The following is a 50,351-nucleotide window of genomic DNA, read 5'->3' as shown; positions in this document are numbered from 1 at the left end:
GGGCGCGCGCCGCGTCGCGCGGGGGGGGGGTGGGGGGGCGCGGGCGCCCCCCCCCCCGCGCCGCCGGGGGGGGGGGGGCGGGCGGGCGCCCCCCCCCCCCCCCCCCTCCCGCGTGCCCGGCGCCGTACGGCAGGATGAGCGCATGACGAAGGTGCAGGAGGACCGGCCCGTACTGCCCACCCGGCAGGACGAGGTCGCCGCGGCGGGCAGCGAGTTCATCGGTGGCCCCATCGGCCGCCATGCCAGGCTGGGCGGTCACTGGCTGCACCCGGTCGGTGTCGTGGTCCTGGTCGCCCTCGGGATGTTCGCGCTCGGCATGGTGCAGAAGCTGCCCTGCTACGACTGGGCGTGGTTCCGGGGCGCCGGGTCCCAGTACACCCACGCCTGTTACTCCGACATCCCGCACCTGTTCGTCGCGCGCGGCTTCGCGGACGGCCTCACGCCGTACTTCGACCGGCTGCCGGGCGACATGGAGTACCTCGAGTACCCCGTGCTCACCGGCCTGTTCATGGAGGTCGCGTCCTGGCTGACCCCCGGCGGCGGCTCCATGCAGCACCGCGAGCAGATGTACTGGATGGTCAACGCCGGGATGCTGATGGCCTGCGCGGCCGTCATCGCCGTGTGCGTCGCCCGCACCCACCGCCGCCGGCCCTGGGACGCGCTGCTCTTCGCGCTCGCGCCCGCCTTCGCACTCACCGCGACGATCAACTGGGACCTGCTGGCCATCGCCCTGACCGCCGCGGCCATGCTCATGTGGTCCCGCGGCCGCACCCTGCTCTTCGGTGTCCTCGTCGGTCTGGCCACCGCGGCGAAGCTCTACCCCGTCCTGCTGCTCGGGGCACTGTTCGTGCTGTGCTGGCGGGCCGGCAAGTGGCGTGCGTTCGGTGCGGCGGTCCTCGGCGCGGCCGCCTCATGGCTCGTGGTGAACCTGCCCGTCATGCTGTTCGCCTGGGACGGCTGGAAGAAGTTCTACACGTTCAGCCAGGAGCGGCCCATCGACTTCGGCTCGGTGTGGCTGCTGATCTCCCAGCGCTCGGGCAATCCCCTGACCGACGCCAACACCTACGCGACGGGCCTGACGCTGCTCCTGTGCGCAGCCATCGGCCTGCTCGGGCTGACCGCGCCCCGCCGGCCGCGCTTCGCGCAGCTGGCCTTCCTGGTCGTGGCCGTCTTCATCCTGGCCAACAAGGTCTACTCGCCCCAGTACGTGCTGTGGCTCATCCCGCTCGCGGCGCTGGCCCGGCCGCGCTGGCGGGACTTCCTCGTCTGGCAGGCCACCGAAGTCGTGTACTTCCTCGGGATCTGGTTCTACCTGGCCTACACGACGAGCGGTGACAAGCACCAGGGCCTGCCCACGGAGGGCTACCAGCTGGCCATCGCCGCCCATCTGCTGGGCACGCTCTACCTGTGCGCGGTCGTCGTGCGCGACATCCTGATGCCCGAGCGGGACGTCGTACGCCGTGACGGGTCGGACGACCCCTCCGGCGGTGTCCTGGACGGGGCCGAGGACGTGTTCGTGCTCTCGGACGCGGCGAGGGCGCCGCGGAATGCGGCGCCCTCGGAGGGACAGCGGGTTCGCTGGGGCACGGCCCCCGGGGACTGACGGCCTCGGGTCGGACCGGCTCGGGGCCCCGGCCCGGGATCAGGCGTCGACGATCCGGTCGAACTGCGTCGTCGTGTGGCGCAGGTGCGCCACGAGCTCGTCGCCGACCTGGGGCTCGGGCGCGTCCGACGGCACGAACAGGATCGAGACCTGCATGTGCGGCGGCTCGGCGAACCAGCGCTGCTTGCCCGCCCACACGAAGGGGGAAAGGTTCCGGTTCACGGTGGCCAGGCCGGCCCGTGCCACGCCCTTGGCGCGCGGCATGACACCGTGCAGGGCCTTGGGTGCCTCCAGGCCCACCCCGTGGGAGGTGCCTCCCGCCACCACGACGAGCCAGCCGTCGGAGGCCGCCTTCTGCTGCCGGTAACCGAACCGGTCGCCCTTGGCCACCCGGGTGACGTCCAGGACGCTGCCGCGGTACTCGGTCGCCTCGTGGTCCCCGAGCCACAGCCGCGTGCCGATACGGGCGCGGAAGTGGGTCTGCGGGAACTGCTGCTGCAGTCGGGCCAGGTCGTCGGACTTCAGGTGGCTGACGAACATGGTGTGCAGCGGCAGACGGGCCGCGCGCAGCCGGTCCATCCAGCCGATGACCTCCTCGACCGGGTCCGAGCCGTCCGGCCGGTCCAGCGGCAGGTGCAGGGCGAAGCCCTCCAGCCGCACGTCCTCGATCGCCGCGTGCAGCTGGCCCAGGTCCTGCTCGGAGATGCCGTGGCGGCGCATCGAGCTCATGCACTCGATGACCACACGGGCGCCGACCAGGCCGCGGACCCCGTCCAGCGAGGCTACGGAGCGGATCACCCGGTCCGGTAGCGGGACCGGGTCCTCACCCCGCCGGAACGGGGTGAGGACGAGCAGGTCGCCGCTGAAGAGGTCCTTGATGGCAGCGGCCTCGTACGTCGTGCCGACGGCCAGGATGTCGGCGCCCAGGCGGGTCGCCTCCTCGGCCAGCCGCTCGTGGCCGAATCCGTAGCCGTTGCCCTTGCAGACCGGGATCAGTCCGGGGAACCGGTCCTGGATCTGCTTGTGGTGCGCACGCCAGCGCGCGGTGTCGACGTAGAGCGTGAGCGCCATGCCCGTCCGGAACCTCTCTGGAATGGCTGCGTGAAGCAGCGGTGCGTGGTGGGGGGTGCAGCCGGTCAGCGACGCGACATGTAGATGTCGAGTGCCTTGTGCAGCATCTTGTTCAGCGGGAAGTCCCACTCGCCGACGTACTCGACGGCCTCGCCGCCCGTACCGACCTTGAACTGGATCAGGCCGAACAGGTGGTCGTTCTCGTCCAGCGTGTCACTGATGCCGCGCAGGTCATAGACGCTCGCGCCCAGCGCGTACGCGTCGCGCAGCATGCGCCACTGCATCGCGTTCGAGGGCCGCACCTCGCGCTTGTGGTTGGCCGACGCGCCGTACGAGTACCACACGTGCTGGCCGACGGTGATCATCGTAGCCGCGGCCAGGGCCTCGCCCTCGTGCTTGGCGAGGTACAGCCGCATGCGGTTCGGGTCCTCGGAGTTGAGGGCCGTCCACTGGCGCTGGAAGTAGCTGAGCGGGCGCGGGCGGAACTTGTCGCGCACAGCCGTGATCTCGTACAGGTGCTGCCAGGTCTCCAGGTCCTCGTAGCCGCCCTGGACGACCTCGACGCCGGCCTTCTCGGCCTTCTTGATGTTGCGGCGCCACAGCTGGTTGAAGCCCTTGAGGACGTCGTCCAGCGAGCGGTTGGCCAGCGGCACCTGGAAGACGTAGCGGGGCTGGACGTCGCCGAAGCCGGCGCCGCCGTCCTCGCCCTGCTGCCAGCCCATGCGGCGCAGCTTGTCCGACACCTCGAAGGCGCGGGGCTCGATGTGCGAGGCCTCCACGTCGCGCAGGCGCTTGACGTTCGGATCCTGGATGCCGGCCTTGATGGCGGCGGAGTTCCAGCGGCGGATGACGACGGGCGGTCCCATCTTCACGGTGAAGGCGCCCTGGCGCTTGAGGTGCGCCAGCATCGGCTGGAGCCACTCCTCCAGATTCGGGGCGAACCAGTTGATGACGGGGCCCTCGGGCAGGTAGGCGAGGTACCGCTTCACCTTGGGCAGCTGGCGGTACAACACGAGTGCGGCACCGACGAGTTCGTCGTTCTCGTTGAACCATCCGAGGTTCTCGGCCCGCCACTCGTTCTTCACGTCGGCCCACGCCGGGACCTGGCAGTGGCTAGCCGAGGGCAGGCTCTGGAGATAACCCAGATGCTGCTCTCGGCTGATGGTCCTCAGGGACAGGCTCATGCGGGGCGTCTCCTCCGGCGGCTTCGCTGGCTATGGCGCGAAGCCTACTGCGACAAGGGCGCCGCCCTTCTGGGGGACGGGCCGTAACCGGGCCGGTCGGGGGGCCGGCGCCCTGTCGCGGAGGTGCCCGATCAGCCCAGCAAGCCCCCGAAGAGCCCGCCGTGGGCCATGCCGAGGTAGAAGCCGAGCCCCGATGCACCAAGGCCGATGATCAGCGCGAAGCGCTCGCGTGTCGTTTCCGAGATGAATTGTCCGTACGCGCCGGTCAGGATTCCGACCAGTCCGGACCAGGAGGTGAGTAGGTGCAGATTGTCGAAAAATGCTGTGATGCATGCCACGGCGCCACAGACGAGTGTGATCGCCATCAGGGTGTCTTGCAGCGGATGGGGCTTGCCGTCGGTCGCGAGGAGCGAGATGGAGGGCTGCGAGCGCATTGCCTGTGCCATCGAAAGGCACCTCCTGGCTGAAGCGGACAGGTGCTGCGGGCCTACCTCCGGGCCGGGGGCATAGCACCGAGCACACCCGATGCCTACAGATTGTGGACCTCCTGCGCCGGATTTCAACCGGAAGGAGGCGGCGGGGTAGTCTGTACGGTCTGCGCGGTGTCTGCTCTCAGACGCCGTGCGGCACGCATCACGACCCTCCTGCCACGGAACGACCGTGGCCGCTGAGTCCAAAGGAGGTGGGTTCCACATGCGTCACTACGAAGTGATGGTCATCCTCGACCCCGATCTCGAGGAGCGCTCTGTCGCCCCCCTGATCGAGAACTTCCTCTCCGTCGTCCGCGAGGGCAACGGAAAGGTCGAGAAGGTCGACACCTGGGGCCGTCGTCGTCTCGCTTACGAGATCAAGAAGAAGCCCGAGGGCATCTACTCGGTCATCGACCTGCAGGCCGAGCCTGCGGTCGTCAAGGAGCTCGACCGCCAGATGAACCTGAACGAGTCGGTTCTCCGGACCAAGGTCCTTCGCCCCGAGACCCACTGAACCTCGGTTCAGCGGTAATCGGGTTCGAGTAGCACAGCAGCCAGCAGCAAATCCCCGCCGAGAGGTTCATCCATGGCAGGCGAGACCGTCATCACGGTCGTCGGCAATCTCGTCGACGACCCCGAGCTGCGCTTCACCCCCTCGGGTGCGGCGGTCGCGAAGTTCCGCGTCGCGTCCACCCCCCGCACCTTCGACCGTCAGACGAACGAGTGGAAGGACGGCGAGAGCCTGTTCCTGACCTGCTCGGTGTGGCGGCAGGCGGCGGAGAACGTCGCCGAGTCCCTTCAGCGAGGCATGCGCGTCGTCGTGCAGGGTCGGCTGAGGCAGCGGTCGTACGAGGACCGTGAGGGTGTCAAGCGCACGGTCTTCGAGCTGGACGTCGAGGAAGTCGGTCCCAGCCTGAAGAACGCCACGGCCAAGGTCACCAAGACCACGGGCCGGGGTGGCCAGGGCGGGTACGGCGGCGGCCAGCAGGGCGGCGGCGGTGGCGGTGGCTGGGGCGGAGCCCCCAGCGGCGGCCCGCAGGGCGGCGGAGGCCCCTCCGACGACCCGTGGGCGTCCAGCGCGCCGGCCGGCGGCCAGCAGGGTGGCGGCGGTGGCTGGGGTGGAAACTCCGGCGGCGGCTACTCGGACGAGCCTCCCTTCTAGGGAAGCTCGCACCCCCACTTCTTGATCACACAGGAGAGACACCATGGCGAAGCCGCCTGTGCGCAAGCCGAAGAAGAAGGTCTGCGCATTCTGCAAGGACAAGACCGCGTACGTGGACTACAAGGACACGAACATGCTGCGGAAGTTCATTTCCGACCGCGGCAAGATCCGTGCCCGCCGCGTTACCGGCAACTGCACGCAGCACCAGCGTGACGTCGCCACGGCCGTGAAGAACAGCCGTGAGATGGCGCTGCTGCCCTACACGTCCACCGCGCGATAAGGAAAGGGTGACCGACTAATGAAGATCATCCTGACCCAGGAGGTCTCGGGCCTCGGTGCCGCCGGCGACGTCGTCGACGTCAAGGACGGTTACGCTCGCAACTACCTGGTCCCGCGTGGTTTCGCGATCCGCTGGACCAAGGGTGGCGAGAAGGACGTGGCGCAGATCCGCCGCGCCCGCAAGATCCACGAGATCGCGACCATCGAGCAGGCCAACGAGGTCAAGGCCCAGCTCGAGAGCACGAAGGTCCGCCTGGCCACCCGCTCGGGTGACGCCGGCCGCCTCTTCGGCTCCGTGACCCCGGCCGACATCGCCACGGCGATCGAGGCTTCCGGTGGTCCGAAGGTCGACAAGCGCCGCGTGGAGCTGGCTGCCCCGATCAAGACCCTCGGTTCGTACCAGGTCTCCGTGCGTCTGCACGCCGAGGTCGCCGCGAACGTGGGCGTCGAGGTCGTCGCCGCCTAAGTGCTGCGCATGAAGGGCCGCACCCCGCCGGGTGCGGCCCTTCGTCGTTCTGCCGCCTTCGGTGCGGGGTGGTGGCGGGGGCCGATGTTTCACGTGGAAAATCGGCAGCCCGCAGGGGGCGGCGGTTTCACGTGAAACATCGGCCCGGTACTCAGCGGGTCGCCCCGACGACGGCCCATCGGCCGGAGCGGGCGCGCAGCTGGAGGGTCACCAGCCGGACCAGCATCATCAGGGTCATGGCCCACCACAGTGCCGTCAGCCCGCCGCCGACGACCGGCACGAGCAGGGCGGCCGGGGCGAAAACGGCCAGCGTCGTCAGCATTGCCCAAGCCAGATAACGTCCGTCACCCGCGCCCATCAGGACGCCGTCGAGCACGAAGACCACCCCGGCGACGGGCTGGGACACGGCCACGACCAGCAGGGCGGGCAGCAGGGCCTCCTCCACCACCGGGTCGGTGGTGAACAACGGCACGATCAGGGGGCGGGCCACGGCCACCAGCGCCCCGAGGGCGGCACCGGAGACGATCCCCCACTGCACCATGCGGCGGCAGACCGCTTTGGCGCCCCCGACGTCGCCGGCTCCCAGGTAGCGGCCGATGATCGCCTGTCCGGCAATGGCGATCGCGTCCAGAGCGAAGGCGAGCAGGCTCCACAGGGCGAGGACGATCTGGTGGGCGGCGATGTCCGCGTCGCCGAGCCGGGCGGCCACGGCGGTCGCGATCATCAGGACGGCGCGCAGGGACAGGGTGCGGATCAGCAGCGGTACTCCGGCCTGGGCGCAGGCCCGGATGCCCGTCGCATCGGGGCGCAGCGAGGCTCCGTGCTTCCGGGCGCCGCGGATCACCACGTAGAGGTAGGCGGCGGCCATGGCGCACTGGGCGATGACGGTGCCCCAGGCGGAGCCCGCGATGCCGAGGCCGGCTCCGTAGACGAGAGCGGCGTTGAGGGCCGCGTTGAGGGCGAAGCCGGCCACGGCCACGTACAGCGGGGTCCGGGTGTCCTGGAGGCCGCGGAGCACGCCCGTGGCCGCCAGGACCACGAGCATGGCAGGGATGCCGAAGGCGGAGATCCGCAGATAGGTGATCGCGTAGGGGGCGATGGTGTCGGAGGCCCCGAAGGCCGAGACCAGCCAGGGTGCTGTGGGAAGCGCGAGGGCGACGACGGCCGCGCCCAGGAGGAGGGCGAGCCAGATGCCGTCCATGCCCTGTCGGAGCGCGGCTCCCAGGTCGCCCGAGCCGACGCGGCGGGAGACGGCCGCGGTGGTGGCGTAGGCGAGGAAGACGAACACGCTGACGGCGGTCGTCAGGAGGGCCGCGGCGACGCCGAGTCCGGCCAGCTGGGAGGTGCCCAGGTGCCCCACGATGGCGCTGTCGGCCAGCACGAAGAGGGGCTCCGCGACGAGCGCGCCGAAGGCCGGCACGGCGAGAGTCAGGATCTCTCGGTCGTGCCGTCTCGGTGGAGCCTTCGGTGTGTCCAGGGCCTGTGTCATGTGCTCAATCTAATCTTCCACAGGTAAGAGACACAACTGCGCTGTGGTCCTTACTGAATGATCGGTTCCGGTGTGCGCGACAACCTGTCGGAGGCGATCTCGGCACCGCGGCCAAGAAATTTCTCCCCCACAGCCGGTGGAGGAAGAATGTGCAGGTCAGGCTAGGTGGTTGGGTAGGTCAGGTGATTTTGTCCACAGCGCCGTCCCCTGGTCCGTGCACAGCTTCCGGCGAGTTACCCACAGCATTGCGTCCGTCATCCACATCTCATCCACACAGCCTGTGGATAACAAGATTGGCTGACGCCGCTCTCGGCCCTACCGTTGTGCGTTGCCCGACCGGCTGACTGCCGTCCCGGGTGTCCCAAATGTCAGGGCCGTGCCCCGGAGAGAGCGGCATGGTGAGGTCCGCGCTGCGGACGTGAGGAGGCGGGCCGGTGAGTATGCCCGAGCCCATGGACGACCCTTGGGCCGACAGCGGTCCCGGCGACCGTCTGCCCACCCGCTCGCGCCGCGGCGCCGACAGCCGCGGCCGTGGGGAAGAGCAACACGAGCGAGGACGCGAGGGCGGCTCCTGGGACGGCGGAGGCTTCGAGCGCGTTCCGCCGCAGGACCTCGACGCCGAGCAGTCGGTGCTCGGCGGCATGCTGCTGTCCAAGGACGCCATCGCGGACGTCGTCGAGATCATCAAGGGTCACGACTTCTACCGGCCGTCGCACGAGACCATCTACCAGGCCGTCCTCGACCTGTACGCCAAGGGCGAGCCCGCCGACCCGATCACGGTCGGCGCCGAGCTGACCCGACGCGGCGAGATCGGTAAGGTCGGCGGCGTCTCGTACCTGCACACGCTGGTCCAGTCGGTGCCCACGGCTGCCAACGCCTCGTACTACGCGGAGATCGTCCACGAGCGTGCGGTCCTGCGCCGCCTCGTCGCCGCCGGAACGAAGATCACACAGATGGGATACGCGGCCGACGGCGACGTCGACGAGATCGTCAACAGCGCCCAGGCCGAGATCTACGCCGTCACCGAGCAGCGGACCTCCGAGGACTACCTGCCGCTCGGCGACATCATGGAGGGCGCGCTCGACGAGATCGAGGCCATCGGCTCGCGCAGCGGCCAGATGTCCGGCGTCCCGACCGGGTTCACGGACCTCGACTCGCTCACCAACGGCCTGCACCCGGGCCAGATGATCGTCATCGCGGCCCGCCCCGCCATGGGCAAGTCGACGCTCGCGCTGGACTTCGCCCGTGCCTGCTCCATCAAGAGCAACCTGCCGAGCGTGATTTTCTCCCTCGAAATGGGGCGCAACGAGATCGCGATGCGCCTGCTGTCCGCAGAGGCCCGCGTCGCCCTGCACCACATGCGCTCCGGCACCATGACGGACGACGACTGGACCCGGCTGGCCCGCCGTATGCCGGACGTCTCCGCTGCCCCGCTGTACATCGACGACTCCCCCAACCTGTCGATGATGGAGATCCGGGCGAAGTGCCGGCGCCTGAAGCAGCGCAACAACCTGGCCCTGGTGGTCATCGACTACCTCCAGCTGATGCAGTCGGGCGGCTCCCGCCGGCCCGAGAGCCGCCAGCAGGAGGTCTCGGACATGTCCCGAAACCTCAAGCTGTTGGCCAAGGAGCTGGAGGTACCGGTGATCGCGCTGTCCCAGCTGAACCGTGGTCCCGAGCAGCGCACCGACAAGAAGCCGATGGTCTCCGACCTGCGTGAGTCGGGCTCGATCGAGCAGGACGCCGACATGGTGATCCTGCTGCACCGCGAGGACGCGTACGAGAAGGAGTCACCGCGCGCGGGCGAGGCCGACCTGATCGTGGCCAAGCACCGAAACGGCCCCACGGCGACGATCACGGTCGCCTTCCAGGGCCATTACTCGCGGTTCGTGGACATGGCCAACACGTAGCATCCGGGCATGGACGCCTTGCCTGAAGACCCGCACTTGCTTCCTTCCACCCGGCGTGCCCTCGGGCACCGGATCGCCGTCGCCCAGAGCGAGGGCCGGGCGCCCTCGGTGGTCGCCGCCGTGGCGCGCGGAGGCGCCCTGGTCTGGGAGGGGGCCCCGAGCCCGGCCGGCGGGCACGGCCCGGACGGGAACGTGCAGTACCGGATCGGATCGATCACCAAGACCTTCACCGCCGTCCTGGTGATGCGGCTGCGCGACGAGGGACTGCTGGCGCTCGGTGACCCCTTGGAAAAGCACCTGCCCGGGACCGGCGCCGGAGAGGTGACCGTCCGGCAGCTGCTGGCCCATTCGGGCGGGTTGGCCGCGGAGACACCCGGTGAATGGTGGGAACGGAGTTCCGCCTCGCTGCGCCCGGAGCTCTCCGACGTCCTGGGGGCGGAGCCGTTCCTCTTCGAGCCCGGCACGCGCCACCACTACTCCAACCCCGGCTACACACTGCTGGGTTCGCTCGTGGAGGCGGTGCGCGGCAAGCCCTGGGAAGAGGTACTGCGCACCGAGGTGCTGGAGCCGCTGGGGCTGGACCGGACGACCGTGCAGCCGCAGGCGCCGTACGCGGACGGCTGGGCCGTCCATCCGTGGGCCGATGTGCTGATGCCCGAGCCCCCGGAGGACCTGGGCCTGATGGCGCCGGCGGGTCAGTTGTGGTCCACCACACGGGACTTGGCGCGGTTCGGGCAGTTCCTGCTGCACGGGGACGAGCAGGTGCTCGCTGTCGGGGCGGTCCGGGAGATGGCCGCCGCCGCGGCGCCCGGCGAGCCGGGACTCGCCGAGTTCGGGTACGGGCTGGGGCTGCAGCTGACGGAGAGCGGCGGGCGCCGGCTCGTGGGGCACTGCGGCTCGCTGCCGGGCTTCGTCGCCGGCCTGTGGCTGAACCAGGCCGAGGACGTCGTGGCCGTGGTGCTGGCGAACTGCACGTCGGGGCTGCCGGCCGGGACCGTGGCCGCTGACCTGCTGACCCTCGTTGCGGACGCCGAACCGCGCTTCCCGGAGCCGTGGAAGCCCTTCGGCGAGGCGGACCCGGTGGCACTGGAGCTGTGCGGTCCCTGGTACTGGGGACCGGCGGCGCACGTGGTCCGGCTGAGGTCGAACGGGGAGCTGGAACTGGGCCCCGCGGGCGCGATGGGCCGCGCGGCCCGGTTCCGGGCGGAGTCGGACGGCAGCTGGCGGGGCCTGAACGGCTACTACGCGGGGGAGACGTTGAAGGCGGTCCGGCGGGCCGACGGCTCGGTGAGCCACCTCGACCTGGCGTCGTTCGTGTTCACGAGGCGGCCGTACGACGCCGAGGCCCCGGTTCCGGGCGGGGTGGACCCGCAGGGTTGGCGGGGGATCGGCTGACCCGCGGCCGGTCGCGGCGGATCCGGCCGTCGGCTGGCTTCCACTGGGCCGGGCCACGCCAGGGCCCGGCCTGCCGTGAGCGATCAGAGAGTGAGCTTGAAGCCGATGTGGGACGGCGTGAAGCCGAGCCGCTCGTAGAAGCGGTGGGCGTCGGCACGGGTCACATCGGAAGTGAGCTGGACCAGTTGGCAGTCCTCCCGACGGGACTGTTCGATCGCCCATTCGATGAACCGGGTACCCAGGCCGCTGCCGCGCTCGTCGGCGTGGACGCGGACGCCTTCGATGATGGAGCGGGTGGCCCCTTTGCGGGACAGGCCCGGGACGATGGTCAGCTGGAGCGTCCCCACGACCCGCCGGGCGCGGACCGCCACGACCACGTGCTGGTGGGGGTCTGCGGCCAGGCGCCGGTACGCGGCGAGGTACGGCGTGAGATCGTCCGGGGATTCGCGCGTGGCGCCGAGGGGATCGTCGGCCAGCATCGCGACGATGGCCGGCAGGTCTTCCTCGGTCGCCGGCCGGATGGCGAGCTCGGCGGTGTCGGACATGGAGGCGTCTCCTTTCTCAGCCGGCGGCCACGGTCAGCGGGGCCCAGCGTCGGGTCCAGTCACCGGGCAGTCCGGGGATGTCGCGGGTCATGACCGCGTTGTGGGCTACGGAGGCCAGGCCACGCTGCTTGAGCCAGCCGATGAGGTCTTCGTGGCGGACATCGACATCTGTGCGCAGGGGCCTGTGGGTGGTGGCGGCGAGGGCGGTGACGAGAGCCTGCGCGCATGCCGTGTCGCGGGCGATCAACGGTCCGATCACATGTGTCTCCATGTTGGGCCAGATCGCTGCGTACCCGGTGAGGTTGCCCGCGCCGTCCTCGGCGACCATGAGCCGGTCCGCGAAGGCCGGGAGCCGCGTGATCAGGTGGGTCCGGTCGGCGCCGAAGACCTCGGCGTCCAGACGGAGGATCCGTGCGATGTCCTCGGCGGCGGCGGGCCTGACGGTGGTGTTGCCCGGCCGCGGGGCTGCGGGATCGGGGCGGAAGGTTCCCCGGAGCATCTCGGCCCGGCCCGTGGTGGTGAAGCCGAGCTCCTCGTAGAGGGGGCGGCCGTAGGGCGTGGCGTGGAGAGCGAGCGGGACGCCCTTGAGGACGTCGTCGCACAGGTGCGTCATCAGGCGGCGCCCCAGTCCCTGGCGGGCGTACCGGTCGGCCACGAGGACCATTCCGATCGCGGCCAGCTCGGGCTTGTCGTAGGTGTGCCCGTAGGAGGTGACGACACAGGCTGCGGCTAGCCCCCGCCCGTCGGGGGCGTCGACCCCGTAGCCCTTGCCTGCGGCGAGGAGCAAGCCCCACTTGTGGTCCTCGCGGGGCCACCCGCGGTCTTCGGAGAGGTTGGCGCAGCGACGGAGATCATCCACCGTCAGCGCACGGATCGGCAGGTCGGTGAGGTGTGGTGGTGTCACGGGCCCAGATTGGATCACTGGTGAGTGTGCGTCCAGGGGAATTCGGGCGATGTTCGGCGCCGATCGGTCTGATGTTTCACGTGAAACCGCACGATGTTTCACGTGAAACCAGAACCGTGGTTTCACGTGAAACAGACCGTTTCACGTGAACCAGCGGCTAGCCTGCACTGCCATGACGCTGTTGCACCTCTTCGACCTCGACGGCACCCTGATGTACGGCTCGGCAGCACCGGTGGAGCTTTCCCGGCAGCTCGGCCTGGGCGCGGAGATCGCCGAGTTGGAGCGTTCGTTCGGAGCCCGTGAGATCGGCCCCCAGGAGTTCTCGGTGGCGGCCCACGCACTCTGGGCCGGGTTGACACCTGTGCATGTCCGAGCGGCGTTCGACGGCTCTCCCTGGCTGGCCGGGATCCGCGACGTGTGGCAGGAGATCCGCGAGCGGGGCGACTACTGCGCGGTGATTTCACTGTCGCCGTCGTTCTTCGTGGAGCTGCTGCTGGAGTGGGGTGCGCACGCCGCCCACGGCTCGGTGTTCCCCGAAGTCCCGTTCACCCGGCCCGTGGACGTGACCGGGATCCTGACGCCCAAGGACAAGGTCACCGTGGCCGACCGGCTGTGCTCCCGGTTCGGGGTCGGCCGGGCGGACTGCGTGGCGTACGGAGACTCGGCGACCGACGCGGTGCTCTTCGACGCGGTGCCGGTGTCGGTGGCGGTCAATGCCCGGCCCGCCTTGGCCGAGCGTGCCACGTACGTCTACGAAGGGCGGGACCTGCGCGACGCATACCAGCTCGTTGCCGCGGCACGCCCGGGAGTTGAGGCATCTTAAGAGGAAAGTGGGTTCGAAACGGGGGATTTCTTCATTCCCCCGCGAGTGTCTGGGTCGGCTGGCAGTCTGTGAGCCCCGGAACCACGGATTCAAAGGCCGTGGCGTGCTTTACCGACCGAGATGTTCGAAGCGAGGCACCGCATGGACGCTCCGCCCACCAGATCGGCCAGAGGGACGGTCCGGATACCGTCCGGGGGCAGTCAGGCCGAGCCCTCCCCGGACGCGGTACTCGTCCGCCGGACGCTGGAGGAGGTCGCACCCATTGCCGACCGGGTGACCTCGTACTTCTACGCCCTGGTGTTCGCCGGGCACCCGGAGGTACGGGGCATGTTCCCGGCCGCGATGGACGTCCAGCGCGACAGGCTGCTGAAGGCGCTGCTCACCGCGGCCGAACACATCGACAACCCGGCGGTCCTCACGCCCTACCTGCAGCGGCTGGGCACCGGACACCGCAAATACGGCACGCTTGCGGGCCACTATCCGGTGGTGGGCGAGGCCCTCATCGGGGCACTGTCCCGGTACGCCCAGAACACCTGGGGACCGGAGGTGGAGGCCGCATGGGTGCGGGCCTATACCGCCATCTCCCAGATCATGATCGATGCTGCCGCCGAGGACGAGCTGCGGTCCCCTGCGTGGTGGCACGCCGAGGTGGTCTCGCACGAGCTGCGCACGCCCGACATCGCGGTGCTGACCGTTCGCCCCGACCAGCCGTACGCCTTCCTGGCGGGCCAGTACACGAGCCTGGAGACCCCGTGGTGGCCGAGGGTCTGGCGGCACTACTCGTTCGCCTCGGCCCCGCGCGCCGACGGCCTGCTGTCCTTCCACGTCAAGGCCGTCCCGGCTGGCTGGGTCTCCAACGCCCTCGTACGTCACGCCCGCCCCGGCGACGTGCTGCGGCTCGGGCCGCCGGCCGGATCGATGGTGGTGGACCACAGCACCGACAACGGGATGCTGTGCCTGGCCGGCGGGACCGGTATCGCTCCGATCAAGGCGTTGATCGAGGATGTGGCGGTGCATGGCGAACGGCGCCCGGTGGAGGTGTTCTTCGGGGCGCGCACGGACGGGGACCTGTACGACAAGGACACGCTGCTGGGGCTCCAGCGCTCGCACCCGTGGCTGTCGGTGCGCCCGGTGGTCGGTGAGGGGCTGCAGGGGCAGCTGCCGCAGGCGATCGGCCGGCACGGCCCGTGGAGCTCGTACGACGCCTTCGTCTCGGGGCCGCCGGCGATGATCCGCAGTGGTGTGGGTGAGCTCGAGCGGATCGGCATTCCCCGGGAGCGGATCCGCTACGACGCGGTCGAGGAACTGGCGGACGTCGCCGGCTGACACCGGCACCGGCGGGCGCCCGCCTTCTGGAGGCCCGGATCAGCCCAGGTCGGGAGCATGCATGGCACGCACACCCTCGATGTTGCCGTCCAGGTAGTGGCGCAAGGACAGCGGCACGAGGTGAACGGCGGCGATGCCGACCCGGCTGAACGGCACCCGCACGATCTCGTACGTCCCCTCGGGCTGGTCCACCTCGGGGCCGTGCCGCTCGGCAGGGTCCATCGAGGCGAGCCGGCAGACGAAGAAGTGCTGCACCTTCACGCCGGTCACTCCCCCGTCGGCGATGTGCTCGACGGTGTCGACGAAGCAGGGCACCACATCGGTGATCTTTGCGCCGAGCTCCTCGTGGACCTCGCGGTGGAGGGCGTCCACGACGGTCTCGTCCGAGGGCTCGACTCCCCCGCCGGGGGTCAGCCAATAGGGGTCGACGCCGGGCTTGGTGCGCTTGATGAGGATCAGGTCGTCACCGTCGAGCAGGATCGCGCGGGCGGTGCGTTTGACCACGGGACGTTCGGTCATGGGAGAAGAGTGGCCCAGGACTGCGCCTCTGAAACGCGCTGCGGGCCGGAACCGGAACGCTCACCACTGCGCGGCGGCGCGCAGCAGCCGCTCGTGGGCGCGGGAGAGGTGGGCCAGGGAGAGGCTCCCGGTGCGTACGACGAGGAACCAGGTCCGCAGCGGAGGCACGGCGGGCTCCAGCAGAGCCACGACCTGTCCGCTGTCGAGGGCGCTCTGGCACAGGTAGCGGGGCAGGACGGCGAGTCCGGCACCGGCCCGGACGCATTCGAGCACGGCCCGCAGGTCGGGCACGACCACGGTGGCGGCATCGGGCTGCCGGGTGTCGGGCCGGGCCTCGAAGACGGCTGCCCAGTAGCGGGTGACGAGCGGAAGGCTCTCGTGGACCTCTACGAGCGGAATGCCGTCGAGGGTGGCGGGACCGCTGTCGCGCAGTCGGTCAGGGTCCACCAGGGCGGCCCAGTAGGGCGCGGCGACCAGTACGTGCTCCTCGTCGCACAGTGCGATGGCGGTGAAGAGTTCGCCCCGCGGTCGGGCGGTGGTGACGACGAGGTCGTGGTGGCCGGCGGCGAGCCCGTCGAGGGTCTCTTCGGCTCCGGTCCGCAGGGTGGTCCGCAGGGTGTGGCCCTGGCCGACGAGGGGCGCGAGGGCGGGCAGGACGCGCAGGCACAGGAACTCCGGGGGGCCGGCCAGGTGCAGGGTGCGCGCGGCTCCGGCAACCTCCCGTTCGGCTTCGGTGATCTGCAGGAGGGCGTCGAGGTGCGGGGCGGCCTTGTGGGCGAGTTCGTCCCCTACGGCTGTGGGGGTGACCCCGCGCGCCCGCCGGTGGAACAGTGGACGGCCCAGCTGGCGTTCGAGGGTGCGGATCTGGGACGTGACGGCGGGCTGGGACAGCCCGAGGAGTGCGGCGGCACGGGTGAACGAGCCGGCCCGGTGTACGGCGACGAAGGTGCGCAGCAGGGCCAGGTCCATGAGAGGCCCCCTCTCGGTGGGCCTTCCACTATAAATATGTCGATAGGAACCTGTCGTTACCGTGATTGGACTCTGACGCTGGGTCAACTAGCCTTGAGCGCGTGGTTCTTCGCGCGGGAACCCGGGGCGGTCCGAGCCAGGAGGGGGGAGGCTCGGACCGCCTTCAGCGCTGGCGGCAGGGTGGCTCAACCCCGGTCGACCCCTGCGGCGTCAAGGGCGCGCAGTACGTCCGAGACCAGGTCCTCCGTGTCCTCGGCGCCGGCGGAGAAGCGGATGAAGCCCTCCGGGACCGGGTCGCCGCCCCACCGTCCCCGCCGCTCGGCGGTGGAGCGCACGCCGCCGAAGCTGGTGGCGTCCTCGACGAGGTGCAGTGCGGCGAGGAAGCGTTCGGCGAAGGCGCGGTCGGGCAGGGCGAAGGAAACGACTGAGCCGAATCCGCGCATCTGCCGGGCGGCCGTGGCGTGGGACGGGTCCGAGGTCAGCCCCGGGTGGCGCAGCCCGGCCACCTCGGAGCGGCCGGCCAGGGCCTCCGCGACCGCCAGGGCGTTGGCCCACTGGCGCTGCGCGCGCAGCTGGATGGTGGCCAGGGAGCGGTGGGCGAGCCAGGCCTCCATGGGCCCCGGGATCGCTCCGATGATCTTGCGCCAGCGGCGGATCCCGGCAGCGAGCTCGGCATCGCGGCAGACGACGTAGCCGAGGAGGAGGTCGCCGTGACCGGTGAGCCCCTTGGTGCCGCTGGCCACAGAGAAGTCCGCTCCGAGCTCCAGTGGCCGCTGCCCGAGCGGGGTGGCGAGGGTGTTGTCGACGGCGACCAGGGTGCCGCCCGCGTGAGCCGCGTCGGCCAGGCGCCGTACGTCGCACACGTCGAGTCCGGGGTTGGACGGCGTCTCGATCCACAGCAACCGGGCCCCGTCGAGGACGGCGAGCTGGCCGTCGCCGGCGGTCGGGGCGGTCCGGACGTGGATCCCGTACGCCTCCAGCTGCTCCCGGACCAGCGGCAGTGCTTGGTAGCCGTCGTCGGGTAGGACGACGGTGTCGCCGGCACGGGCCTGCGAGAAGAGGACGGCGGAGACGGCGGCCATGCCGGAGGCGAAGACGACGGTGTCCACGCGCTCCCGGCCGGGGGCCTCCAGTTCCCCGATGGCCTGCTCCAGGAGGGTCCAGGTGGGGTTGGTGTCCCTGCCGTAGGCGTACGGGCCCGCGACGTCGCCGGGGAGATGGAAGTGAGCCGCGAAGACGGGGCCGGGTAGGGCCGGTTCGTTCTTCACCGGGGCGGGCAACCCGGCGCGCACGGCCCGGGTGCCGTCGCCCGGTCCGGGTGCCGTCTGCGGAGCCGTTTCCGGGACGTGGTCGTTCGCGCGGTCGGTCACGCGACGTGCTCCTTTGGGTTCAGGGCCCCCTGAGCGGCCTCCAGCAGGCCGGGGCAGGCCGCCTCGACGAGCCGCAGGCACTCCTCGAACCCGTCGAGGGAGCCGTAGTAGGGATCCGGTACGTCGGCGCCGGCCGGCGCGGCCGGGTCGTAGGACCGCAGCAGCCGGACCTTCGCTGCGTCCTCGGCGCTGGGAGCCAGCGCCCGCAGCGTGCGCAGGTGCCCCCCGTCCAGCGCGATGACGAGGTCCAGGGCGGCGAACCACGAGGGGTGGAACTGCCGGGCCCGGTGGCTCTGCTCGTACCCTGCGGCCTCCAGGACGGTGATGGTGCGCGGGTCCGCCCTGTCACCCTCGTGCCAGCCGTCGGTTCCGGCGCTGTCCACCTCGACCAAGCCGTCGAGTCCTGCCTCCGCGACACGGGCGCGGAAGACCGACTCGGCCATGGGCGAGCGGCATATGTTGCCCGTACAGACGAAGCACACGCGGTACACGGTCGCTCCGCTCAGTTCTTCTCGGGCAGGGCCAGGTTCACGGCCCAGGACACGACGGAGATGATCACGCCGCCGAGCAGCGCGCTCCAGAAGTTCTCGACGTGGAAGCTGAGCTCGAGCAGCTGGGCGAGCCACGACGTCAGGAGCAGCATCAGCGCGTTCACGACGAGGGTGAACAGGCCGAGGGTGAGGACGAACAGCGGCAGCGAGAGGAGCTTCACCACCGGCTTGACGATGAGGTTGACCAGGCCGAAGACCAGGGCGACGAGGACCAGCGTCAGCGTTCGGCGCCCCAAGGGGCTTCCGTCGTCGAGCGTGATGCCCGATACCAGCCAGATGGCGACGGCGAGGGCGGCCGCGTTCGCCAGCGTCTTGACTACGAAATTCGTCATGTGTCTGATCGTGGCAGAGAAGATCCAGGTGGTATATCGGCGGATCTGCCGATCCCGACCGCGAGAACACGAGGGGCACAACGACGATGAAGGCCTTCCGGCTGGACGAGCTCGAAGCGGAGCGGCTCGCCAACGACGGCGCCTACCTGCAGTTCCTGCGCGAGCGGAACATGTCGGTCGGGCTGTACGCACTCGATGCCGGCCAGAGCGACCCGCAGCAGCCGCACCGCCAGGACGAGGTGTACTTCGTGGTCAGCGGCCGTGCCTCGATCACGGTCGGTGAGGAGACGACTACCGTGGCCCGGGGCAGCGTCGTCTACGTGCCGGCCGGCGTGCCGCACAAGTTCCACCACATCACCGAGGACCTGAAGGTGCTGGTGGTGTTCTCCCCGCCGGAGGCGTGACCACGACGCAGGTGAGGGTCGGCCCCCGGATCCCCCTAGGGGCAGGATCAGGGGAGTCCGGGGGCTCGCGGGCCCCCGTCCGCAGGCGCGTCCTCCTAGCATCGAAGGCAGGAAACGGACGTCACCGACGGGGACGCGGAAGAGGAAGAGGTCGAGGACATGGACGGCATCCGGGAAACACTGGCAGGCATGCCCTGGTGGGTGAAGTGGGTCGCGATCCCGCTTCTGGTGCTCTTCGTCTTCGGCGGCGTCATCACGAGCATCCTCGGTGCCCTGATCGGGTTTGCCTTCAAGGCGCTGCTCTTCGTCGGACTGGTCGGCGGCTTGGTCCTCCTGGTGAAGAAGTTCGGTGGTAGCAGCGCGAAGTCCTCGTCCCGGGAGTGGTAGCGGGGGGCTGCGGGCTCCGGTTCGAGCCACCCGGGCATTAACCCGGGTGGCCTAACGCGGGGCTCTGGTCCGCTCACCGGGCGGGACGCGGTCGCTAGAGTGCAGTCTGCGCCGTCCCCCTGGGTGCGAACGCCGGTACGGCCGCTCCGACTCGCGGCCATGCCACGCAGGAACGAGCACGGTCCCGGGACGCGGCATGCGCGGGGGCGGCCCCCGCCGGGTGGGCTTCCACGGCCCGCCGCCACGCCTGGGGGTGAGTCCTTGTCTCCGGTTCACAATGCCGGTGTGCCGACCCTGATCGGCTCGGTCCAGCGGGCGCTGAGGCTGCTCGAAGCAGCCGGGTCCCATAGCGGGGGAGCCCCGGCGAAGCAACTGGCGCGTGAGGCCGGGCTCCCGCTTCCCACCGCGTACCACCTGCTGCGGACGCTCACGCACGAGGGGTACCTACGCCGTGAGGGTGGCGTGTTCGTTCTCGGGGCCGCGGCCGGACGGCTGGCGGCCGGTGGATTGCAGCAGAAACGTCGCACCATGATCCGCGATTCGCTCGCGCACTTCCGTGATGCGGTCGGGGCCCCCGTCTACTTCGCGGTTTTCCGCGAGGGTGAAATCGAGGTCGTGGGTGTGTCGGACACCCCGGCCGATCCGGCCGTCGAGGAGTGGGCCGACTTCCGGGCGACCGGCCACGCGCACGCGATCGGGCAGTGCCTGCTGGCTCAGCTCGACGAGGAGACGCGCCGGGACTACTACGACCGCCATCCGGTCGAGGCCATCACCCCCTACACCGTGCGGGACCAGCGCGCCCTGGAGCAGAAGATCGGTTCCCTGGGGCGCATGGAACCCGTGACCGAGCGTCAGGAGTACGCGCTGGGCACGGTATGCGCCGCCATTCCGATCACCGCCGGCGACGCCGCCGCGACGATGGCCATTTCTCTTCCCTTCCATCAGCAAGGAAGATTGCCGTGGGTAGTCGATCGGCTACGGAGTGAAGTAGGCGCGCTGCTGAGTACCCTCTCCTTCTCTATCAGTATCTGAAAACTCACTCCTTGTGATCCGCTAGCGCTTCCACCAATCTTGTCAAGGGGGTCCCGGGGGGTTATTCCTGGCCACTTCCACAACAGCGGGGTAGGCAATGCGCGAGTCGGTACAGGCAGAAGTCATGATGAGCTTCCTCGTTTCCGAGGAACTCTCGTTCCGGATCCCGGTGGAGCTCCGGTACGACGCCGGCGACCCGTACGCGGTACGGCTGACCTTCCACCTCCCCGGGGACGCGCCGGTGACCTGGGCGTTCGGGCGGGAGCTCCTGCTCGACGGCATCAACAAGCCGTGCGGGGAAGGCGACGTCCACATCGCTCCGGCCTCGTCCGAGGAGCTGTCGGACGTCCACATCCGGCTCCAGGTCGGCAGCGACCGCGCCCTCTTCCGGGCCGGTGCGGCACCCCTGGTCGCCTTCCTCGACCGCACCGACCGGCTGGTTCCGCTCGGTCAGGAGCGCAGCCTCGGCGACTTCGAGGTGAGCCTCGACGAAGCGCTCGACAGGATCCTCGCCGAGTCCCGGCAGAACGAGCAGAACGCCGGCTGACAGCCGGTCTCAGCGCTTGCGCCGCCTACCCCGGCCCCGGCTCCCCCGCCCGGCACCCGGGGCGGCCGCCTTCGTACTACCGGCCGTGCCCGCCGGCCGGTCGGCGGACACCACGAGCGCCGCCAGCGCCGTCGTGACCGGGACCGAGGCCACCAGGCCGATCGAGCCCACGAGGGTCCGTACGATCTCCACCGCGACGAGCTCGCTGTTGGCCACCGCGCCCACGCTGCTGTTCGCGATCGAGAACAGCAGCAGCAGGGGCAGGGCCGCGCCCGCGTAGGCCAGCACGAGGGTGTTGACCACCGATGCGATGTGGTCTCGGCCGATGCGGATGGCCGCGCGGTACAGGGAACGCGGCCCCATCGCCGGGTCCGCGTGGTGGAGTTCCCAGACCGCTGAGGTCTGAGTGACCGTCACGTCATCGAGTACGCCGAGCGACCCGATGATGATGCTCGCGAGCAGCAGACCACTCATGTCGATGTCCGGGTAGAGCCCGTGGATCAGCCCGGTGTTGTCGTCGGTGTTGCCGGTGAGGAACGCCCAGTCGATGAAGACCGAGCCCAGCAGTCCGATCAGCAGCAGTGAGACGAGCGTCCCGAGGACCGCGACGGAGGTGCGGGCGGTCAGTCCGTGGCACAGATAGAGCGCGATCAGCATGATGGCGCTCGCCCCGATGACCGCGACGACCAGCGGGTTCGAGCCCTGAAGGATCGCCGGCAGGATGAACAGGGTCAGCACGGCGAAGCTGATGACGAGGGCGATCAGCGCGAACAGGCCGCGCATCCTCCCCACCAGGACCACCACCAGGGCGAAGATGCCTGCCAGTACTGCCAGTGGGATCTTGCGGTTCACGTCGATCACGGAGTACTGCAGGTCCCGGGGCGCATCGGGGGCGTAGGCGACGACCACTTCCTGACCGTCCGCCAGTTGTCGGGGCGCCCCCGGCTGGACGACCTCGATGAAGGTGCGTCCCTTGTCGCGCCCCGTGCCGACTTCGACGGTGGCCTTCTTGCACTGGCCGGTCTGTGCGGCCTGTGCCTCGCGGCCCTCCGGTGTCGAGGGGTTGGCCGTTGGCGGCACCTGCGAGGCGTTCACGGATTTGCAGTCGACCTGTTCGAGCCGAACCACCCGGCCCTGCTCGGTCTGGCGGTCGAAGCCCACGCCCGAGCGCTCGTGTGCGGGGGCGCCGCCTGGCCAGAGCACCGCCATGCCGACGAACACGGCCGTGGCGAAGGGGATCAGCACGGCTGCGATGACCTTGCGAAGGTGCTTCGAGACGGGAGCCGCAGGCCCGTGGCCGTGGGAATGGCCGTGCGCGTGCCCGTGATCGGCATGTGCGTGGCCAGTGTGACCTGTGGGCTCGGCGGGCTCGTCGGGGGGCTGAGTCGAGGATGTCACCGGCTGATCATCGCAAGAGTTGAGGGGGCCCACTGTTCAGCACGCCACAGATGACGCTAGCGTGGGGGCACCTTTGCACAACGCGGGAGCTCGGAGCACCGGGCTGAGAGGGCGCTGATCACCGTACGGCACGACGTGCGTACGGGAAGAGGCTGCGCCGACCGCCGAACCTGTTACCGGGTAATGCCGGCGTAGGGAGATCAGGTCTCATGACCATTCAGGACGCACGCACGCCTGCCGTCGGCCAGGACGCCGACGGCCAGACCGAGCGCCAGCCGGGCTGGCACAAGGGCTACGTGGCGGGCTCCCGCCCCGACATTCGGGTGCCGGTTCGCCAGGTCCATCTCACCAACGGCAAGGACGTGACGCTCTACGACACGTCCGGTCCGTACACCGACCCGCAGATCGAGACGGATGTCCGACGGGGTCTGCAGCCGCTGCGCGAGAACTGGATCATCGGCCGCGGCGACACCGAGGAGTACGCGGGCCGTCCCGTGCGCCCCGAGGACGACGGCATCAAGCACACCTCGCCGCGCGGCGGCCTCAAGAACCTCGACGCGGTCTTCCCGGGCCGTCCGCGCCTGCCGCGCCGCGGCCGTGGCGGCCAGGCCGTCACGCAGCTCGCGTACGCCCGCCGCGGTGAGATCACCCCGGAGATGGAGTACGTCGCGATCCGCGAGAACGTCTCCCCCGAGGTCGTGCGCGAGGAGATCGCCGCAGGTCGCGCCGTGCTGCCCGCGAACGTGAACCACCCGGAGATCGAGCCGATGATCATCGGCAAGAAGTTCCTGGTGAAGGTCAACGCCAACATCGGCAACTCCGCGGTCACCTCGTCCATCGAGGAGGAGGTCGAGAAGATGACCTGGGCGACCCGCTGGGGTGCCGACACGGTCATGGACCTCTCCACCGGCCGCAACATCCACACCACCCGCGAGTGGGTGCTGCGCAACTCTCCCGTGCCGATCGGCACCGTGCCGCTCTACCAGGCCCTGGAGAAGGTAGACGGCAGGGCCGAGGAGCTGACCTGGGAGATCTACAAGGACACGGTCATCGAGCAGGCCGAGCAGGGCGTCGACTACATGACGGTCCACGCCGGCGTGCTGCTCCCGTACGTGCCGCTGACCGCCCGCCGCAAGACCGGCATCGTCTCCCGCGGCGGCTCGATCATGGCCGCGTGGTGCCTGGCACACCATAAGGAGAACTTCCTCTACACGAACTTCGAGGAGCTCTGCGAGATCCTCGCCGCGTACGACGTGACGTACTCGCTGGGTGACGGCCTGCGCCCCGGCTCGATCGCGGACGCCAATGACGCAGCGCAGTTCGCCGAGCTGAAGACGCTGGGCGAACTGAACAAGATCGCCAAGAGCCACAACGTGCAGACCATGATCGAGGGCCCGGGTCACGTGCCCATGCACAAGATCAAGGAGAACATCGACCTCCAGCAGGAGATCTGCGAGGAGGCGCCGTTCTACACGCTCGGCCCGCTGACCACGGACGTCGCGCCGGCGTACGACCACATCACCTCGGGCATCGGCGCCGCGATGATCGCCTGGTGGGGCACGGCGATGCTCTGCTACGTCACGCCCAAGGAGCACCTGGGCCTGCCCAACCGCGACGACGTCAAGACCGGCGTCATCACCTACAAGATCGCCGCGCACGCGGCCGACCTGGCCAAGGGGCACCCGGGCGCCCAGGAGTGGGACGACGCCCTGTCGGACGCGCGCTTCGAGTTCCGCTGGGAGGACCAGTTCAACCTGGCTCTCGACCCGGACACGGCCCGCGAGTTCCACGACGAGACGCTCCCGGCCGAGCCGGCGAAGACCGCGCACTTCTGTTCCATGTGCGGCCCGAAGTTCTGCTCGATGAAGATCTCCCAGGACATCCGCCGCGAGCACGGCGGCGACCTGAAGGCGGACGAGATCGAGGCGGGCATGGCGGCGAAGTCCGCCGAGTTCGCGGCGACCGGCAACAGGGTCTACCTGCCGATCGCGGACTGACCCGGCGGGCCCACCGGGCCGGTCCCGCGACCCGTATGGGGGGAGTCGCGGGCCCGGCCCGGGGCCCGGCCGACCGGCGGCCCCGGCCGTGCGGGGCTTGCGCTGGAGCGCGCTCCAACTCCTAGAGTGCCGCCCCATGACCATGAGATACCGCAGTCTGGGCCGCACCGGCATGGAGGTCAGTGCGCACTGCCTCGGAACCATGATGTTCGGGGCAGTGGGGAACCCGGACCACGACGCATGCGTGCGGATCGTCCATGCTGCGCTCGACCGGGGCATCAACTTCATCGACACCGCGGACATGTACTCCGCCGGTGAGTCCGAGGAGATCGTGGGCAAGGCCCTTCGCGGCCGCCGCGACGACGTCGTCCTCGCGACGAAGGTCCACTTCCAGATGGGCGTGGGCCGCAACCGCAGCGGGAACTCGCGGCGTTGGATCGTGCGTGCCGTCGAGGACAGTCTGCGCCGGCTGGACACCGAATGGATCGACCTCTACCAGGTACACCGACCGGACCACACGACGGACATAGAGGAGACCCTGTCGGTCCTCGGCGATCTGGTGCGGGCGGGCAAGATCAGGGCCTTCGGCTGTTCGACGTTCCCCGCCGAGGAACTCGTCGAGGCCCACTACACGGCCGAGCGGCGGGGGCTGCCGAAGTTCCGGACGGAGCAGCCGCCCTATTCGGTCCTCGCACGGGGCATCGAGGCCGACGTCCTGCCGGTGGCGCAGCGGTACGGGATGGGCGTGCTCACCTGGAGCCCGCTCGCCTCGGGCTTCCTGACCGGCAGGTACCGGCTCGGCGAGCCCGTCGACCTGACCTCGGGACGGCCCGCACTCAGGCCGGACCGCTTCGACCCCGCCGTACCCGGCAACCTCGCGAAGCTCGAGGCCGTGGAGAAGCTCGTCGAGCTCGCCGACGGCATCGGCTGCACCCTGCCCGAGCTGGCCGTCGCCTTCCCGCTCGCGCATCCCGCCGTCACGTCGGTGATCATCGGGCCCCGGACCATGGACCAGCTGGAATCGCTGGTCGGGGGCGCCTCGGTGGTGCTCGACGATGCCGCGCTCGACCGTATCGACGAGATCGTGCCTCCCGGGACGAACGTCTACCCCCCGGACGGGGTCTGGCTCCCGCCGGCACTGGCTGATGCCGCGCAGCGGCGCCGCCCCTTGGGGGACCGCTCAGCAGGGTGACGCTCACGCCGGGTGTGACGCTCGAACGGGGGTGACAACTCGGGCGGGGTGACAGCCCGGCCGGGGGGCGACACCCTCGGCCGGACCCCGACATGGCTACACCATTGCAGCGGGTGATGTTTCACGTGAAACGGGGATGGTCGAGCCGCCACGGTCCAGGGCGTAGCCGCGGTTGGTCTCGGTCTGCTGCCGGTAGGCCTCGGGGAGGTCGGGCAGGGCGAGCAGTCGGTCACAGGCGCGCAGTGAGGCGTCCATGTCGCCCACCCAGTAGGCGTTGATGGAGTGCTCGAACAGCAGCCCCCACCGGTAGACCCACGGGTTGAGGAAGAGCAGGTCCGCCGGGGCGGGCCGGTCCAGGACGGCCGACGTGACCGCGTGCGCGGCGTGGTACCGGCCCAGCAGGCGCAGCCGTGAGGCGAGTTCGTAGCAGGCCTCCAGACGCGCGGGCCGTGACTCCCAGGCGCGCGTGAGGGCGTCCATCGCGGCCGGCCAGTCGCCCGCATCGGCGTTCAGCACACCGGCCTGGAGGAGCGCGTAGTAGACCTCCTCCTCCCAGCCGCCCATGGCCGCGCGGTGCTCGTAGAGCCGGATCGCCTCCGCGGTGTTCCCCATGTCCCGCATGGTCTGCGCGAGGTAGAAGACCGTTCGGGTGTTCGTGGCGTCCCGTTCGAATTCTGCGCCGAGCAGGCGGGCGTCGCGTTCGAACTTGTCGTGCCGGGAGCCGCCGTCGGCGTGGTCCTCGATGACGAGTGCATCGAGGTTCTCCTGTTTGCCGGGGCGCTGGTCGTACTCGTCGGGGCGGTCGCAGGTCAGGTACTCGTGCGTGACGCCCTCGTACCGCCAGGGGAGGTCGCCACGGACCAGGCGCTTGATCCGGTACTCGGTCTCGCCCTCGTGCCGCAGCATGTACGACTGCGCGGTGAGCGGCGGCAGTGGGCCGGTGCGGCGCAGAACCAGGTCGGCGTCGAGGAGGAGCAGGTAGTCGGCTTTGCCGCGGGCGTGCGCGATGTTGAGGCTGCGGTTGTGGCCGAAGTCCTTCCAGGGCTCCTCGTGGAGTTCGCCGGGGATGCCCCGCAGGGCGTTGTGGATCAGCTGTTGGGTGCCGTCGGTGGATCCGGTGTCGGAGATGACCCAGGTGTCGATGAGGTCCCGTACCGAGTCCAGGCAGCGCTCGATGACGGCGGACTCGTTCTTCACGATCATGCAGAGGCAAATGGTCGGCTTCACGGCGGCCGACCCTAGGGAGGGGGTCGCTCCGCTCTCGTGCGGCACGCCGGTTCGCGGCCCCGAGCGGCTGTCGACGGCACGGCCATTTGGCTCTCCGGGCTGGTCCGTTCGTCTGACCATCCGGCGAGCCGGACCGGCGCGAGGGGAACTGCTCTTCAGGATGGCTGCTCGCGGGGTCCGTGCATGTGTACGGGCTTCGGGAAACCATTCGATCCCGTGTGCACGAGGAGCGGTACATGAGTTCTGAGGACAGGTCCAGATCTTCCTTGGGGCCGCTGCCCCGCCGGGCGGGCTGGCTGGTCGGGGGCACGTTCGCCTCCGTGGCGCTGGTGCTGGCCGGCATGGCGGCTCCGGCGGCCGTGGGCGCGCCGCAGTCCGGAGGGTCCGTGGTGGTTCCGGACAGCGGCGACCACTGTGCGAGCACCGCGAACAAGGCGATGGACCCGGCGCAGCCGGCGGGCAGCGACAAGTGCAAGGGCGAGAGGGGCCCGACCGGTCCGAGGGGCCCGAAGGGGAAGACGGGACCCACCGGTCCGAAGGGGAAGACGGGCAAGACGGGCCCGACCGGTCCGACGGGCGCCACCGGCCTGACCGGAGCGACAGGTGCCAGCGGCGTCGGCGTGACCGGGCCGACCGGCCCTACGGGCCCCACCGGTCCGCAGGGTGCCAGTGGCCGGTGCTCCGACGTCGACGCCTACCGGCCCGACGCCAACAGCGAGGTGAAGGCAGTCCTCTCGAACACCACCACCTACGCGGGAATCCGCGACCTGACCCCGCGCCCGACGCCGTGGATCTGGTACGACCTGACCGACGGAGGGGAGGGCTACCCGCCGGACCCCTGTGCCGTATCGATCTCCTCGCAGGCCAACATCGTCAACATCGAGGTGCTGACCGTAACGGGCGAAATCTGGGAAACCCTCTGCCGGATCAACTCGGGCACGCCGGACACCCTCACCTGCACCGAGGACTGGACGCCGGCGAACCCCCAGCCGGGCAGCGACACCAACCTGGCCCGGTTCACCCACAGGGCACTGTCCCAGGAAGACATGAACCTCAGACCCGAAGAGACCAAGTAGCGCGCGGAGCCGACAGCAGCAGCCGACGTCAGTGCGGTTCGGTCCTCGGGCCGCCGAAGTCGGGGCTGGTGAAGTCCGGAGGCGTGTAGCCGGGCCGGGTTCCCTGTGACGGGAACCCGGGACTGGTGAAGTCGGGCCGGGTGTATCCCAGGTTGGGGATGCGCCCGGTCTTCGGCGTCTGCGGGGCGGGGTGCGCGGGCTCAGCAGCCGGGCTTGCCAGGGCATCGCGCAGGAACGGCACGATGCCCCGCTCCAGCAGGGCGTTCCGCCACGCCTCACGAGCGAGCGTGACCTCGTCCGGCGCGGCCTCGGTCTCGTCCCCGGCCACCACCTCGGTCGCCCGGTTGCGCACGGCCGTCACCAGCAGGGCGATCACCGCGCCGAACAGGGTGACGGCGGTCAGGGCCCCGAAAAGCCAGCCCGCCGTCAGCATCGTGTCGGCGAAGGAGGGTTCGGGCTCGACGGCCTTGAGGACATAGCCCACCAGCAGGAAGATCACCATGGCGGTGGCCGCCAGGACCGGGGCCAGGACCGCGACCATGGCGGTGATGCCCGCCCCGTCGCTCTCCTCCCGTCCGCCGCCCCGGTAGTCCGCCCTGGGGGTGGAGCGGATCTCCTCGCGCTGCGCGCCGCGCACCTTCACGTAATGGTCGTACTCGGCCGCGGCCGCGGCGGCCAGCAGGGCGCTGGCCCCGAGGGCCATGGCGCGCAGTTGTTCGGCGTTCAGCCGCTCGCCGAGCCCGTCGAGTCCGGGCCGTTCGTGTGCGGTGCGCAGCGCCTCGTCGAGGAGCCGATCGAACTCCGGCCGGTCTTCGGTCAGCAGGTGCGGAGCGCTGTTCATGTGCATCCCCCAATGCTCCGTGGGGGCTGGTTTGCCCGCGTAGACCCGGGCGCCGGCACAAACGGAGGAGAGCCTGCTACGGATAGAGCGATGGTAGAGGGCTCATGCCGCGCCGTGACAGGGGCTTTCCCGAAATACCCCCCTTCTGACAAGCCTCAGTCGTTCAGCGGGAGTTGCACGACCAGCAGCTTGCCCGCCATCGTCACACCGCCGTCCATCGCGATGGCGAGGCCGCTCGCGTACACATGGGGCCCGTCGACGAGTTCCGGTCCGCCGGTGCCGTCGCCGTCCTCGGTGCCCACCTCACCGAGCAGGTACGGGATCGGGCTGTGGCCGTGGACGACGCGGCTGCCGCCGTAGGTGTCGAGGAGCTCGCGCACGGCCTGCGGGCCGGTCTCCTCGTCGCGGAAGGCGAACCGCTTGGTGAACTTGCGGAACAGGTCCCAGGTGATGTCCGCGTCGTTGCGGTTGAGCAGCTCGTGGATGGTGTCGTTGACGTCCTCGATGGAGTCACCGTAGTCGAGGTACGCGGTGGTGTCGGAGTGCAGCAGCAGGTGCCCGTCCACCAGCACGGCCGCGTCCAGGCGCGACATCCACTGCAGGTGTACGTCCTCCAGCCGCTCCATGTCGGTGCGCTGGCCGCCGTTGAGCAGCCAGGCCGCCTGGAAGGTGGCGGTGCCGGCGCCCGACTGGACGGGGGTGTCGCCGAACCGCTTGGCGCCGATGAGCAGCAGCTCGTGGTTGCCCATGAGGGCCTTGCAGTAGCCGCCGGCGGCGGCCGCCTCGGCGGACAGCCGCATGACGAGGTCGATCACGCCGATGCCGTCGGGGCCGCGGTCGGTGAAGTCGCCGAGGAACCAGATGCGGGCGTTCCCCGCCGACCAGCGCAGGTCGGCGTCGATGATGCCCTGGGTCTGGAGCTCGGCGACCAGCTCGTCGAGGTAGCCGTGTACGTCTCCGACGACGTAGAGCGGGCCCGGGCCGCTCGGCACCTGCTGGGGTACGTAGTGCACCTGGACGGTGTCGCCCGGACCGCCGAGGCCGCCGCGGCCGATGATCGGGAGATCGCGCTGCGTGGGGGTGTAGCCGTCCATGCCGTCGTCCGCGGGCGGCACGCCGCCGGCGGGCTGCGGGGGGACGGACGGGACCGGCGGCGCGGGCGGGACCGGGGGTACCGTTCCGGGCACGGGCGGGACCGGCCCGGGGGGCGGCGGGACCGCTCCGGGGGCGGGCGCGGGCTCGCCGTAGTACGCGGGGTACTCGCCGTAGACCGGGGCCTCTTCGGGAAGTCGCGTGGGCACGCCGTACGGATGGGGCTCGGTGACCGGCACCCGGAAGTCCCGCAGCGTCTCCGTCCGCATCGCGGGTCCCTGACCGGCCCCCTGAGTCATCGACCCCTCCACCACCGTCGCGCTGCCGTACACCTGCGGATCCTCGCGCCCTCCGGGTCGGAGGATCCGTGATGTCGTGCGCCCATCATAGGAATGCGGCTCGCGCTGTGTGACGCACCAGGGGTGGTGAATCCTGTGCGGAACCAATCGTTCCTGCCGCTTTATCCCGAAATCTGCTGTGCCGAACTGTCCGGCGGGACCGTCGGCCCCGCCGGCACGGCGGTGCAGCGGGTCATTCCTGCGCCGGTGACCGGGGCGGACTGACCGTCGTACGGGGCCTCCTGCGCTGTGAGGAGGTGCGGACGATCAGCTCGGTCGGGACGACCTGTTCGACGGTGCGCCCGGTGTCGACCCCTTCGATGGCGTCGATCAGCAGCTGCACGACGGCGGTGCCGATGCGGCGCGGCTTGAGGGAGAGCGTGGTGATCGGCGGCTCGGTGTTGGCGTACACGGTGGACTCACTGCAGCAGACGAGCAGCAGGTCCTCCGGCACGCGCAGGCCGTAGCGGCGGGCCGCGGCGAGCAGATCGGTGCCGTTCGGGTCGAACAGCCCGTAGACGGCGTCCGGGCGGTCGGGCCGGGCGAGCAGGCGGTCCGCGGCGACGGCTCCCGCGCACGGGTCGTGGGCCGGGTAGGACTCGTAGACGGGGTCCTGGCCGACGCGCTTGCACCAGTTGAGGTAGGCAGTGGTGGACAGGTGGGTGTACGTGTCCGTGGTCGTCCCGGTCAGCAGCCCGATGCGGCGGGCTCCGGCGGCGGCGAGGTGGTCCAGCAGGTTGAGCACGGCTGCCTCGTGGTCGTTGTCGACCCAGGCGGTGACCGGGAGGGAGCCGGCGGGGCGTCCGTCGGAGACTACGGGCAGGCCCTGGCGGACCAGCTCGGTGACGACGGGGTCGTGGTCGGAGGGGTCGATCACGACGGTGCCGTCGAGGGCGACGTTGGACCAGACGTCGTGCCGGGAGGTGGCCGGGAGGATGACGAGGGCGTAGCCCCGGGCGAGCGCGGCCGAGGTGGCGGCTCTGGCCATCTCGGCGAAGTACGCGAACTCCGTGAAGGTGAAAGGTTCATCCCCGTACGTGGTGACGGTCAGGCCGATGAGGCCCGATTTGCCGGTACGGAGGGTGCGGGCCGCGGCGGAGGGGCGGTACCCCAGTCGGTCGGCTACCTCGCGGACGTGGCGGCGGGTGGCATCGGGCAGCCGTCCCTTGCCATTGAGCGCGTCGGAGACTGTCGTGATCGAGACGCCCGCCGCGGCGGCCACGTCCCTGATGCCGGCCCGGCCCTGTCGGCCGGCGGCCCGCCGGGTGGTCTCGGTCCGGCTCACCTGATGCTTCCCTGCTGCTGTCATGGCGAGCCGATAGTAGGGCTCGGTGGGGAGGGCGGTACGGGTGCATATGCACGCGTTGACAGGGACGTTTCTGCATGGCTCGCCACCTCAATGACCTTGGAAACGAAGGTATTTGAAGGTCAGGGGTGAATGGGCCCTTTGCCGTCGGGTACGGGCATGCCAAAACGGCACGGCCCTGGGGCGTTCCCAACTCACCTGTACGAGGGATGCGCGCCACGGCGCGGGCCACCGGCGCACGCATATATGCGCGCGCTCCCCCGCAATCCAGGCGCTGCCATTTTCGCCGGAGCGGAATCCTCTTAAGGTGAGCAGTATTGAGTCGACGGCGACGTCCGACGGGATGGTCTAGGAGGACCTGCGGTGAGCGAGATGACCCCTAAGCTGCGCGCCGAGCTGGACGGCATCCCCGTCTACAAGCCGGGCAAACCCGCCGCCGCGGGCGGTTCCGTCGCGTACAAGCTGTCCTCGAACGAGAACCCGTACCCGCCCCTGCCCGGAGTGCTCGAGAGCGCGGTGGCGGCTGCCGGCCAGTTCAACCGCTACCCGGACCTGGCCTGCACCAGCCTGGTGAACGAGCTCGCGGAGCGGTACGGCGTCCCGGCCGACCACATCGCCACCGGCACGGGCTCGGTGGGCGTGGCCCAGCAGCTGGTCCAGTCGACGGCCAGCGCCGGCGACGAGGTGATCTACGCCTGGCGCTCCTTCGAGGCCTACCCGATCATCACGCAGATTTCGGGTGCGAAGTCCGTGCAGGTCCCGCTGGCCCCTGGCGATGTGCACGACCTCGAGGCGATGTACGACGCGATCACCGACCGGACCCGTCTGATCTTCGTTTGCAACCCCAACAACCCCACCGGTACCGCGGTGCGCCGTGCCGAGCTGGAGCGCTTCCTGGAGCGCGTGCCCTCGGACATCCTGGTGGTCCTCGACGAGGCGTACCGCGAGTTCGTCCGCGACCCCGACGTGCCGGACGGCATCGAGCTCTACCGCGACCGCCCGAACGTCTGCGTGCTGCGCACCTTTTCCAAGGCCTACGGCCTGGCCGGCCTGCGCATCGGCTTTGCGGTGGCACACGAGCCGGTCGCCGCTGCGTTGCGCAAGACGGCCGTGCCCTTCGGTGTCAGCCAGCTGGCCCAGGACGCGGCGGTCGCCTCGCTGCGGGCCGAGGACGAGCTGATGGGCCGCGTCGGCTCGCTGGTCGCCGAGCGCACCCGGGTCCACGAGGGGCTGCTCGGCCAGGGTTGGACGGTCGTGCCGGACACGCAGGCGAACTTCGTGTGGATGCGGCTGGGCGAGCGCACCCTCGAGTTCGCCGCGGCCTGCGAGAAGGCCGGTGTGGTGGTCCGGCCCTTCCCGGGCGAGGGCCTGCGCATCACGATCGGTGAGTGCGAGGCGAACGACATCTTCCTGCACACGGCGGAGGCGTTCTTCAAGGAGATGTAGAACGGGGTGGGGGTGTGGCGCTCGTGAGCGCTATGCCCGTTCCACCCGGATCGGGTCGCCGTCGCGGACGGTGGCCAGCAGGCGGGGGTCGCCGTCGAAGGAGCCGAGGACGTTGCACGGGCTCGCCAGGCGGCTCTCGCCTCCGCGTGAGATGGGCGTCGGGCCGTAGGGGAGCGCGAGGGCGTCGCCCTCGGTCCAGAACGCGACGGTGCCCGGTTCGACGACCTGCTGTGCGTCGGGCTCCGGGGCCACGGACACGCCGGTGTCGAAGTAGACCTCCTCGCCCCAGGTGTGGGCGGAGGCGGAGATGGGGAGGGCCTCGGCCAGCGCCATGCTGGTCGGGGTCTCCTCGAGGGTCGCGGTCAGGTGGCCCGCGGGCCAGGAGATGCGAATCTTCATGGGCGTCATTCAACAATTTGTTGAAAGTGTTGGCTAGGGGGGCCCCGACTGAAAGTCGCCGGAGGTCGTGCGACATAATGCTTGTGAATGTGAACGCGTTCACAAGCGCGCCCTGTTTCCTCCCGTGATGGGGGGAATGCGGGGGCTGACTTCGGCCATGACCACGGCGACCCGAAGGAGATGACGACGTGGACGTAGCTTTGGCGCCGGAAACACTGGCGCGCTGGCAGTTCGGCATCACGACCGTCTACCACTTCCTCTTCGTCCCCCTCACGATCTCCCTCGCCGCACTGGTTGCGATCTTGCAGACCGCATGGGTGCGCACCGAAAAGGAGAAGTACCTCAAGGCCACGAAGTTCTGGGGCAAGCTCTTCTCGATCAATATCGCGATGGGTGTCGTCACCGGCATCGTCCAGGAGTTCCAGTTCGGCATGAACTGGTCCGACTACTCGCGGTTCGTCGGTGACGTCTTCGGTGCCCCGCTGGCCTTCGAGGCGCTCATCGCCTTCTTCTTCGAGTCGACCTTCATCGGGCTGTGGATCTTCGGCTGGGACAAGCTGCCGAAGAAGATCCACCTCGCCTGCATATGGATGGTGTCCCTCGGCACCGTGCTGTCCGCGTACTTCATCCTCGCGGCGAACTCGTGGATGCAGCACCCCGTGGGCTACCGCATCAACAAGGACTCCGGTCGCGCCGAGCTGACCGACTTCTGGCTCGTCCTGACGCAGAACACCACCCTGGCGCAGGTCTTCCACACCCTGAGCGCGGCACTCCTGACAGGCGGGGCCTTCATGGTGGGCATCGCCGCCTACCACCTGCTGCGCAAGAAGCACATCCCGGTGATGCGCACCTCGCTGCGGCTCGGGCTGGTCGCGGTCGTCATCGGCGGTGCGCTCGTCGCGGTCAGCGGCGACACCCTCGCCAAGGTCATGTTCAAGCAGCAGCCGATGAAGATGGCCGCTGCCGAGGCCCTGTGGGACGGCGAGGAGAGCGCCCCGTTCTCCGTCTTCGCCTACGGCGACGTCGACAAGGGCCACAACAAGGTCGCGATCGAGGTGCCAGGCCTGCTGTCCTTCCTGGCCGACAACGACTTCGACTCGTTCGTGCCCGGCATCAACGACGTCAACAAGTCCGAGCAGGAGAAGTACGGCCCCGGCGATTACCGGCCCAACATCCCCGTCGCGTACTGGGGCTTCCGCTGGATGATCGGCTTCGGCATGGCCTCGCTCGGCATCGGTGCCGTCGGCCTGTGGCTGACCCGCAGGAAGTTCCTGTTGCCGCCGAACCTGCGGACCAGTGAGGACGAACGGCCGCACCTCGTGCTGTTCAACAAGGCCCTCAGCCCGCGACTGACCCGGCTGTACTGGCTGGCCGCCGTCTGGACGCTCGGCTTCCCGCTGATCGCCAACTCCTGGGGCTGGATCTTCACAGAGATGGGCCGCCAGCCGTGGGTCGTCTACGGAGTCCTGCGGACCAGGGACGCCGTCTCCCCGGGGGTCTCCCAGGCCGAGGTCCTCACCTCGATGCTCGTCTTCACCGCCCTGTACGCCGTACTCGCCGTGATCGAGGTCAAGCTGCTGGTCAAGTACGTCAAGGCCGGCCCGCCCGAGCTCACCGAAGCCGACCTCAACCCGCCGACCAAGGTCGGCGGCCACGACTCCTCCGACCGGCCGATGGCCTTCTCGTACTGAGGCTGAGGGGACCCCATCATGCAACTCCACGACGTCTGGTTCGTGCTCATCGCCGTCCTGTGGACCGGCTACTTCTTCCTGGAGGGCTTCGACTTCGGGGTCGGCGTCCTCACCAAGCTGCTCGCCCGCGACCGCAAGGAGAAGCGGGTCCTGATCAACACGATCGGGCCGGTGTGGGACGGCAACGAGGTCTGGCTGCTCACCGCGGGCGGCGCGACCTTCGCCGCCTTCCCCGAGTGGTACGCCACCCTGTTCTCCGGCTTCTACCTGCCGCTGCTGGTCATCCTGGTCTGCCTGATCATTCGCGGTGTCGCCTTCGAGTACCGGCACAAGCGGGACGAGGACCGGTGGCAGACCAACTGGGAGCACGCGATCTTCTGGACCTCGCTGATCCCCGCGTTCCTGTGGGGCGTGGCGTTCGCCAACATCGCCCGGGGCGTGAAGATCGACCAGAACAAGGAATACGTCGGAACCCTCTTCGACCTGCTCAACGTCCACGCGATCCTCGGCGGCCTCGTCACCCTCACCCTGTTCACCTTCCACGGCGCGGTATTCACCGCCCTCAAGACGGTCGGTGAGATCCGGGACCGCGCACGGGCGCTGGCAACCCGGCTGGGTGTGGTCACCGCGGTAGTCGCCCTGGTGTTCCTGGGATGGACCCAGCTCTTGCGTGGCGACAGCTGGAGCCTGGCCGCGCTGATCGTCGCGGTGGCGGCACTGGGCGGCGCGCTCGGCTGCAACCTCGCGGGCCGCGAGGGCTGGTCGTTCGCCCTCTCCGGGGTCACCATCGCGGCCACCGTCGCGATGCTGTTCCTCACGCTGTTCCCGAACGTCATGCCGTCCTCGCTGAACGACGCCTGGAGCCTCACGGTCACCAACGCGTCGTCCAGCCCGTACACCCTGAAGATCATGACCTGGCTGGCGGCCGTGGCCACCCCGGTGGTCCTGCTCTACCAGGGCTGGACGTACTGGGTGTTCCGCAAGCGGATCGGCACGCAGCACATCGCCGACACGCACTGACCCTGTCCGCTGACGCGCCCTGACCCTGTCTGGGGGATGTTTCACGTGAAACCGATCGACCCGCGCCTGCTTCGGTACGCCCGTTCCACCCGCCTCTTCCTGATGGCGGTAGTGGCCCTCGGATGTGCCGGGGCGGGGCTGGTCATCGGTCAGGCGGTGCTCATCGCCGAGATCGTGGTCGGCGCCTTCGAGGAGGGCCTGGACGCCGGGCAGCTGCGTACGCCGCTGCTGCTCCTGGTGGCCGTGGCGGTGGGTCGCGGCCTGCTCGCGTGGCTCACCGAGCTCGCTGCCCACCGGGCGGCCGCGTCGGTCAAGTCGGAACTGCGGGCCCGGCTGCTGGACCGGGCCACCGAGCTCGGGCCGGGCTGGCTGAGCGGGCAGCGGACCGGGTCGCTGGTGACGCTGGCCACCCGGGGCGTGGACGCCCTCGACGACTACTTCGCCCGCTACCTGCCCCAGTTGGGGCTGGCCGTGGCCGTTCCGCTCGCGGTCCTCGCCCGGATCGTCACCGAGGACTGGGTGTCGGCGGCCATCATCGTGGTCACGCTGCCGCTCATTCCCCTGTTCATGGTGCTGATCGGCATGGCCACCCAGTCGCGGATGAACCGCCAGTGGCGGCTGCTGTCCCGGCTGTCGGGGCACTTCCTCGACGTCGTGGCCGGCCTGCCGACGCTGAAGGTCTTCGGCCGGGCCAAGGCGCAGGCCGAGTCCATCCGCAGGATCACCGAGGACTACCGGAGGGCGACGATGCGCACCCTGCGCATCGCGTTCCTGTCGTCCTTCGCGCTGGAACTGCTCGCGACGCTGTCGGTGGCGCTGGTCGCCGTGACCATCGGCATGCGGCTGGTCCACGGAGAACTGGACCTCTACACCGGCCTGGTCGTCCTGATCCTGGCGCCCGAGGCATACCTCCCGTTGCGGCAGGTCGGGGCCCAGTACCACGCGGCCGCGGAGGGGCTGGCAGCGGCGGAGGAAGTCTTCGAGGTCCTTCACACCCCGGCCGCGGCGGGCGGCACCGCCGGTGTCGGCGTGCCCGGTGCGTGGCCCGCCGGACTGCGGATCGAGGTCGACGGGGTGTCCGTACGGCACCCCGGGCGGGGCGAGGACTCGCCGGGTCCGGTCTCGTTCACCGTCGGTCCCGGCGAATGCGTGGCCCTCACCGGCCCCAGCGGGGCCGGCAAGTCCACCCTGCTCCACGTGCTGCTGGGGTTCACGGCACCGACCGCGGGCCGGGTGCGGATCGGCGGCGCGGACCTGGCCGGGCTCGCGCCGGAGCAGTGGCGGGAACGGATCGCCTGGGTGCCGCAGCGGCCGCACCTGTTCGCGGGCACCCTCGCCGAGAACGTGCGCCTGGCCCGCCCGGACGCCTCCGACGAAGCCGTGGCCGCGGCCCTGGACGACGCAGGGGCGGGTGATTTCGTGGCCGCACTGCCGCGTGGCATCGAGACGGCGCTCGGTGAGGGTGGTGCCGGGCTGTCCGCCGGGCAGCGCCAGCGGATCGCGCTGGCACGCGCCTTCCTGGCGGACCGGCCCGTGCTGCTGCTGGACGAGCCGACGGCGGCGCTGGACGGAGAGACCGAGGCCGCTGTGGTCGACGCCGTGCGCCGCCTCGCGGTGGGGCGGACCGTGCTGCTGGTCGTGCACCGGCCGGCGCTCCTCGCCCTCGCGGACCGGGTCGTGGAAGTCGGCGCCGGACCCGTGGGCGCACCCGCGGCCACGGCACACCCGGTTCCGGCGGCCCGGCTGGCAGAAGGCCGGGTGTCGGCGGTCCGGGTGTCCGAATCTCGGACTCCGGAGTCGGCCGCCACCGCCCCGCGGAGCACGCCGGCCGGGACCGGCTGGGGCGTATCCGCCGGGCGGGATCCGCTGCGCCGGGTCAGAGGCGTGGCCAAGGCCTGGCAGGGCCGGTTCCGGCTCGGACTGCTGCTGGGGGCGCTGGCCGTCGGGTGCAGCGTGGGACTGTTGGCCGTCTCCGGATGGCTGATCTCCCGGGCATCCCAGCAGCCCCCCGTGCTCTACCTGATGGTGGCCGTCACGGCCACCCGCACGTTCGGGATCGGGCGGGCCGTGTTCCGGTACGCGGAGCGGCTGGTGTCGCACGATGCCGTCCTGCGGATGCTGTCCGACCTCCGGGTGTCCGTCTTCCGCCGGCTGGAGCGCATCGCGCCCGCCGGACTGCCCGCGCAGCGGCGGGGTGACCTGCTGGCCCGCCTGGTGGCGGACGCCGACGCCCTACAGGACTACTGGCTGCGCTGGCTGCTGCCGGTCGGCACCGCCGTCCTCGTCGGCGGTGGGTCGGTCGCGTTCACCGCCTGGCTACTGCCCGAGGCCGGGGCCGCCCTTGCCGTCGGGCTGCTGGCCGCCGGGATCGGGGTGCCGCTGGTCAGCGGGGCCTGTTCCCGCCGCGCGGAGCGCCGGCTGGCACCCGCCCGCGGCGAACTCGCCACCCGTACGGCCGACCTGCTGACCGGGACCGCCGAACTGACCGTCGCCGGTGCGCTCGCACGGCGCAAGGGCGCCGTGCTGGAGGGCGACCGGACGCTGACCGCCATCGCCGCACGGGGCGCCGTCGCCACCGGACTCGGCAGCGGGCTGTCGGCCCTGGTGTGCGGGCTGACCGTGGTGGCCGCTGCGGCCTTCGCCGCCGGGGCGGTGCAGGACGGGCGGCTCACCGGGGTGGCCATGGCCGTGGCCGTACTGACCCCGCTGGCAGCCTTCGAAGCGGTGACCGGGCTGCCGCAGGCCGTGCAGTTCCGGCAGCGGGTGCGGCGCAGTGCCGAGCGGGTCTACGAGGTCATCGACGCCCCGGCTCCGGTGGCCGAGCCGGAGCAGCCCGCGCCGGTGCCCGCATCGCCGTTCCCGCTGCGCCTGACAGGGCTCGCCGCGCGACACCCCGGTCAGGCGGGCGACGCCCTGCACGGCCTCGACCTCACCCTCGAGGCCGGGCGGCGCATCGCCGTGGTCGGGGTCTCCGGCGCGGGCAAATCCACCCTGGCCCAGGTCCTGCTCCGCTTCTTGGACCCGCGCGCGGGCTCGTACACCCTGGCCGGGTCCGACGCGCGTCTGCTCGACGGCGACGAGGTCCGCCGGATCGTCGGCCTGTGCGCCCAGGACGCCCACATCTTCGACAGTTCGGTGCGGGAGAACCTGAGGCTGGCCCGCCCCGCGGCGGGCGAGGAGGAGCTGCGCGGGGCCCTGGCCGCGGCCCGGCTGCTGGAGTGGGCAGACGGGCTGCCGGACGGCTTCGACACCCTGGTCGGGGAACACGGTGAGCGGATTTCCGGTGGGCAGCGCCAGCGCCTGGCCCTGGCCCGCGCCCTGCTCGCCGACTTCCCCGTTCTCGTCCTGGACGAGCCCGCCGAGCACCTGGACCTCGCGACCGCCGACGCCCTGACCGCGGACCTGCTGGCCGCGACCGAGGGCCGCACCACCGTGCTGATCACGCACCGGCTGGCCGGACTGGAAGCGGTCGACGAGGTCCTCGTCCTGGACGGCGGAGCCGTCGTCCAGCGCGGCGCCTTCGCCGAGCTTGCCGCGGTCGAGGGCCCGCTGCGCCGCATGATGGAGCGGGAGGCGGCGGCCGACGGCGCCCTGGCCGACTTTCCCTGATAAAACGGACTAACTAGGCTCACGAGCATGTCGCTGCAGCAGTCGCCGGAAGCGCCGGATCCGGCCCCCCGGCCTTCGGACCCGCGGGTGGCCGCCACGCTGGCCACTCGAAGTCTCCAGGGCCTGTCCACCGAGCTCACCGCTCGGGTGCCGCAGCTGCTGGAGGCCATGCGATCGGTCGGCACCGGCCTAGAGCTGCATTCCACGCTCGACCGGATCTGCGAGACCGCCGCCGAGCTCGCGGATGCCCGGTACGCGGCGATCGGTGTCGTGGACACCGAGGGCCGCGGCCTGTCGGACTTCGTCACCTTCGGCATCACCCCCGAGGTGGCGGAGCGGATCGGTCACCGGCCGGACGGTCAACGGGGCCTGCTCGGAGCGCTGATCGCGCACGCCGGCACCGTACGGCTCGCCGATCTGACGAAGGACCCCCGATCGGCGGGCTTCCCGCCGCACCACCCCCCGATGAAGACCTTCCTCGGTGTCCCCATCCGCGTGCAGGGGGAGATCTTCGGCAATCTGTACCTCGCCGAGAAGAACGGCGGCGGCGAATTCAGCGACTACGACGTCCACATGGTCCGGGTGCTGGCCACCGAGGCGGGCATCGCCATCGGCAACGCCCGGCTGTACGAGGCCGCCACCCAGCGGGAGCGGTGGATCGACGGCTCGGTGGCCGTCACCACAGCCCTGCTGTCGGGCGGGGATGCGGACGACGCCCTCTCCGTGGTGGCCGAGCAGGCCCGCCGGCTCGCCGACTCCTCCGCCGGCATCGTGCTGCTCCCGACCGAGGACGGCGGGATGGAGATCGTCGCCGTCTCCGCCGACGCCCCGGCCACCTCGCTCGGCCTGGTCGTCCCTGCCGGAAGCCCGGTCGTGGCCAGGCTGCTGCGGGGAGAACCGGTCTTCGTGGACGACGCCGCGACCGATCCCCGGACGGCCGGTCCGCTGACCCGCCGGTACGGGCCCTGCATGATGCTGCCCCTGCAGAGCGGCGGGCGGGTGCTGGGCGCCCTGGTCACCCCGCGGGCCCGCGGCAAGCGGCCGTTCAGCGAGGCCGAGCGGACCTTGGCCACGCAGTTCGCCTCCCAGGCGGCGCTCGCGTTGATGATGGCCGAAGCGCAGCGCGACCGGGAGCGGCTCGCGGTGTTCGAGGACCGCGACCGGATCGCCCGGGACCTCCACGACCTGGTGATCCAGCGGCTGTTCGCCACGGGGATGATGCTGGAGAGCGCGCAGCGGCGTTCCGACGTTCCCGAGGTGCGCGATGGGGTCGGCAAGGCCGTGGACGAGCTCGACGTGACGATCCAGGAAATCCGCACCGCGATCTTCGCCCTCCAGCAGGGACCGGCGGAGGCGCCCTCGGGGCTGCGTACCCGTGTGCTGCGGGAGATCAACATGGCGGCCGTACCGCTCGGCTTCAAGCCCGCGCACCGGTTCCTCGGCCCTCTCGACACGGTCGTGGGCGAGCTGGTGGGCAAGAACCTGATCGCCGCGCTGCGCGAGGCCCTCTCCAATGCGTTCCGGCATGCAGCGGCGTCCCGGATCGAGGTGGTGGTGGACGCCACCGCCACACTGCCCGACGGGCGGCCCGGGGTGCGGTTGGAGGTCGCCGACGACGGGATCGGCATCAGCGAGAACGGGCGCCGCAGCGGGCTGCGTAACCTACGGCGGCGGGCCGAGTCGCTGGGCGGGTCGAGCTCGTACGGCCCCGGGATCGCTGAGTACGGCGGCGGGACCACCCTCGTGTGGGAGGCCCCGCTGTCTGGCTCCGACGCCTAGAGCTGCTGCTGCGGTACGCCGAGGCGGGCCAGGATCTGCTCGACGACGACGGCGACCCCGTCCTCGTTGTTGGCGACCGTGCGTCCCGAGGCAGCCGCGATCACGTCCGGATGCGCGTTGCCCATGGCGTACGAGGTGCCCGCCCAGCTGAGCATCTCCACGTCGTTGGGCATGTCGCCGAAGGCGACCACCTCGGACGCCGAGATGCCGCGTTCCTCGCAGCACAGCGCCAGGGTGCTGGCCTTGGAGACGCCCAGGCCGCTGATCTCCAGCAGGGCGGTCGGGCTGGACCGCGTGATCGAGGCGTGGTCGCCCGCCGCGGCGCGCGCGAGAGCCAGGAACTCGTCGGGAGCCAGCTCGGCGTGGTGCGCCAGCAGCTTCAGGACCGGCGTGGAGGCGTCGTCCGCCTCCACGCGCAGCAACTTCTCCGCGGTGGCGACTTGGGCGCCCGGGTCCTGGAAGAAGGGCGGGTACAGCGGCTCGTAGTTGATGCCCGACGTTGTCTCCACCGCGAAGGTCGTGCCGGGGACGGCGAGGCGCAGGGTGTCCACCACTGTCAGCGCCGTCGCCCGGGGCAGCGCCCGGACCTGGACGAACTCCCGGCCGGCGTGGAGGTCGACGACCGCGGCGCCGTTCGCGCAGATCGCCAGGCCGTGGCCGTGTACGTGATCGCTGACCACGTCCATCCAGCGGGCCGGCCGGCCAGTGACGAAGAAGACCTCGATCCCGGCCGCTTCGGCGGCGGCTAGTGCGGCCACCGTGCGCGGCGAGACGGATTTGTCGTCGCGCAGCAGGGTGCCGTCGAGATCGGTGGCGATGAGCCGGGGAGTCGGGGTTGGCCCGTCCGGGCGCTGGGGAGCCGAGGTCACCGCTCCATCTTCACCCATGCTTCTGCCGGGGGAGGACCCGGACCCGGTGGGGCCGATGACCCGATGGCGATGTTTCACGTGAAACATCGGCCCTGCTGTGTTTCACGTGAAACCTGGGCAGGGTCGTAGGCTCGAACGCATGAGTTTGCGTCTGAGCACTGTGATTCTCCCGGTACGACCGTGGCGTGAGGGCGGCCGCGACCAGTGGGTGCGAGCCGAGGAGCTGGGCTTCCACACCGCCTACAGCTACGACCACCTGTCCTGGCGGTCCTTCCGGGACCTCCCGTGGTTTGGCGCGATTCCCACTCTGACGGCGGCGGCCGCAGCCACCGAGCGGATGCGCTTGGGCACCCTCGTCACCTCGCCCAACTTCCGGCACCCGGTGACCCTGGCCAAGGAGCTCATGACGCTGGACGACGTCTCCGGCGGGCGGATCACCCTGGGCATCGGGGCGGGCGGCAACGGTTTCGACGCGACCGCCCTCGGACAGGAGCCCTGGACCCCGCGCGAGCGCGCCGACCGCTTCGCCGAGTTCGTTCCGTTGCTGGACCGGCTGCTGACCGAGCCCGCGGTGAGCGCGCGCGGCGCCTTCTACTCCGCGAAGGAGGCCCGCAACGTCCCCGGCTGCGTGCAGCGGCCCCGCCTCCCGTTCGCAGTCGCGGCGACCGGACCGCGCGGACTGAAGCTCGCTGCGGCACACGGCCAGGCCTGGGTGACCACCGGCGACCCGAAGCTGTACGAGGAAGGCACCGCCGAGCAATCGCTGGAGGCGCTGCGCGGACAGCTGACCCGGTTGGAGAAGGCCTTCGCGGAGATCGGCCGCGACATCGAGCCGATGGAGAAGGTCCTGCTGACCGGCTTCACCCCGGAGCGCAACACTCTGCTGTCGTCCGTGGACGCGTTCGTCGACTTCGCGGGGCGACACCAGGAGCTCGGCTTCACCGAGCTGGTGATCCATGCCCCGATCCCGGACTCCGACTTCGCCGCCGATCAGGGTGTGTTCGAGCAGATCGCCACGGAGGGGCTGGCCCAGCTGGCCGTCTGACCGGACGAGAGGCTGACTGGCCGACCGGCGGGGCACCGTATACCCCCGGCCGGGTGCCCCCGCTGCGACGGGAGCACCGGCCGGGCGCTGTGTTCAGGAGGCTGCCAGCCGTTCGAGCGTGTACTCGGCACGCTCGAGCAGACCCTCAGGCGTGCCCCCGGGCAGCCCGCGCAGCTCGTCCACCAGAGCCGACATCCGGGCGACCCCCTCCTTGGTGCGCCCCAGCTCCTGGTCGGTCCAGGCGGCGTACTGCACGCACTGCAACCGGTCGTCGAGATGGTCCGGGCCCAGCTCCGCGTAGACGGCGGCGGCCCGCTCGCACAGGTCGACCTCTTCCAGCCGCAGAGCCCGGAGCTCCGCTCCGTCCAGCCGCTCGGCGGGCCGCGCGTCCTCGTCCTCCCCGGACTCGTCGTCGACCTCCTCGGCGGCGGTCACCTGCCGGTCGAGCACTTGCGCCAGCTGGTGCCAGGTCTGGGCGAGCTCGGCCCGCAGCCGGGGATCCCCCGGGTCGGCGGCGGCCGTCAGCACGCCTGCCGCCTCGTCCATCAGGAACCGCGCCCGCGCCACGCTCGCCCCGAAGGTTCCCTCGCGCAGGGCCAGCCAGGCCAGGGAGCGCAGGATCCGCACCTCCGCGACCGGCGCGCCGCCATGCGCCCGGTACAGCTCCAGAGCCCGCTCGTAAGCGGCGACCGCCTCCTCGGGCAGATGCGCCGCGGAGAGCTGGTCCGCCGCCGAGTGCGCCAGGTCCGCCTGCGGCTGGGGGTCGTTCCAGTCCTTGGCCACCTCCGCCGCCAGCAGGAACTGCTCCGCCGCGGCCCGCGGCTCGTTCAGTTGCCGCAGCAGGTCGCCCAGGAACTGCCGTGCGGACACGGCCTCGAGGGCACCGTGCTCCAGCAGGTCGGGCAGCGCGGACTGCAGCACCTCTGCCGCATCGGAGAAGTGGTCGTCCCGTGCGTACGCCCGGGCCAGGAGGAGCCGTGCCTGTGCCCCGTTGAGGGAGGTCAGTCCGGCCTGGTCGAACCAGTGCGCCGCCGTCAGCGCGTGCTCGGCCGCCTCGGCCGCTGCGTCGGCCCGCCACATCAGGATGTCCGCCAGGGTGAGCCGCACGGTCCCCTGGGTCTCGGCGGTGGTGATCTCCACGGCGTACTCCACCGCGCAGCGGGCCGCCTCCTCGGCCTCCTCGGGTTGCCCGAGCGACATCAGTAGCCCAGCCCGCATGACCAGCGGGTCCACGGCCTGCCACGGCCGGCCCGCCTCGGCCGCGCGCCGCGCGGAGGAGCTCAGAAGCGCCGCGGCTCGTTGCGGATCGCCCTGGGACAGGGCGATCCGGCCGAGCAGTTCCTCGGCGTCGGCGGCCAGATCGGGCAGCGTCTGCGCGTGGGCCTCGGCGAAGGCGGCCAGCTCCCGCTGCCCGTGGTCGTGCTCCCGGTCGTGGCCGTGCGGGGGAGCGTCCGCGTGCTCGTGGTCGGCCTCCCGCGCGCGCAGGTGTGGCTCGATGCGGATCGCGGCCAGTTCCGCCGAGGCGATCCGGCGTGCGCGCAGCGGCTCGCCCGGGTCGAGCGCCTCGGCGGCCCGCGCCGCCGCGGCCAGTAGCTCCCGGACCCGGTCGGGTTCGGCCCCGCCTTGGCCGGCCACGCTCGCCAGTCGCAGCTCCGCCAGCGCGGCCCGCTGGGCTTGTCCGAGATCCCGGTAGCGGTCGCGGACCGCTGCCAACAGTTCCGCCGCTACCGGGGTGCCGGCACGTGCGGCGGCCAGTGCCCTGCTATCGGCCACATCGGCGGCGACCAGCGGATCCACGTCCTCCTCCGGGAGGGCGCCCATCCGAACGGCCACTTCCGCCCAGAGCCCGTCCGCAGCCGGACGCCCTTGGTCACGCGCCTGTCGCGCCTGCTCCACCAGATCGGCGAAGGCGGTCCCCGGGGCCGTCGCCGGCCCGGCCGCCGCCGTCGGAACCGCGGCGACGGGCACCGCTGCGGCCGGGGTGCCCGCGGCCTGCGGCAGCGGGGCGCTGCGGACCCCCAGTGGCAGGAGGTCGACCAGCGGCTGCGCTCCGATCCGGGCGAGGAATCGGTCCGAGACCCGGGTGGTGCCGTTGCGGGCGTCGAAGCGGCGGGCGATGGCGAGCGAGCCCGCGTACATCAGCTCGTGCAGCTCGGAGACCGTGCGCGGGACTCCCTCGTAGGAGGCCGCCGGGCTGTCGCCGTGCCCGAGCTCCTTCAGGCGGCGCAGCAGGACGAGGATGCCGCCGTGGAAGGCCAGCTGGTCGTCGACGTTGGCGAGCGGGCCCAGGTGAGCGGCGTGCTCGGCGAGGATCTCCAGACCTCGCGACTCGTTGCCGCTCAGCGCGCAGAACTCGATGTGCTTGGCGATGGACGGCAGCAGGCTCTCGCTGCCCCGGGCCAGGCGGTATCCGCGCAGGTGGTGGGAGCGGGCTTCGTCCAGGCGGCCGAGGCGCAGCAGCGGCAGCAGCGAGCCGGCCAGCACCCGGTGGGGTTCCTCGGCACAGGTCCGCTCACCCTCCAGCACGGGCCGCCAGAGCTCCAGGGCCTGTGCGTCGTCGCCCCGCAGGGCGGCGTAGTTGCCCTGGCTGTTGAGCTCGCAGGCGTGGCAGTCGCTCATGCTGTCGCGGTCCGCCGCCAACCAGGCCCGGTGGGCCCGGTCCGCCCGCTCGTCGTCCCCGGTGGTGTGGGCGAGCCACATCTCGGCCTTGCGCACCGGCCTCTCGCTGTAGCCGGCGATCCGGTAGCGGCGCTCCATCTCCGCCAGCCAGCGCCGGGCGGATTCCAGCGGGATCTCCGGCGAGTCGGAGATGGCCGAGGCCACCCACTTGAACTGCCAGAACAGGGAGTGGGCGTCCCACTTGGCGAACGAGCCGGGGTCCTTGTCGTACTCCTGGATCAGCCGGGCGAAGGGCACCAGCATCTTGGAGGACTCGGAGCTCCAGAGGTAGGCGCGGATCAGGTTGTCCAGCGCGTCGCGGAACAGGGCCGTGTCGCCGAGCGCCTCCGCCGCGCCGACCAGTGCTTCGGCGTGGGCGTTGCGGGCGGTCCCGTTCGGGGCGTTGCGGTTCTCCGCCAGCCCCCGCTGGATCTCCTCGTGCGTCGTCATCGTCACTGCTGGCCCTTCTGGGCGTCGGCGGAATGGGTCGCCCATTCCAGGAGCCCGAGGAAGGCCCGGTTGAGCAGGGTGGAGTCGGCCGGGCGCAGCGGCCGCTGGGACATCAGCAGCGCCTGCCCGTACAGCGACTCGACGGCCGTTCCGGCCAGTGCCCCGTCGGGCAGGGCCGCGATCCGGCGGATGAGGGGGTTGTGGTGGTTGAGCACCAGGCGGGCGCGCGGCGCGGAGCCGCGCAGGGCGCCGAGGATGCCCGTCCACAGGGAGTCGGCGCTGTCCAGGGCGGCGCTGCGGTCGCGCTCCTGGCGGGCTTGCCGGTCGTCGAGGTAGAGCGCCGGGACGGAGACGGGCTGGAAGGCGCGCAGCACCACGTCGCAGCCCTGCGGCTCCAGGCGGGTTCGGGCGGTGGACAGGAAGGACGCGAGGGCCAGTTCGGCGGCGGTCGGGACCGGGTCGAGCCGCTCGGTGACGGCTCCGGCGTCCAGCTCGGTCACCTTCAGGTCCGGCCGTACGGTGGGCAGCAGGGCGAGCAGGTCGGCGTCGTAGGTGTAGCCGGCGTTGATGACGCCGAGGCCGTGGGCCGCCGCGATCGGGGCGATCTGCCGGAACTCTTCGACGGTGCGGGTGAAGTGGATCTCGGTGTGGACCGCTGCGAACTCCTGGAGGCTCATCGAGCCGTCGCTGGTCTCGAACGGCAGCCAGGGCAACATGAGGCCGAGCAGTTCGGCGTCGTGCCGGGCCAGCGACTTCACGCCGAGGTGGTGGACGTTCAGGAACGCCGCCAGCCGCTCCGGTTCGCTGGCGGCGAGCTCTGCCAGCCAGGCGCGGATCCGGGCGCCGAGGGCTTCCCGGACGGCGGACAGGGTCTCGTCGTCGTAGAGGTTCTCTCGCGAGGCGGTGGGCCGCAGCGTGTCGGTGTCCAGGACGGCGCGGACGAAGAACGCCCAGTCCGGCAGCAGGTTGTCAGCCCGGTCGGTGAGCAGCATGCCCTTGAGGTGGACCCGGTGTCCGGCCCGGTGGGCGGGGCTGGTCGGCTCGGGCAGGACGTAGGCGACGCCGCGGACTCCGGCGACGGGCAGGTCGAGGTCGATGGAGTCGAGCGGGGTGAAGCCGAAGAGCTGCGCGCAGTGCCCGGCGAGCGCGACGCGGCGGGCGGTGGGCGTGGGGAAGGCGCGGTCCCAGACCGCCGGTCGGTCGGTGACGGGGCGCGAGTCGCCGGCTTCGCCGTCGTCGAAGGCGATGTCGTACGGGAGGAGGGAGCCGTAGTCGCGCGCCAGCTGCTCGACCTTGGCGGGGACCATCCACTCCTCGGCCCCCGGGCGGGCCTGGAGGACGACGGTGGTGCCGGGTTCCGGGCGGGCTTCGTCGGGCAGTTCGCGGACGGTGTACGAACCGTCGTCGGTCGCCAGCCATTCGACCGGCGCGGCCTGCGGGTCGCGCGCGGAGCGGGTGACGACGCGGATCTGGCGGGCGACGACGAAGCAGGCGAGCAGGCCGATGCCGAACTGGCCGAGGAACTCCCGGCGGGTGGTCTCCAGGCCGTGCTCGCCGCCGCGCTTGGAGCTGCGGCCGATGGTGGCGAGGAGCGAGTGGGCCTCGGCGGCGGTCAGGCCGATGCCGCTGTCCTCGATGGTGACCCGGTCCGCGGACGCCGACAGGCGGATGCGGATCTCCGCCTCCGGATCGAGGGCGTGGCGGGCGGTGACCGCGTCCACCGCGTTCTGCAGGAGCTCGCGGACGTAGACGCGCGGGCTCGAGTAGAGGTGGTGGGAGAGCAGGTCGACCAGACCGCGCAGGTCCACCTGGAAGTTGGCGGCCGACGGCCCGTCGATACGGGCGTCGGGTCCGGAAGCGGAAGCGGAAGGGGATGCGGACGTCATGGAGTGTCACCTCGCGTGCATAGGGGGAGGGTTCGGCGATCGCGAGGTGCCCCCCCTCACAGATCCCGGAGTGAGGAACAGATTAGGGCGACCATCTGACAATCTCTTGGGAAATTCGGACGCTTACGGCAGGCGCAGGAACTGTGGGGGGACGGCGTCCACCAGCCACACCCCATTGGCGCTGATCCGGAAGACGTGCCCGGCGGCGTGCATCGCGCCCGCGTCCACACTGAGCACGATCGGCCGGCCGCGCCGCGCGCCGACGCGGGTCGCGGTCTCGCGGTCGGGGGACAGGTGGACGTGGTGGCGGGCCATGGGCCGCAGCCCCTCGGCGCGGATCGCGTTCAGCGCGGCGGCGACCGTGCCGTGGTAGAGGTACGCGGGCGGTTCGGCCTCCGGGAGATCGAGGTCGACGGGGACGGTGTGGCCCTGGTTGGCGCGGATGCGGGTGCCGTCGATGGCGAAGCGTTGCTTGTCGTTGGCGGCGACGACGTGGTCGAGCTCGGCGCGGGTGATGGGGAAGCCGTGGGTCGCTGCCGCGTGGAGGAGGGCGTCGATCTCCACCCAGCCGTGCGGATCGAGTACGAGTCCGATGCGTTCCGGCTGGTGCCGCAGGTGTTTCGAGACGTATTTGGACACCTTCACGGTGCGTCTGTCGTCCATGACCCCAGCTTGCCGGTCCGGCCGGGAGTGCCGCAGCGATTTTCCGCCATGCTGTCCGGCAGCGAGCACCCCTTATCATGCTTCCGAGATGCGGAATGCATCTTCCATTATTCAGTTCCAGGGGGAACCATGACGATCCGCGCTTCCCTGTCGCGCCGTGCGGTCGCAGAGCTCGTCGGCACCGCAGGCCTGCTGGTGGTGGTGATCGGTTCCGGTATCCAGGCCGTCGGCCTCAGTCGCGACATCGGTGTCGCCCTCGTCGCGAACTCGCTCGCGTCGGCCATCGGCCTCGGGCTGATCATCACCCTGTTCGGGCCGCTGTCCGGTGCCCACCTCAATCCCGTGGTCACCCTCACCTCCTGGTGGTCCCGCCGACGCGGGGGCGAGGGGCTGGCGGGGCGGGAGGCGCTCGTCTACACCGCGGCCCAGACCGCCGGGGCCGTCGCCGGGGCCCTCCTCGCCGACGCGATGTTCGGGCGTACCCCCGGCGTCTTCTCCACCCAGGTCCGCGGCGGAGGCCACCTGCTCATCGGGGAGATCGTCGCGACCGCCGGGCTCGTCCTCGTCATTCAGGGCCTGGAGCGCATCGGGCGCACGAAGCTCGTCCCGGCGGCCGTGGCGGCGTACATCGGGTGCGCGATCTGGTTCACCTCCTCGGGCTCCTTCGCGAACCCGGCCGGCACCGTCGGGCGCGCCTTCAGCGACTCCTTCGCGGGCATCGCCCCGCAGTCGCTGCCGGGCTTCATCGCGGCGCAGCTGGTCGGAGGGGTCGCGGGCCTGGCCCTCGCCGGTCTCCTCTACGGCGGCACGGGGCGGGGCACGGGGTGCGGAGCGGCCCAAGGCGCAGGCCGGAAGGCCGAGGGCGGCACCGGAGAAGCTCCCGCCGCCAGACCTGCGTACGAGGCCGTCAGTTGAGTCGTCCACAGGGTTTCCCACAGGAACCCCCGACTTGTCCACAGCCGGTTGGGTGGGATTTGACGGTAAACGAGTGATCCGCCCTGTGGACTACCGGCTGTTGTCGACAGGGCCCCGGCTGGCGGCCCGCTGTGCCAGGTCGTTCATCGTGCGGGCTTGCAGCTCCCGTTCCGTCGCGGCCCGGACGAACTCCCCCACGTGCTCGGCACCGACCAACTCCTGCACCGCCCGGACCGTCTTGGCGGGCAGCGCCACCGCCGCCGGCCCCGACGCCTGCGGTGCGCCGGCCGTGCCGAGGTGCCGTTGCAGGTGCCGGGTCGCGAACAGCCGCATGGCCCGGGCCAGCTCGGCATCCACCGTCTGCTGTGCCAGCGGACGCAACCGGCGGACCAGAGCCGCCGCCTCCACCGCATCCGCGTCCGTCGGGGGCACCTGCCCCAGGTAGCGCGCGAACACGTGCTCGGTGGTGAACTCCAGGAACCGGGAGGCTATGTGCTCCACCTGCCCGCGCAGCTCCCGCAGGTGCCCGGTGATCGCCGGCAGCGGCACCCCGGCCGCGTACAACTCGGCGGCCACCGCCAGCTCCTGCGGCGAAGGGACGAGGAACTCTCCCGGGCGGCCCGGGATCCGCTCCAACACGCCCAGCTCACAGGCTTCGTTCACGGCGTCGTCGTCGGACGTGCCGCCGAAGCGCTCGTCCAGCTCGGCCCGGCTGA

General features: G+C 70.8%; 45 protein-coding genes and 1 riboswitch (1 of these 46 only partly in view). Of the genes, 23 read left to right on the top strand and 22 right to left on the bottom strand.

From position 1 onward, the window contains the following. Positions 1-142 precede the first annotated feature (142 nt). On the top strand, positions 143-1,603 hold the full coding sequence (locus ACFVGY_RS10985) for a glycosyltransferase family 87 protein (RefSeq protein ID WP_385674270.1): 1,461 nt from the start codon (positions 143-145) through the stop codon (positions 1,601-1,603). 39 nt (positions 1,604-1,642) lie between these two features. Here the strand turns inward: ACFVGY_RS10985 and ACFVGY_RS10980 are convergent, their stop codons facing one another. The 3 genes from ACFVGY_RS10980 to ACFVGY_RS10970 all read right to left on the bottom strand — a co-directional run bounded on the left by ACFVGY_RS10980 (position 1,643) and on the right by ACFVGY_RS10970 (position 4,304). Next, positions 1,643-2,674, bottom strand: a complete 1,032-nt coding sequence (locus ACFVGY_RS10980; protein ID WP_385674268.1) for an alanine racemase — start codon at positions 2,672-2,674, stop codon at positions 1,643-1,645. Positions 2,675-2,739: 65 nt separating this feature from the next. Further along, a complete protein-coding gene (locus tag ACFVGY_RS10975; RefSeq protein WP_385674265.1) occupies positions 2,740-3,858 on the bottom strand; it encodes a lipid II:glycine glycyltransferase FemX in 1,119 nt (372 codons plus the stop codon). A 131-nt stretch (positions 3,859-3,989) separates the two neighbouring features. After that, complete coding sequence (locus tag ACFVGY_RS10970) at positions 3,990-4,304, bottom strand: hypothetical protein (RefSeq protein WP_179171804.1); 315 nt, start codon at positions 4,302-4,304, stop codon at positions 3,990-3,992. Positions 4,305-4,551: 247 nt separating this feature from the next. On the opposite strand from ACFVGY_RS10970, the gene rpsF reads away from it, so the two are divergent. The 4 genes from rpsF (at position 4,552) to rplI (ending at position 6,235) form a co-directional block, all read left to right on the top strand. Continuing rightward, entirely contained in the window at positions 4,552-4,842 is a 291-nt protein-coding gene (gene rpsF / locus ACFVGY_RS10965; protein WP_100827172.1) for a 30S ribosomal protein S6, read from the top strand. 72 nt (positions 4,843-4,914) lie between these two features. Next, positions 4,915-5,490, top strand: a complete 576-nt coding sequence (locus ACFVGY_RS10960; protein ID WP_360621212.1) for a single-stranded DNA-binding protein — start codon at positions 4,915-4,917, stop codon at positions 5,488-5,490. A gap of 43 nt (positions 5,491-5,533) precedes the next feature. After that, the gene (gene rpsR, locus ACFVGY_RS10955; RefSeq protein ID WP_005315025.1) at positions 5,534-5,770 is read left to right on the top strand and encodes a 30S ribosomal protein S18; all 237 of its coding nucleotides are present in this window, start codon (positions 5,534-5,536) and stop codon (positions 5,768-5,770) included. Between the two features lie 18 nt (positions 5,771-5,788). Beyond that, entirely contained in the window at positions 5,789-6,235 is a 447-nt protein-coding gene (rplI, locus tag ACFVGY_RS10950; protein WP_360621210.1) for a 50S ribosomal protein L9, read from the top strand. A gap of 151 nt (positions 6,236-6,386) precedes the next feature. Here rplI and ACFVGY_RS10945 read toward each other — a convergent pair whose 3' ends face one another. Beyond that, entirely contained in the window at positions 6,387-7,724 is a 1,338-nt protein-coding gene (locus ACFVGY_RS10945) for an MATE family efflux transporter (protein WP_385674261.1), read from the bottom strand. Positions 7,725-8,158: 434 nt separating this feature from the next. Between ACFVGY_RS10945 and dnaB the strand changes: the two genes are divergently transcribed. After that, a complete protein-coding gene (gene dnaB / locus ACFVGY_RS10940) occupies positions 8,159-9,634 on the top strand; it encodes a replicative DNA helicase (RefSeq protein ID WP_385674258.1) in 1,476 nt (491 codons plus the stop codon). A gap of 9 nt (positions 9,635-9,643) precedes the next feature. Next, positions 9,644-11,029, top strand: coding sequence for a serine hydrolase domain-containing protein (locus tag ACFVGY_RS10935; protein ID WP_385674255.1), 1,386 nt, complete (start codon positions 9,644-9,646; stop codon positions 11,027-11,029). Between the two features lie 83 nt (positions 11,030-11,112). Here ACFVGY_RS10935 and ACFVGY_RS10930 read toward each other — a convergent pair whose 3' ends face one another. Both ACFVGY_RS10930 and ACFVGY_RS10925 read right to left on the bottom strand, forming a co-directional pair. Further along, entirely contained in the window at positions 11,113-11,574 is a 462-nt protein-coding gene (locus ACFVGY_RS10930) for a GNAT family N-acetyltransferase (protein ID WP_385674252.1), read from the bottom strand. A 16-nt stretch (positions 11,575-11,590) separates the two neighbouring features. Then, the gene (locus ACFVGY_RS10925; protein ID WP_385674249.1) at positions 11,591-12,478 is read right to left on the bottom strand and encodes a GNAT family N-acetyltransferase; all 888 of its coding nucleotides are present in this window, start codon (positions 12,476-12,478) and stop codon (positions 11,591-11,593) included. Positions 12,479-12,650: 172 nt separating this feature from the next. Here ACFVGY_RS10925 and ACFVGY_RS10920 point away from each other — a divergent pair, with 172 nt between their 5' ends. Both ACFVGY_RS10920 and ACFVGY_RS10915 read left to right on the top strand, forming a co-directional pair. Continuing rightward, positions 12,651-13,301, top strand: coding sequence for an HAD family hydrolase (locus tag ACFVGY_RS10920; RefSeq protein WP_385674246.1), 651 nt, complete (start codon positions 12,651-12,653; stop codon positions 13,299-13,301). 141 nt (positions 13,302-13,442) lie between these two features. Next, positions 13,443-14,627, top strand: coding sequence for a globin domain-containing protein (locus tag ACFVGY_RS10915; RefSeq protein ID WP_385674244.1), 1,185 nt, complete (start codon positions 13,443-13,445; stop codon positions 14,625-14,627). Positions 14,628-14,666: 39 nt separating this feature from the next. Here the strand turns inward: ACFVGY_RS10915 and ACFVGY_RS10910 are convergent, their stop codons facing one another. The 5 genes from ACFVGY_RS10910 to ACFVGY_RS10890 form a co-directional block, all read right to left on the bottom strand. Next, on the bottom strand, positions 14,667-15,146 hold the full coding sequence (locus ACFVGY_RS10910) for an NUDIX domain-containing protein (RefSeq protein WP_385423234.1): 480 nt from the start codon (positions 15,144-15,146) through the stop codon (positions 14,667-14,669). 60 nt (positions 15,147-15,206) lie between these two features. Then, positions 15,207-16,115, bottom strand: a complete 909-nt coding sequence (locus ACFVGY_RS10905; protein ID WP_385674241.1) for a LysR family transcriptional regulator — start codon at positions 16,113-16,115, stop codon at positions 15,207-15,209. A gap of 185 nt (positions 16,116-16,300) precedes the next feature. After that, a complete protein-coding gene (locus ACFVGY_RS10900) occupies positions 16,301-17,485 on the bottom strand; it encodes a cystathionine gamma-lyase (protein WP_385674238.1) in 1,185 nt (394 codons plus the stop codon). After that, positions 17,482-17,976: a low molecular weight protein-tyrosine-phosphatase gene (locus ACFVGY_RS10895; protein ID WP_385674235.1), complete on the bottom strand. Its 495-nt coding sequence runs from the start codon at positions 17,974-17,976 to the stop codon at positions 17,482-17,484. Before ACFVGY_RS10895 ends, ACFVGY_RS10900 begins: the two co-directional genes overlap by 4 nt. Positions 17,977-17,987: 11 nt before the next feature. Next, positions 17,988-18,368, bottom strand: a complete 381-nt coding sequence (locus ACFVGY_RS10890) for a phage holin family protein (protein ID WP_385674232.1) — start codon at positions 18,366-18,368, stop codon at positions 17,988-17,990. Positions 18,369-18,454: 86 nt separating this feature from the next. On the opposite strand from ACFVGY_RS10890, the gene ACFVGY_RS10885 reads away from it, so the two are divergent. The 4 genes from ACFVGY_RS10885 (at position 18,455) to ACFVGY_RS10870 (ending at position 20,738) form a co-directional block, all read left to right on the top strand. Beyond that, positions 18,455-18,772, top strand: coding sequence for a cupin domain-containing protein (locus ACFVGY_RS10885; RefSeq protein ID WP_385674229.1), 318 nt, complete (start codon positions 18,455-18,457; stop codon positions 18,770-18,772). 168 nt (positions 18,773-18,940) lie between these two features. Then, on the top strand, positions 18,941-19,159 hold the full coding sequence (locus ACFVGY_RS10880; RefSeq protein WP_385674532.1) for a DUF5326 family protein: 219 nt from the start codon (positions 18,941-18,943) through the stop codon (positions 19,157-19,159). Between the two features lie 285 nt (positions 19,160-19,444). Continuing rightward, a complete protein-coding gene (locus ACFVGY_RS10875) occupies positions 19,445-20,191 on the top strand; it encodes an IclR family transcriptional regulator (protein ID WP_385674226.1) in 747 nt (248 codons plus the stop codon). 97 nt (positions 20,192-20,288) lie between these two features. Beyond that, a complete protein-coding gene (locus tag ACFVGY_RS10870; RefSeq protein ID WP_385674224.1) occupies positions 20,289-20,738 on the top strand; it encodes an SsgA family sporulation/cell division regulator in 450 nt (149 codons plus the stop codon). Positions 20,739-20,747: 9 nt separating this feature from the next. Here the strand turns inward: ACFVGY_RS10870 and ACFVGY_RS10865 are convergent, their stop codons facing one another. After that, on the bottom strand, positions 20,748-22,136 hold the full coding sequence (locus ACFVGY_RS10865) for a YibE/F family protein (protein WP_385674221.1): 1,389 nt from the start codon (positions 22,134-22,136) through the stop codon (positions 20,748-20,750). Between the two features lie 72 nt (positions 22,137-22,208). Beyond that, positions 22,209-22,351, top strand: a riboswitch (TPP riboswitch). Between ACFVGY_RS10865 and thiC the strand changes: the two genes are divergently transcribed. Both thiC and ACFVGY_RS10855 read left to right on the top strand, forming a co-directional pair. Further along, positions 22,346-24,133 (top strand): phosphomethylpyrimidine synthase ThiC, encoded by a 1,788-nt coding sequence (gene thiC, locus ACFVGY_RS10860; RefSeq protein ID WP_385674218.1) that lies wholly within the window; start codon positions 22,346-22,348, stop codon positions 24,131-24,133. It overlaps the preceding riboswitch by 6 nt. A gap of 142 nt (positions 24,134-24,275) precedes the next feature. After that, on the top strand, positions 24,276-25,325 hold the full coding sequence (locus ACFVGY_RS10855) for an aldo/keto reductase (RefSeq protein WP_385674529.1): 1,050 nt from the start codon (positions 24,276-24,278) through the stop codon (positions 25,323-25,325). A 96-nt stretch (positions 25,326-25,421) separates the two neighbouring features. Here ACFVGY_RS10855 and ACFVGY_RS10850 read toward each other — a convergent pair whose 3' ends face one another. Next, entirely contained in the window at positions 25,422-26,552 is a 1,131-nt protein-coding gene (locus tag ACFVGY_RS10850) for a glycosyltransferase (RefSeq protein ID WP_385674215.1), read from the bottom strand. 236 nt (positions 26,553-26,788) lie between these two features. On the opposite strand from ACFVGY_RS10850, the gene ACFVGY_RS10845 reads away from it, so the two are divergent. Beyond that, positions 26,789-27,628 carry a hypothetical protein gene (locus ACFVGY_RS10845; RefSeq protein WP_385674212.1) on the top strand — a complete coding sequence of 280 codons (840 nt, stop codon included), beginning with the start codon at positions 26,789-26,791 and terminating at the stop codon, positions 27,626-27,628. 28 nt (positions 27,629-27,656) lie between these two features. Here the strand turns inward: ACFVGY_RS10845 and ACFVGY_RS10840 are convergent, their stop codons facing one another. From ACFVGY_RS10840 to ACFVGY_RS10830, 3 genes are all read right to left on the bottom strand, one after another. Then, on the bottom strand, positions 27,657-28,475 hold the full coding sequence (locus ACFVGY_RS10840; protein WP_385674209.1) for a hypothetical protein: 819 nt from the start codon (positions 28,473-28,475) through the stop codon (positions 27,657-27,659). Between the two features lie 149 nt (positions 28,476-28,624). Then, the gene (locus ACFVGY_RS10835) at positions 28,625-29,860 is read right to left on the bottom strand and encodes a metallophosphoesterase (RefSeq protein WP_385674526.1); all 1,236 of its coding nucleotides are present in this window, start codon (positions 29,858-29,860) and stop codon (positions 28,625-28,627) included. Between the two features lie 232 nt (positions 29,861-30,092). Beyond that, positions 30,093-31,208, bottom strand: coding sequence for a LacI family DNA-binding transcriptional regulator (locus ACFVGY_RS10830; protein ID WP_385674207.1), 1,116 nt, complete (start codon positions 31,206-31,208; stop codon positions 30,093-30,095). Between the two features lie 360 nt (positions 31,209-31,568). Here ACFVGY_RS10830 and hisC point away from each other — a divergent pair, with 360 nt between their 5' ends. Then, positions 31,569-32,651, top strand: coding sequence for a histidinol-phosphate transaminase (hisC, locus tag ACFVGY_RS10825; protein ID WP_385674204.1), 1,083 nt, complete (start codon positions 31,569-31,571; stop codon positions 32,649-32,651). A gap of 30 nt (positions 32,652-32,681) precedes the next feature. Here hisC and ACFVGY_RS10820 read toward each other — a convergent pair whose 3' ends face one another. After that, positions 32,682-33,050 carry a cyclophilin-like fold protein gene (locus tag ACFVGY_RS10820; protein WP_385674201.1) on the bottom strand — a complete coding sequence of 123 codons (369 nt, stop codon included), beginning with the start codon at positions 33,048-33,050 and terminating at the stop codon, positions 32,682-32,684. A 188-nt stretch (positions 33,051-33,238) separates the two neighbouring features. Between ACFVGY_RS10820 and ACFVGY_RS10815 the strand changes: the two genes are divergently transcribed. From ACFVGY_RS10815 to ACFVGY_RS10800, 4 genes are read left to right on the top strand one after another with little or no spacing between them, the layout of a single operon-like run. After that, a complete protein-coding gene (locus ACFVGY_RS10815; protein ID WP_385674198.1) occupies positions 33,239-34,741 on the top strand; it encodes a cytochrome ubiquinol oxidase subunit I in 1,503 nt (500 codons plus the stop codon). A gap of 18 nt (positions 34,742-34,759) precedes the next feature. Further along, a complete protein-coding gene (gene cydB, locus ACFVGY_RS10810) occupies positions 34,760-35,761 on the top strand; it encodes a cytochrome d ubiquinol oxidase subunit II (RefSeq protein WP_385674195.1) in 1,002 nt (333 codons plus the stop codon). A gap of 45 nt (positions 35,762-35,806) precedes the next feature. Further along, positions 35,807-39,370, top strand: coding sequence for a thiol reductant ABC exporter subunit CydD (cydD, locus tag ACFVGY_RS10805; RefSeq protein WP_385674192.1), 3,564 nt, complete (start codon positions 35,807-35,809; stop codon positions 39,368-39,370). 27 nt (positions 39,371-39,397) lie between these two features. After that, positions 39,398-41,149 carry a GAF domain-containing sensor histidine kinase gene (locus ACFVGY_RS10800; RefSeq protein ID WP_385674189.1) on the top strand — a complete coding sequence of 584 codons (1,752 nt, stop codon included), beginning with the start codon at positions 39,398-39,400 and terminating at the stop codon, positions 41,147-41,149. On the opposite strand, the gene ACFVGY_RS10795 is transcribed toward ACFVGY_RS10800, so the two are convergent. Beyond that, entirely contained in the window at positions 41,146-42,036 is an 891-nt protein-coding gene (locus ACFVGY_RS10795; protein WP_385674187.1) for a Cof-type HAD-IIB family hydrolase, read from the bottom strand. The two genes, ACFVGY_RS10800 and ACFVGY_RS10795, sit on opposite strands and share 4 nt — an antisense overlap. Before the next feature lie 121 nt (positions 42,037-42,157). Here ACFVGY_RS10795 and ACFVGY_RS10790 point away from each other — a divergent pair, with 121 nt between their 5' ends. Continuing rightward, positions 42,158-43,063, top strand: a complete 906-nt coding sequence (locus ACFVGY_RS10790) for an LLM class flavin-dependent oxidoreductase (RefSeq protein WP_385674184.1) — start codon at positions 42,158-42,160, stop codon at positions 43,061-43,063. 93 nt (positions 43,064-43,156) lie between these two features. Here ACFVGY_RS10790 and ACFVGY_RS10785 read toward each other — a convergent pair whose 3' ends face one another. The 3 genes from ACFVGY_RS10785 to ACFVGY_RS10775 form a co-directional block, all read right to left on the bottom strand. Continuing rightward, complete coding sequence (locus ACFVGY_RS10785; protein ID WP_385674181.1) at positions 43,157-46,177, bottom strand: tetratricopeptide repeat protein; 3,021 nt, start codon at positions 46,175-46,177, stop codon at positions 43,157-43,159. Further along, on the bottom strand, positions 46,174-48,057 hold the full coding sequence (locus ACFVGY_RS10780) for an HSP90 family protein (RefSeq protein ID WP_385674179.1): 1,884 nt from the start codon (positions 48,055-48,057) through the stop codon (positions 46,174-46,176). Before ACFVGY_RS10780 ends, ACFVGY_RS10785 begins: the two co-directional genes overlap by 4 nt. Positions 48,058-48,180: 123 nt before the next feature. After that, the gene (locus tag ACFVGY_RS10775) at positions 48,181-48,720 is read right to left on the bottom strand and encodes an RNA 2'-phosphotransferase (protein WP_385674176.1); all 540 of its coding nucleotides are present in this window, start codon (positions 48,718-48,720) and stop codon (positions 48,181-48,183) included. A gap of 129 nt (positions 48,721-48,849) precedes the next feature. Between ACFVGY_RS10775 and ACFVGY_RS10770 the strand changes: the two genes are divergently transcribed. Continuing rightward, positions 48,850-49,635: an aquaporin gene (locus tag ACFVGY_RS10770; RefSeq protein WP_385674173.1), complete on the top strand. Its 786-nt coding sequence runs from the start codon at positions 48,850-48,852 to the stop codon at positions 49,633-49,635. A gap of 90 nt (positions 49,636-49,725) precedes the next feature. On the opposite strand, the gene ACFVGY_RS10765 is transcribed toward ACFVGY_RS10770, so the two are convergent. Beyond that, positions 49,726-50,351 carry the 3' portion of a MerR family transcriptional regulator gene (locus ACFVGY_RS10765; protein WP_385674170.1) on the bottom strand. 313 nt of this gene lie beyond the right edge of the window, so the window shows 626 of its 939 coding nt (coding positions 314-939); the start codon falls outside the window, past its right edge — the gene reads right to left on this strand; the stop codon is at positions 49,726-49,728.

This window comes from Streptomyces sp. NPDC127106 (assembly GCF_042677605.1).
GTDB lineage: Bacteria > Actinomycetota > Actinomycetes > Streptomycetales > Streptomycetaceae > Streptomyces.
The sequence above is the reverse complement of the archived record's forward strand: the minus strand, read 5'-3'. Positions and strand labels throughout refer to the sequence as shown.

Excerpts from the sequence above, each read along its gene's own strand:
- ACFVGY_RS10790 (WP_385674184.1), top strand. The coding sequence starts at position 42,158 with ATGAGTTTGCGTCTGAGCACTGTGATTCTCCCGGTACGACCGTGGCGT.
- ACFVGY_RS10885 (WP_385674229.1), top strand. The coding sequence starts at position 18,455 with ATGAAGGCCTTCCGGCTGGACGAGCTCGAAGCGGAGCGGCTCGCCAAC.
- ACFVGY_RS10970 (WP_179171804.1), bottom strand. The coding sequence starts at position 4,304 with ATGGCACAGGCAATGCGCTCGCAGCCCTCCATCTCGCTCCTCGCGACC.
- ACFVGY_RS10985 (WP_385674270.1), top strand. The coding sequence starts at position 143 with ATGACGAAGGTGCAGGAGGACCGGCCCGTACTGCCCACCCGGCAGGAC.
- ACFVGY_RS10770 (WP_385674173.1), top strand. The coding sequence starts at position 48,850 with ATGACGATCCGCGCTTCCCTGTCGCGCCGTGCGGTCGCAGAGCTCGTC.
- ACFVGY_RS10800 (WP_385674189.1), top strand. The coding sequence starts at position 39,398 with ATGTCGCTGCAGCAGTCGCCGGAAGCGCCGGATCCGGCCCCCCGGCCT.
- ACFVGY_RS10920 (WP_385674246.1), top strand. The coding sequence starts at position 12,651 with ATGACGCTGTTGCACCTCTTCGACCTCGACGGCACCCTGATGTACGGC.
- rpsF (WP_100827172.1), top strand. The coding sequence starts at position 4,552 with ATGCGTCACTACGAAGTGATGGTCATCCTCGACCCCGATCTCGAGGAG.
- ACFVGY_RS10975 (WP_385674265.1), bottom strand. The coding sequence starts at position 3,858 with ATGAGCCTGTCCCTGAGGACCATCAGCCGAGAGCAGCATCTGGGTTAT.
- ACFVGY_RS10935 (WP_385674255.1), top strand. The coding sequence starts at position 9,644 with ATGGACGCCTTGCCTGAAGACCCGCACTTGCTTCCTTCCACCCGGCGT.
- rplI (WP_360621210.1), top strand. The coding sequence starts at position 5,789 with ATGAAGATCATCCTGACCCAGGAGGTCTCGGGCCTCGGTGCCGCCGGC.
- ACFVGY_RS10820 (WP_385674201.1), bottom strand. The coding sequence starts at position 33,050 with ATGAAGATTCGCATCTCCTGGCCCGCGGGCCACCTGACCGCGACCCTC.
- rpsR (WP_005315025.1), top strand. The coding sequence starts at position 5,534 with ATGGCGAAGCCGCCTGTGCGCAAGCCGAAGAAGAAGGTCTGCGCATTC.
- ACFVGY_RS10905 (WP_385674241.1), bottom strand. The coding sequence starts at position 16,115 with ATGGACCTGGCCCTGCTGCGCACCTTCGTCGCCGTACACCGGGCCGGC.
- ACFVGY_RS10780 (WP_385674179.1), bottom strand. The coding sequence starts at position 48,057 with ATGACGTCCGCATCCCCTTCCGCTTCCGCTTCCGGACCCGACGCCCGT.
- cydB (WP_385674195.1), top strand. The coding sequence starts at position 34,760 with ATGCAACTCCACGACGTCTGGTTCGTGCTCATCGCCGTCCTGTGGACC.
- ACFVGY_RS10835 (WP_385674526.1), bottom strand. The coding sequence starts at position 29,860 with ATGACTCAGGGGGCCGGTCAGGGACCCGCGATGCGGACGGAGACGCTG.
- ACFVGY_RS10980 (WP_385674268.1), bottom strand. The coding sequence starts at position 2,674 with ATGGCGCTCACGCTCTACGTCGACACCGCGCGCTGGCGTGCGCACCAC.
- ACFVGY_RS10960 (WP_360621212.1), top strand. The coding sequence starts at position 4,915 with ATGGCAGGCGAGACCGTCATCACGGTCGTCGGCAATCTCGTCGACGAC.
- ACFVGY_RS10775 (WP_385674176.1), bottom strand. The coding sequence starts at position 48,720 with ATGGACGACAGACGCACCGTGAAGGTGTCCAAATACGTCTCGAAACAC.
- ACFVGY_RS10855 (WP_385674529.1), top strand. The coding sequence starts at position 24,276 with ATGAGATACCGCAGTCTGGGCCGCACCGGCATGGAGGTCAGTGCGCAC.
- ACFVGY_RS10945 (WP_385674261.1), bottom strand. The coding sequence starts at position 7,724 with ATGACACAGGCCCTGGACACACCGAAGGCTCCACCGAGACGGCACGAC.
- ACFVGY_RS10890 (WP_385674232.1), bottom strand. The coding sequence starts at position 18,368 with ATGACGAATTTCGTAGTCAAGACGCTGGCGAACGCGGCCGCCCTCGCC.
- ACFVGY_RS10870 (WP_385674224.1), top strand. The coding sequence starts at position 20,289 with ATGCGCGAGTCGGTACAGGCAGAAGTCATGATGAGCTTCCTCGTTTCC.
- thiC (WP_385674218.1), top strand. The coding sequence starts at position 22,346 with ATGACCATTCAGGACGCACGCACGCCTGCCGTCGGCCAGGACGCCGAC.
- ACFVGY_RS10845 (WP_385674212.1), top strand. The coding sequence starts at position 26,789 with ATGAGTTCTGAGGACAGGTCCAGATCTTCCTTGGGGCCGCTGCCCCGC.
- ACFVGY_RS10910 (WP_385423234.1), bottom strand. The coding sequence starts at position 15,146 with ATGACCGAACGTCCCGTGGTCAAACGCACCGCCCGCGCGATCCTGCTC.
- ACFVGY_RS10930 (WP_385674252.1), bottom strand. The coding sequence starts at position 11,574 with ATGTCCGACACCGCCGAGCTCGCCATCCGGCCGGCGACCGAGGAAGAC.
- ACFVGY_RS10795 (WP_385674187.1), bottom strand. The coding sequence starts at position 42,036 with ATGGGTGAAGATGGAGCGGTGACCTCGGCTCCCCAGCGCCCGGACGGG.
- ACFVGY_RS10830 (WP_385674207.1), bottom strand. The coding sequence starts at position 31,208 with ATGACAGCAGCAGGGAAGCATCAGGTGAGCCGGACCGAGACCACCCGG.
- ACFVGY_RS10840 (WP_385674209.1), bottom strand. The coding sequence starts at position 28,475 with ATGCACATGAACAGCGCTCCGCACCTGCTGACCGAAGACCGGCCGGAG.
- ACFVGY_RS10915 (WP_385674244.1), top strand. The coding sequence starts at position 13,443 with ATGGACGCTCCGCCCACCAGATCGGCCAGAGGGACGGTCCGGATACCG.